Source organism: Nostoc linckia z4 (assembly GCF_002608075.1).
In the GTDB taxonomy this organism is placed as follows: Bacteria; Cyanobacteriota; Cyanobacteriia; order Cyanobacteriales; family Nostocaceae; genus Nostoc; species Nostoc linckia.
Window position 1 is genome coordinate 1 of the sequence record NZ_LAHA01000024.1, and the last position, 57,671, is coordinate 57,671.

Annotated in this window: 43 protein-coding genes (1 of these 43 running past the window's edge); 18 read left to right on the forward strand and 25 right to left on the reverse strand. The window is 40.2% G+C overall.

Features of this window, described 5'->3' with window-relative positions; translation table 11 throughout:
- From VF06_RS19525 to VF06_RS19540, 4 genes are all read right to left on the reverse strand, one after another.
- Nucleotides 1-557: CARDB domain-containing protein (locus VF06_RS19525; protein WP_306610302.1), on the reverse strand; the 557-nt coding region annotated here is incomplete at its 3' end.
- Between the two features lie 560 nt (nt 558-1,117).
- Nucleotides 1,118-3,841, reverse strand: a complete 2,724-nt coding sequence (locus VF06_RS19530) for a peptidase domain-containing ABC transporter (RefSeq protein WP_099072404.1) — start codon at nt 3,839-3,841, stop codon at nt 1,118-1,120.
- Nucleotides 3,790-4,572 (reverse strand): peptidylprolyl isomerase, encoded by a 783-nt coding sequence (locus VF06_RS19535; RefSeq protein WP_099072403.1) that lies wholly within the window; start codon nt 4,570-4,572, stop codon nt 3,790-3,792. Before VF06_RS19535 ends, VF06_RS19530 begins: the two co-directional genes overlap by 52 nt.
- A gap of 600 nt (nt 4,573-5,172) precedes the next feature.
- Complete coding sequence (locus VF06_RS19540) at nt 5,173-5,973, reverse strand: TIGR00297 family protein (RefSeq protein ID WP_099072402.1); 801 nt, start codon at nt 5,971-5,973, stop codon at nt 5,173-5,175.
- Between the two features lie 175 nt (nt 5,974-6,148).
- Between VF06_RS19540 and VF06_RS19545 the strand changes: the two genes are divergently transcribed.
- Nucleotides 6,149-6,580, forward strand: a complete 432-nt coding sequence (locus tag VF06_RS19545) for a VOC family protein (RefSeq protein ID WP_099072401.1) — start codon at nt 6,149-6,151, stop codon at nt 6,578-6,580.
- On the opposite strand, the gene VF06_RS19550 is transcribed toward VF06_RS19545, so the two are convergent.
- Complete coding sequence (locus VF06_RS19550; protein WP_099072400.1) at nt 6,577-7,197, reverse strand: esterase/lipase family protein; 621 nt, start codon at nt 7,195-7,197, stop codon at nt 6,577-6,579. The two genes, VF06_RS19545 and VF06_RS19550, sit on opposite strands and share 4 nt — an antisense overlap.
- A gap of 521 nt (nt 7,198-7,718) precedes the next feature.
- On the opposite strand from VF06_RS19550, the gene VF06_RS19555 reads away from it, so the two are divergent.
- A complete protein-coding gene (locus VF06_RS19555) occupies nt 7,719-8,300 on the forward strand; it encodes a hypothetical protein (protein ID WP_099072399.1) in 582 nt (193 codons plus the stop codon).
- Between the two features lie 31 nt (nt 8,301-8,331).
- Here VF06_RS19555 and VF06_RS19560 read toward each other — a convergent pair whose 3' ends face one another.
- A complete protein-coding gene (locus VF06_RS19560) occupies nt 8,332-10,614 on the reverse strand; it encodes a VIT domain-containing protein (protein WP_099072398.1) in 2,283 nt (760 codons plus the stop codon).
- Nucleotides 10,615-10,709: 95 nt separating this feature from the next.
- On the opposite strand from VF06_RS19560, the gene VF06_RS41020 reads away from it, so the two are divergent.
- On the forward strand, nt 10,710-11,828 hold the full coding sequence (locus VF06_RS41020) for a hypothetical protein (RefSeq protein ID WP_180267582.1): 1,119 nt from the start codon (nt 10,710-10,712) through the stop codon (nt 11,826-11,828).
- A gap of 176 nt (nt 11,829-12,004) precedes the next feature.
- Here the strand turns inward: VF06_RS41020 and VF06_RS19570 are convergent, their stop codons facing one another.
- Nucleotides 12,005-13,603, reverse strand: a complete 1,599-nt coding sequence (locus VF06_RS19570) for a helix-turn-helix domain-containing protein (RefSeq protein ID WP_099072397.1) — start codon at nt 13,601-13,603, stop codon at nt 12,005-12,007.
- Nucleotides 13,604-14,219: 616 nt separating this feature from the next.
- Here VF06_RS19570 and VF06_RS19575 point away from each other — a divergent pair.
- The 3 genes from VF06_RS19575 (at nt 14,220) to VF06_RS19585 (ending at nt 16,833) form a co-directional block, all read left to right on the forward strand.
- Nucleotides 14,220-14,402 carry a CsbD family protein gene (locus tag VF06_RS19575; protein ID WP_099067636.1) on the forward strand — a complete coding sequence of 61 codons (183 nt, stop codon included), beginning with the start codon at nt 14,220-14,222 and terminating at the stop codon, nt 14,400-14,402.
- Nucleotides 14,403-14,742: 340 nt separating this feature from the next.
- Complete coding sequence (locus tag VF06_RS19580) at nt 14,743-14,964, forward strand: hypothetical protein (RefSeq protein ID WP_099067637.1); 222 nt, start codon at nt 14,743-14,745, stop codon at nt 14,962-14,964.
- Nucleotides 14,965-15,027: 63 nt separating this feature from the next.
- Nucleotides 15,028-16,833, forward strand: coding sequence for a PRC-barrel domain-containing protein (locus tag VF06_RS19585; RefSeq protein WP_099067638.1), 1,806 nt, complete (start codon nt 15,028-15,030; stop codon nt 16,831-16,833).
- 186 nt (nt 16,834-17,019) lie between these two features.
- On the opposite strand, the gene VF06_RS19590 is transcribed toward VF06_RS19585, so the two are convergent.
- The 8 genes from VF06_RS19590 to VF06_RS42795 form a co-directional block, all read right to left on the reverse strand.
- Nucleotides 17,020-17,592 (reverse strand): HPP family protein, encoded by a 573-nt coding sequence (locus VF06_RS19590; RefSeq protein WP_099067639.1) that lies wholly within the window; start codon nt 17,590-17,592, stop codon nt 17,020-17,022.
- Between the two features lie 397 nt (nt 17,593-17,989).
- Nucleotides 17,990-19,054, reverse strand: a complete 1,065-nt coding sequence (locus VF06_RS19595) for a tetratricopeptide repeat protein (protein WP_099067640.1) — start codon at nt 19,052-19,054, stop codon at nt 17,990-17,992.
- A 95-nt stretch (nt 19,055-19,149) separates the two neighbouring features.
- Nucleotides 19,150-19,992, reverse strand: a complete 843-nt coding sequence (locus VF06_RS19600) for an RsmE family RNA methyltransferase (RefSeq protein WP_099067641.1) — start codon at nt 19,990-19,992, stop codon at nt 19,150-19,152.
- Nucleotides 19,993-20,340: 348 nt separating this feature from the next.
- Nucleotides 20,341-21,255 (reverse strand): alpha/beta fold hydrolase, encoded by a 915-nt coding sequence (locus VF06_RS19605; RefSeq protein WP_099067642.1) that lies wholly within the window; start codon nt 21,253-21,255, stop codon nt 20,341-20,343.
- Nucleotides 21,256-21,449: 194 nt separating this feature from the next.
- Entirely contained in the window at nt 21,450-22,790 is a 1,341-nt protein-coding gene (clpX, locus tag VF06_RS19610; protein ID WP_099067643.1) for an ATP-dependent protease ATP-binding subunit ClpX, read from the reverse strand.
- Between the two features lie 9 nt (nt 22,791-22,799).
- A complete protein-coding gene (gene clpP / locus VF06_RS19615) occupies nt 22,800-23,498 on the reverse strand; it encodes an ATP-dependent Clp endopeptidase proteolytic subunit ClpP (RefSeq protein ID WP_099067644.1) in 699 nt (232 codons plus the stop codon).
- A 350-nt stretch (nt 23,499-23,848) separates the two neighbouring features.
- Complete coding sequence (gene tig, locus VF06_RS19620) at nt 23,849-25,288, reverse strand: trigger factor (RefSeq protein ID WP_099067645.1); 1,440 nt, start codon at nt 25,286-25,288, stop codon at nt 23,849-23,851.
- A 151-nt stretch (nt 25,289-25,439) separates the two neighbouring features.
- Nucleotides 25,440-25,562, reverse strand: a complete 123-nt coding sequence (locus VF06_RS42795; RefSeq protein ID WP_257207567.1) for a hypothetical protein — start codon at nt 25,560-25,562, stop codon at nt 25,440-25,442.
- A 592-nt stretch (nt 25,563-26,154) separates the two neighbouring features.
- Between VF06_RS42795 and VF06_RS19625 the strand changes: the two genes are divergently transcribed.
- The 3 genes from VF06_RS19625 (at nt 26,155) to VF06_RS19635 (ending at nt 30,349) form a co-directional block, all read left to right on the forward strand.
- Nucleotides 26,155-27,192, forward strand: a complete 1,038-nt coding sequence (locus VF06_RS19625) for an aspartate-semialdehyde dehydrogenase (protein ID WP_099067646.1) — start codon at nt 26,155-26,157, stop codon at nt 27,190-27,192.
- 141 nt (nt 27,193-27,333) lie between these two features.
- Nucleotides 27,334-28,218, forward strand: coding sequence for a 4-hydroxy-tetrahydrodipicolinate synthase (gene dapA, locus VF06_RS19630; protein ID WP_099067647.1), 885 nt, complete (start codon nt 27,334-27,336; stop codon nt 28,216-28,218).
- A 358-nt stretch (nt 28,219-28,576) separates the two neighbouring features.
- Nucleotides 28,577-30,349: a ribonuclease J gene (locus tag VF06_RS19635; protein ID WP_099067648.1), complete on the forward strand. Its 1,773-nt coding sequence runs from the start codon at nt 28,577-28,579 to the stop codon at nt 30,347-30,349.
- Nucleotides 30,350-30,436: 87 nt separating this feature from the next.
- On the opposite strand, the gene VF06_RS19640 is transcribed toward VF06_RS19635, so the two are convergent.
- Both VF06_RS19640 and VF06_RS19645 read right to left on the reverse strand, forming a co-directional pair.
- Nucleotides 30,437-31,348 carry an AAA family ATPase gene (locus VF06_RS19640; RefSeq protein WP_099067649.1) on the reverse strand — a complete coding sequence of 304 codons (912 nt, stop codon included), beginning with the start codon at nt 31,346-31,348 and terminating at the stop codon, nt 30,437-30,439.
- Nucleotides 31,349-31,571: 223 nt separating this feature from the next.
- Nucleotides 31,572-32,768, reverse strand: coding sequence for an anion transporter (locus VF06_RS19645; protein WP_099067650.1), 1,197 nt, complete (start codon nt 32,766-32,768; stop codon nt 31,572-31,574).
- 497 nt (nt 32,769-33,265) lie between these two features.
- Between VF06_RS19645 and VF06_RS19650 the strand changes: the two genes are divergently transcribed.
- Complete coding sequence (locus VF06_RS19650; protein WP_099067651.1) at nt 33,266-33,643, forward strand: Mo-dependent nitrogenase C-terminal domain-containing protein; 378 nt, start codon at nt 33,266-33,268, stop codon at nt 33,641-33,643.
- A 265-nt stretch (nt 33,644-33,908) separates the two neighbouring features.
- On the opposite strand, the gene VF06_RS19655 is transcribed toward VF06_RS19650, so the two are convergent.
- Nucleotides 33,909-35,771, reverse strand: a complete 1,863-nt coding sequence (locus VF06_RS19655) for a caspase family protein (RefSeq protein WP_099067652.1) — start codon at nt 35,769-35,771, stop codon at nt 33,909-33,911.
- 201 nt (nt 35,772-35,972) lie between these two features.
- On the opposite strand from VF06_RS19655, the gene VF06_RS19660 reads away from it, so the two are divergent.
- The 3 genes from VF06_RS19660 to VF06_RS19670 all read left to right on the forward strand — a co-directional run bounded on the left by VF06_RS19660 (nt 35,973) and on the right by VF06_RS19670 (nt 38,031).
- Nucleotides 35,973-36,419, forward strand: a complete 447-nt coding sequence (locus VF06_RS19660; RefSeq protein WP_099067653.1) for a hypothetical protein — start codon at nt 35,973-35,975, stop codon at nt 36,417-36,419.
- Nucleotides 36,420-36,667: 248 nt separating this feature from the next.
- On the forward strand, nt 36,668-36,841 hold the full coding sequence (rpmF, locus tag VF06_RS19665; protein ID WP_099067654.1) for a 50S ribosomal protein L32: 174 nt from the start codon (nt 36,668-36,670) through the stop codon (nt 36,839-36,841).
- Between the two features lie 584 nt (nt 36,842-37,425).
- Nucleotides 37,426-38,031: a sulfite oxidase-like oxidoreductase gene (locus tag VF06_RS19670; protein ID WP_099067655.1), complete on the forward strand. Its 606-nt coding sequence runs from the start codon at nt 37,426-37,428 to the stop codon at nt 38,029-38,031.
- A 393-nt stretch (nt 38,032-38,424) separates the two neighbouring features.
- Here the strand turns inward: VF06_RS19670 and VF06_RS19675 are convergent, their stop codons facing one another.
- The 3 genes from VF06_RS19675 to VF06_RS19690 all read right to left on the reverse strand — a co-directional run bounded on the left by VF06_RS19675 (nt 38,425) and on the right by VF06_RS19690 (nt 43,303).
- A complete protein-coding gene (locus VF06_RS19675) occupies nt 38,425-39,807 on the reverse strand; it encodes an aldehyde dehydrogenase (protein ID WP_099067656.1) in 1,383 nt (460 codons plus the stop codon).
- 133 nt (nt 39,808-39,940) lie between these two features.
- Nucleotides 39,941-41,068, reverse strand: coding sequence for a hybrid sensor histidine kinase/response regulator (locus VF06_RS19680; protein WP_099067657.1), 1,128 nt, complete (start codon nt 41,066-41,068; stop codon nt 39,941-39,943).
- Between the two features lie 741 nt (nt 41,069-41,809).
- Complete coding sequence (locus tag VF06_RS19690; RefSeq protein ID WP_180267364.1) at nt 41,810-43,303, reverse strand: linear amide C-N hydrolase; 1,494 nt, start codon at nt 43,301-43,303, stop codon at nt 41,810-41,812.
- Between the two features lie 1,054 nt (nt 43,304-44,357).
- Between VF06_RS19690 and VF06_RS19695 the strand changes: the two genes are divergently transcribed.
- Nucleotides 44,358-45,749, forward strand: coding sequence for a malic enzyme-like NAD(P)-binding protein (locus VF06_RS19695; RefSeq protein ID WP_099067660.1), 1,392 nt, complete (start codon nt 44,358-44,360; stop codon nt 45,747-45,749).
- A gap of 150 nt (nt 45,750-45,899) precedes the next feature.
- Nucleotides 45,900-48,242: a metallophosphoesterase family protein gene (locus VF06_RS19700; RefSeq protein WP_099067661.1), complete on the forward strand. Its 2,343-nt coding sequence runs from the start codon at nt 45,900-45,902 to the stop codon at nt 48,240-48,242.
- Nucleotides 48,243-48,424: 182 nt separating this feature from the next.
- On the opposite strand, the gene VF06_RS19705 is transcribed toward VF06_RS19700, so the two are convergent.
- Both VF06_RS19705 and VF06_RS19710 read right to left on the reverse strand, forming a co-directional pair.
- Nucleotides 48,425-48,811, reverse strand: a complete 387-nt coding sequence (locus tag VF06_RS19705; RefSeq protein ID WP_099067694.1) for a response regulator — start codon at nt 48,809-48,811, stop codon at nt 48,425-48,427.
- On the reverse strand, nt 48,783-52,100 hold the full coding sequence (locus tag VF06_RS19710; protein WP_099067662.1) for a response regulator: 3,318 nt from the start codon (nt 52,098-52,100) through the stop codon (nt 48,783-48,785). The genes VF06_RS19705 and VF06_RS19710 overlap by 29 nt, the downstream gene beginning before the upstream one ends.
- 662 nt (nt 52,101-52,762) lie before the next feature.
- Here VF06_RS19710 and VF06_RS19715 point away from each other — a divergent pair.
- Nucleotides 52,763-53,167 carry an NIL domain-containing protein gene (locus tag VF06_RS19715; protein ID WP_099067663.1) on the forward strand — a complete coding sequence of 135 codons (405 nt, stop codon included), beginning with the start codon at nt 52,763-52,765 and terminating at the stop codon, nt 53,165-53,167.
- Between the two features lie 158 nt (nt 53,168-53,325).
- On the opposite strand, the gene VF06_RS19720 is transcribed toward VF06_RS19715, so the two are convergent.
- Nucleotides 53,326-54,405 carry a DUF3616 domain-containing protein gene (locus VF06_RS19720; protein ID WP_099067664.1) on the reverse strand — a complete coding sequence of 360 codons (1,080 nt, stop codon included), beginning with the start codon at nt 54,403-54,405 and terminating at the stop codon, nt 53,326-53,328.
- A 553-nt stretch (nt 54,406-54,958) separates the two neighbouring features.
- Here VF06_RS19720 and VF06_RS19725 point away from each other — a divergent pair.
- Nucleotides 54,959-55,939 carry a CHAD domain-containing protein gene (locus VF06_RS19725; protein ID WP_099067665.1) on the forward strand — a complete coding sequence of 327 codons (981 nt, stop codon included), beginning with the start codon at nt 54,959-54,961 and terminating at the stop codon, nt 55,937-55,939.
- A gap of 306 nt (nt 55,940-56,245) precedes the next feature.
- On the opposite strand, the gene VF06_RS19735 is transcribed toward VF06_RS19725, so the two are convergent.
- Nucleotides 56,246-56,890 carry a hypothetical protein gene (locus VF06_RS19735; RefSeq protein ID WP_099067667.1) on the reverse strand — a complete coding sequence of 215 codons (645 nt, stop codon included), beginning with the start codon at nt 56,888-56,890 and terminating at the stop codon, nt 56,246-56,248.
- Between the two features lie 534 nt (nt 56,891-57,424).
- On the opposite strand from VF06_RS19735, the gene VF06_RS19740 reads away from it, so the two are divergent.
- Nucleotides 57,425-57,671 carry the beginning of an alpha/beta hydrolase gene (locus tag VF06_RS19740; RefSeq protein ID WP_099067668.1) on the forward strand. It continues 749 nt past the right edge of the window, so the window shows 247 of its 996 coding nt (coding positions 1-247); the start codon lies at nt 57,425-57,427; its stop codon lies beyond the right edge, outside the window.

The following is a 57,671-nucleotide window of genomic DNA, read 5'->3' on the forward strand; positions in this document are numbered from 1 at the left end:
TTGTTATTACCATCAGCTTGATATAACAGATAATAATTACCTACCGCGATGCTATTATTGATGTTAATTGTAGTTGTTGAACCGCTAGAAGCACCGGCAGCTATTGGACTGAGATAATCAGAACCTAAATATATATCATCGTTGCTTAGGGTTGTATTTGTTGAAAGATAAAACTTTGTTTGTTGATAGCCTGCACTACCCGTGCCTTGATTTTTCACTTGATAGCTGACTTCAATACTTTCRCCCACTGACCCTACRCTRGRATTAACAGCATTTTGAATTATTAGGTCTGGTTGAACAGCAGCGACAACAGCGCTTGATTTTACCAGAGACATCCTCTGTGTAGTATTTTTATTATTTTTACTACTTGTGGCTAAATCTTTATACGTTTGATTTTTGATTCCAGAAGTATTGATTAAAGAAGAAGTGTAACTACTTGCACTGGAGCTAAAGTAATTATTAGAATTATCAAATATATCAGGTACTTTTAAAGATAGATTGCTAGTTTCCAGACCAAGATTTTGATTATTAGAATTACGCTCTTTGGTAAAAAGCATCAGCAATTGCACTCCATATATTCAAGTAAATTCGCATTATGTAACCGCTCAAATCCTTTTTGTTTCAGAACTTGAGCCAGAGAAGTATTTTAGTATAAGACAGGTACTACAAATATATTTGACTAGAAAATAACATAATTAGTTAGTAATATCACATTTTGAGGTATTACAAAATTTATCTTTTCACTTCATATAAATTTGTAATACTACATTTTTTGTAGATATTAAACTCTCCAAGCAAATTTAACCTTAGTCCGGTACTGTTCTAAATTAGAAAATAATCGGGGAGAAGTAGGGGAGAAAATTGAGCGCAAATCATATCATGTCCAGTAAAAGATTTATTATTTAGACCGACGCGGGGACGCAAAGACGCGGGGACGCGGAGAAATTTTAACGACAAGTAATTAGCCGGACATGATATCACATTAAAAAGGCGAATAGAGCATAACTCTATTCGCCAAAAAGTACTCGAAAGCCACTCTGTAGATATTTATTTTTTATCTAGCCACAAGCTTTAAAGCCATTAAATCAGAACTTAGGCAGCGAATCTAGTGAATGTACTATATATTTGCTTGCTGCCGTTGATATAGTGACCAGTACAAACCTTTTTGTTGTAATAACTGTGAGTGAGTACCACGTTCAGCAATCACGCCTTGTTCTAACACCAAAATTAAATCGGCACGTTTGAGAGGAGCAAAGCGGTGAGCGATGAGAAAGACGGTACGGTTGGCAGAAATTTTTTGCAGATTTTGTAGTACTTGTTGTTCAGTTTCACTATCCAAAGCGCTGGTGGCTTCATCCAAAACTAAAATCGGTGCTTGGGAAAGAAATAACCTTGCTAGGGCGATGCGTTGTCTCTGTCCACCGGATAAAGCGGTACCGCGTTCGCCGACATTAGTTTCGTAACCGTAGGGTAATTGGCTGATGAAGTCGTGTGCTACCGCCAGCCTTGCGGCTTCTACCACTTGTTCTGCGGTAATATCAGGATTGCCGAGAGTGATATTTTCCAAAATAGAACCGTTAAATAAAAAGTCTTCTTGGAGAACTACACTAATTTGTTGTCGCAGTGATGCTAAATCGGCACTTTTAATATCAAAACCATCAATCAGAATGCGTCCTGATTCAATTTGATAAAGGCGTTGTAATAGTTTAGAAAGAGTACTTTTACCGGAACCGCTACGTCCGACAATACCAACAAATTGTCCTGGGTCGGCATTGAAAGATATTCCCCGTAAAACTGGTTCAAAGTTCGGTCGGTAGCGGAAAAATACTTGCTCGAAGCTGACTTGACCTTTCAAAGGTGGCAAAACTAAGCCAGTTCCCGGTTCTGCTTCTGGAGAGACATTGAGAATATCACCAATGCGGTCTACGGAAAGTAGAACTTGTTGGAGGTTTTGCCACAATTGCACTAAGCGTAAAAGCGGCCCTGTGACTCTACCAGACAACATTTGAAAGGCGACAAGTTGTCCGACTGTGAGCTTTTGTTCGATGACTAACTTGGCTCCAAACCAGAGAATCAACATTGTGGAAAAATTGGTGAGGAAGTCACCAAGATTGCTGCTGATGTTGGAGGTAGTAGAAGCTTTAAAACCTGTGCGAATGAAGCGAGCAAATAAGCCTTCCCAGCGATCGCGTGCTACTGGTTCGGCTGCATGGGCTTTCACTGAGTGAATGCCGGTGACTGTCTCGACTAAAAACGATTGACTATCGGCAGAACGGTTAAAAGTTTCGTTGAGCCAGTTACGCAGAATTGGTGTTGCAACTATTGTCAAGGTAGCAAATAGTGGCAATACTGCTAAGGCGACAAAGGTGAGGGGAATATTATAGTAAAACATCAATGCTAGGTACACCACAGCAAAGATGCTATCCAAAATTACAGTTAATGCTGTACCTGTGAGGAATTGCCGAATTTGTTCGAGTTCTTGGACTCGTGCTACTGTGTCTCCCACGCGCCGCGACTCAAAATAAGCCAAAGGCAAACGCATCAAATGGCGAAACAGCTGTGCTGATAAACTTAAATCCAGACGGCGGGCTGTGTGGGTAAAGATAAATAAGCGCAGAATGCCGAGTATGGACTCAAATATGGCGACAAACAGCAAAGCGATCGCCATAACATCAAGAGTCGGCAAACTCTCCTGCACCATGACTTTATCAATAACAACTTGGGTAATTAGTGGTGTTGTTAAGCCCAAAAGTTGCAAGGTAAAAGATGCTAGCAATACTTCCCCTAGCAATCCTTTATACTTCCAAACTGCTGGGGTAAACCAACTGAGGTTAAATTTTTCTTGCTGGGATATGAGTTCGACTTGCCAGAGTTGTCCGTCCCAAGATGCTTCAACTACTGACTGGGGCAAACTTTCACAAAGGCGATCGGGATTTAAAGGATTAGCGATAATTAAGCGATCGCCTTTTATTCCGTAGGCTACCACCCAAGATGGACTCTGGGCTAACTCGGTATTCCACAACAACAAAGCTGGAAATGATATTTGTCGCAAGTCACTCCAACTTACTTGTAACCGCCGCAACACTAAGCCCATCTTTTCTGCTGCTTCCACAACATTTTTTGGGCGTTGTCCTCTAAGTTGGCGTTGTACCCATTCCAGTTGCACGGAATTTTCTAGTTGTTGCGCCACCATTGTTAAACACGCAGCAGCAGTATTCCAACTGGCAACAAAAGGATAATTGGGAACAATTAAGTTGGCTGCTGGTAGTCCTTTTTGGGGTTGTAGAGGAACAGTTTCCTCGGAAGCTGGGGGTAGTGGAATTGTGGGAGAGTAGGAAAATGTCTCTTTTTCTGGTTCCCTTTCTACAGGTAAAGCTTGCCAAAATTCCTGAATTTGTGGGTGAGAAAATTCTGCCCACAGTGCTGTCTCCCAACACACTACTATCACTTCTTTACTAGCAGCTACAGCTTTAAAATCCGCAGACAGCTTTTGTAAATCGCCAAACCAATCTCCTGCTTCCAAGGCGGCTATGGATTTGCCAACACGTTCTTGAGATAGCCCGCTAGATGGGTTTCTTCCATCTCGCAAACGTACTTTACCAGCCACAATCAAGAATTGGTAACCGCTGATATCGCTTGACCAGATTTTATCCCCCAAACGATACTGACGAGCTTGAGATTCATCTCGCAATCGGGATTGCTGTTCGGGAGTCAACCAACACAGTGGTGGTTGATGCCAAGGTAAAGAAGCCAGCACTTCTAATCGTAGAGATTCATTATCCAGAATTTTTAACTCACTTGTAATTTGACTGTCAGTTTTTGAATTTTCTCTGCTAGCCATTTCTCAAACAATTCATTTTGTAGTGCTTGGTTTAGTTGAGTATCTTCTAAAGAGGCTGGCAGAAATTGTTCTACTCGAAACAAACCAAAAGGCCCTTCTCCTTGCAAAGAGGTTCCACCAACCAATTTTATTGGGCCTACCACTTGCCCAGGACTTGCGACATCAATAGCTGCCCGTAGTGTGTCCGGTAGACTTCCTCGGCTAATGAGTCCCATCATGCCATTCACAATTCGGTCATCTGCAAGTGAATATTCTCTAGCTAATTGCTCAAAGCTACCTCCTTCTTCTATTTGGATTTGTAATTCATCTGCCAATTCGCGATTATCAACAACAATCCGAGAAAGTACCACCCGATCTAAAAAAATTTTGCGTTCAATAAAATATTCTGGAAGTTTTGCTTCGGTAACTACAGCTTTCAGTTTTTCTACCTTGTAGCCAAAAGTCACTGATGTATGAAATGTTGTGTAATCTGTGTTGTTCCTCTTTAACCATTCTTGAAAACTTTGGGGGTCAGTCAACTGATTGTTGAGTCGAAAATCAATAATTGCTTGCTCAGTTACCGCTGTGCCAATCTCGATATCATCTCGCGTCCGGATTTCTTGCTCAATTACGTACTGGCGGAGAATATCCCCAATGTACTGTCCCAATTTTCCAGAGACTTGCAGGTATTTTACTGCTTCTTCAATAGAAATAGCTTGGTCATCGACTATCAAAAATGGTAAAGATTCCATGAACTAATTATGTAAAAATGGTTAAACACTCATAGGACTTTTAAATTAAATCATATAGAAATCATGTTGTCACAGATGGATTATTATGATAAAGATTTCATAAACTAAACAAAATATATTGCTAATGGAACAAGAGACGCTCTCAAGCTCTTTACGTCACCGTGCTTTCATGATTAGTAATACGCCCTTGGGAAGACACAACAGGATTGAAAATATTAGCTATGCCCTAAAAGCAAGCCAAGGGGAATTTTCTGAAAAACACTGTATCAATTTCAGCAACTAATCAGATAAGTAAGTGAAATCAACTAAAACAGGTGAAAAAATATATTGATTATTTAAGCTAATGTGCGCTGAAAAAGCATAAGTATACTAGTAGTCTGGCAACCCAAAAATGCGCTTCTTTCGGGCTGGGGAAATGGGAAGGGATTTAAAACCTTTCCCCTTTCCCGCGCCAAGTGAACTTGGCCAACCACTAGTTAACTGTTGACTGTTAACCGTTAACTGTCAACGGTCAACAGTTAACTATTTAATCAAGTCAATGTGCAACGCCAAATGCAGAACAGCTTATTTTGTGGGCTAATTGTTACAAGTGCCAATGTTTTATAACCCATGACCAATGCCCCACAACCAAGCAAATATTACGGCTGCCATCGCACCGATTAATGTATTCAAAATATTTACAACTTCGTTTGTCAGCCAGTTATATTTTGATTGCAGTGTTGCTCCAATCACGCTTTCCAAATTAGTGGCGATAAATGCTGCTAACACACACCAAGCTACACCTAATATATCAATTAAACCAACTCCCCAACCAACCAAGGCGATCGCCACAGAACCCACAACACCAGCTAAAGTTCCCTCTAAGCTTACCGCTCCTTCTGTACCGCGAGGCACTGGTTGAAGGGTGGTAATCAAAAAGGTGCTTTTACCATAAGCTTTACCAACTTCGCTGGCAGTGGTGTCAGCAAGTTTGGTACTGAAACTCGCCACATAGCCTAATAATAATAGAGATTGGAAATTAGGGATTAGGGATTGGGGACTGGGTACCAAAATTCCCCAATTGAGTAACCCTACTCCCAAGGCACACAAAGCCCCAGTTAAAGCCGAACCCCAGACGTTTTCTGGGCCTCTTGCACCAGAACGCTTTTCGGCAATTCCTTCGGCCTCTTTTTGTGCCATCCCTATGCGGGTAACGCCAGAACCAACTAAAAAATAGAACATTACCACTGCATAACCTTGCCAGCCTAAAGTTCCCCAAATTAGTATGGCCAATAACCAAGCGTGGAATAATCCAGCTGGAGTTAGCAGTTTTTTAGGAGCGATCGCAGCTAAACACAATAAAATTGTGTTTAATCCTACTCCCACCAGCCACGGATTGAGAGAATTAATTGAGGGTAACATCAGTAATTAGTCAACAGTAAGTTTATATTATTACATGTATTGCAAGTTGCTTTTTAACTTAGTTCATTGCTGACCGTTAACTGTCAACAGTCAACAGTTAACAACCAATAAAAAAGATGTACAACACCAAATGATTTTGGCAAGCGATTAATTATTAGTTTTTCCCATATAAAGTATGAACCAAACTATATTCCATCTTGCTTTTCCTGTGACTGATATTACCAAGACCAAAAAATATTATGTAGATGGCTTGGGCTGTATTCCCGGCCGGGAAAATCGCCACGCATTAATTCTCAATCTCTACGGTCATCAATTAGTAGCTCATGTTACCAAAGATATTTTGACACCCCAACAAACCATTTATCCAAGACACTTTGGACTAATTTTTACCCAAGAAGGTGATTGGCAGGATTTATTAGCAAGGGCACAACAACAGCAATTAATTTTTCGCGAAGAAAGTAAAAATCGCTTTGTTGGTTCTCCTCTTGAGCATCGTACTTTCTTTTTAGAAGACCCCTTTTATAACCTCATGGAATTTAAGTATTATCGCTACCCAGAAGCAATTTTTGAAAGTTCAGAACACACACAAATTGGCGATAGAACTTAAGAATTTAGAATTGAGCTAATAGGCTGTGCCAATATCTCTGATATGACTGCTAAAGTCTTGGAATTAGTGAGCATCCAAGAGTGTAAACCAACTCGCATAACCATTTCTTTTCCCACCAGCATTTGTGAACTTTTCGCTGGTACGATCATCAAATCGTAGGGTGTCCAGATAGATGTAAAATTTAGCTGTTTTAATATATCAACATCAGAATTCAAATCTTGGAGAAAAAGGCTGTTGGGACGCATTTGTATGCAACCAGGACGCTGGGATGCATAAGCAAGCACAGTTCCGTTATGGGGTGAAGAAATGGTAATAAACCGCTGTACCTGCTTAATTCCTCCCAAGCGTTGCACATAGTAACGGCTGACAATTCCTCCCATACTGAAGCCTACTAAATCAATTGGTTGTTCTGGTGGAAAGTTATCTTTAACATAATCGGCTATTTGGTGTGCCAATTTATCAAGACCTAAATCACCATTATTGGGTACTAAATTCAGGGCATATACAAGCCAACCTTGTTGTATTAGGTATGCCCTCATTTTCCGAAAAACTATTTCTGTGTCGCCAATTCCGTGTACTAACACAACTGGATTGCGCTGCTGATTTATAATACTCATCGATAAAATTTAGCTGAATTATCGGGTTAAGTTTTACTCAATTTTAGATTTTAAATTTTGAATTTGGGATTGCAAAGGTAAATCCATACTGTTCTACAAGCTGAAGTTACTGGTTTTCGGATGCTCGCACAGATATTTAGCAAAGGTTAAGGTTTAAAGCGTTGACTGTTGACTGTTAACTGTGAACCGTCAACAGTCTTCAAATGTAAAAAATTTAACTCAGTCCATAGATAGAGCAGCTGGCTGATTATTAGACAAAGAAATGTTAATTTTTGTGAAGCTAGCTTTCAGAATCTTGCTCTTAGTTACAGTAAAATTTAATAATTAGTTCTCAGTGTATTAGCTCGTAAGTGCTTGCAACAAAGCATTTATAGTGTAGTTTTACTACAATGTTCATTAAACACAAACCTATAGAGGTTGTCACCAGGATAGGGTGACGCAAAGCAGAAAAATGTAACATTTTGTCGTGATTGTTAACAATTACGGTCAAATTTCAAATATAAAAGGCAGGAGTAATTGTAATGGGTTTTATCAAAAATTTGATCTCAGGAATTCTTGGTTTATTAAGCGGTATTCTGGGTTTCGTTACTGGCTTATTACCGGGAAAGAAAAAAAGCAACGGCTACTTCTTAGAATTGGACGAGGCCAAGGATACTGCTAAAGAAGCAGCTAAAGAGGTAGCATCAACAGCGAAGAAAGCAGTGGAGACAGTTGCTTCAACTGCCAAAAAAGTAACGGAAACAATTACATCAGATGCACCAGCCGCATCCGAACCAGTTTCATTGAATGGAGCTAAAGCGGACACAACTAAAGCTAAGGCAAAATCGACTAAATCAACTAAAGAAGCAAAATCAACTCAAAATCCAAAACCAGCTGATGTTCAGCTAGTCCAGACTGCTCAAGGTCTACAAGTTCAACCCGGCAACAATGAAAAAGCTGCGGCGGCCAAAGTCGTTAAACAGCAGCCAACTGAAACCACCTTTGCGCCTAAATATCTAGCTCCTTCGGCTAATGGCTCTAACGGTCGTCGCCGTCCAGGGGCTAACATGAATTCTTACCTAGAACTAGCACGTCAGGTTAAAACCCCTGCTAATAATAAGTAGAGACGTTGAATTTTACGTCTCTACAAATTTGTTAAACGTGAATACGCAAGGTTAAGACGACTTTAGCAGTTGTAAGTGTAGGAACTATCCAAAGTAGGAGCGATCGCTTAATTTTCTCCACTACAGCTGCATCTTTTTGGGTTGAAGCTTGTTCATCCAACATTATCCCTGTTACCCGACCTTTTTTGATGGCGAACTCAAAGACGATTTCACCACCAAAACCTGGGGGTAAATTTATTATTTCTAGGTGTTGGGTTAAGTCAGCTATTGCCGTTTCATCCAAGCCAGTGGCGCTAAGGACTTCTAACTGGTGAGGGATGGGTGCTGCTAATTTTGGCGATGGCGGGGTTGATTCTTCTCGCTTTGTCCATCGCCTTCGTTTGAGAAAATCTGGAACCTCGTCTGCTGAAACTGGGGCTACTGCCATTGGAAATGTTATTTGACGCGCCACAGCACCAGCCGGAGGACTTGCAAATACTCCTTCGTAACTAACTGCTTCTGGCATTTCCACGGGAACTTGCATAGACACATATTGGCCTCCTGGTTCAACCCGCACGTCATCGCTAACAGCAACAAAAGCAGTGTATTGAGAAAGCAGTTGATAAGTTAAAGCTGTTTGTGTAACTGCTTCTACACCAGCTTTGGTTTCATAACTTACCATTTGATTCATCAAGTCTTTAATACAAGCACGTCCCCATAACTGAGCTACAGCCAGATTTTCCGTTTCTTCAAATGTGAGGTGAAACGTTTTTTCATAGCGTTTACCGCCCGCAGCAATGCCGGAAATTTGCAGATTACCACTGGCTTTATCTTGTTTGCGGCCAAACAAAACTAATGGTTGTTCGCAAAATAAATCAGGTGCTATTTTTGGGTAAATTACAGGCGATTCTGTATCACCTTGCCAAGAAATTTCAATATTCGTTAGTACAGGATTGTTGATTTGTTTGTAGAACTTTTCAGCAACTTCTTCTGTAGGTTCATCATGACGAATAATTCTAGATATTCCCCGGCCGATTTCGGCAATGCGATTTAATAAAAAACGATTAACTGAACTACCAGCACCGAAACTATAAAGGCGATTTGCTGGTTGGAGATGCTGTTGTACCTCTGCCAAAATTTCATTTTCGTTGCCGATGTAGCCATCGGTAAGAAGCACAACAGAACGTAATCTTCCGGTTGGTGTGGGGAATTTAATGGCTGTACGAATACCACTGAGCATTTCTGTGCCGCCAGCAGCTTGTAAATTATTAATATAAGCGATCGCTTTAGCACGATTTTCTGCTGTATTCGGTAGAGGTTTCTTTGATAACTCCCTGACTTTATCTGAAAAATCGAGAATTGTAAAAGTATCGTGGGGATTCAACCCATTAATAAATCGCCGCATTAATTCTTGGCATTTTTTTAACGGATCGCCTGATTGCGAACCAGAAGTATCTACCAAAAACACGACATCTTTGGGGACAATTTCATCAGTGGAATACTCCAAAGCTGGAATTAAATATATGGCAAAATGTCCGCCGCGATGGTCGGCTTGGGTTAATACTGTAGATTGAGTTTCTTGTCCCGAAACTTGATAGCGGAGAATTAAATCTTTGTTGGGAATTGTATCTTCTCCAGCTAATTGAATCCGCACAATTTGACTTGCATGTTCAATTTTTAATTGATGGGAAGGAGAACGCACTTGAGAAATTGGTAAACCCGCGTCAATTTCCACTATGACATTAATATCATGACGAGAACGCATTCCTTCTGGAACTACAGGCGGTGTAATCCGCGAAGCATCAGGAACTCTATCTGTGTCGCCGCTATTATCTATGCTTGTTCCCGGAATATATCTCGGCCCTACCACCATCGGGAAGACAAATTCGTAGTTTCCCGCCTCAAATTTTAAACTTTCAGTGTAACGAATTGTGACATCAATTTGTTCGCCAGGTTTGATGTTAGCCAGAGATTGCGTAAAGATGTTGTCTCGTTCTTGTTCTAAAAGTCCTGCGGTGCGTCCTTCTTGTTTTGCCTTCTCATAGATTTGTTGCGCTTCTTCACGTTTTTTAATATTACCTTTGATGGTGCGATCGCCTATTTTGATTTCCATATCATCCACCGCCGCTTCATCGGGTAACGGAAAGATATACACGGCTTCTAAAGGCTGTGTGAAGGGATTTTCAAAGCTTTGAATCACCTCAACTCGTGACAAATTACCTGCAACTTTGGCTAATACTTCTGTATGCTTGAGGGGAAAAACTAGCTTTTCTCCTTGAGGGGATTGGACATACAAACCCCCTAGCTGTTCGTTTTTAGCAGTTACTTTATTCATAAGTTTGATAACTTCTGTTGTATTGAACGTAAATCTAGACTAACCAAAGCAACAAGCAACTGTAACCTAACCACTCTTAGGAGTTTTGTTAGGATATGGGGGAGAAGTTGATAAATCCAACAATGACACCAATTCCCCAACTGTTTGCACAAGCTGAAAATGACTGGAATTTAGCAAGGTTGTGTCAAGATCTCACCTCTGCCAAACAGCAAATTTCTGGGAAAGCCAAACAACTTACACCATTGGAAATAAATTGCTTGAGGGGATTGCTTTGCGGTTATAGTCCTACTGAAATAGCTGCTGCAATGAATCGGGAAGTTAGGGGTTTACGAGTTGATTTATCTAGAGGATTGTATCGCTATATCGAAGTACTAACTAATCGACCGTCTAATACTTTAAAAGACTGGAGAGAAGTTGCTGACTGGTTAGCGAAAGCTAACTATAAAATCCGTTTTTTCGATCGTAATTCCCAAAATAATGATTCGTCACTTAAAATTGTTGATATTTCTCTTGAAGGATCTGTTAATTCCTGTGTAATTGATTTGAAAGTTCGTAATATTGGCAACCAGGTTGCGTTTTTGAAAAATGCTCAGTTTTTATTTCATCATGTTTGGGTACTAAAAAGTTGGGTTTTACCTGAAGTACAAAAATATGAACTAGCTTATCCAGCTGCACCAGCTATGTCAGTCCAGCGCAGCAGACCTGTTTTACCTAGTTTTGATTACCCAGTTACTTTACCAGCAAATTTCAATTTTGATATTCCTCTACCATTGAATTTTGTTAAAAATAACTATTTAAATACAGAAACAGAAATTATTCATCTGGAAAATATTAAAATTTCGCAATGTGTCAGTTGTAACGATGTAGATAGATTTACGTTTACTTTATTTTTGCCCAACAGCGAACAACAATTATCTAGCCAAGAACATTCACCGTATTTGATACGTACATCATATATTTATCACTTTAAAGTAGAACTTATTTATGATGAAGATAATAAATATATTCAATCTTCTGACTTAATTATTCTTTTAGAACCAAAATATCCTGAGAATATAGAAACACGAGAATTTTTGATAGAATCTGATTCTCAACTTTCCACAGAAATGAAAAAATGGAGTCAGCATAATCTAGAGTTTCTAACGGAAATCGCCAAAATAAAAAGTGTTATGAGTTCATCATTAAATTCTTTAATCAAAATAGCGGTGCGTTAGCCTACTAGCGTGTCAAAGCTAAAATGTTGCAATAAAATTTCTTGTGGGATGGGTGTCCTCACCCGTCCGGGCAGGCAGGATGCCCACCCCACAAGAGTTTACTAATGCACTATTTTAAGCTTGCCACACTAGTACTTACCTTTCACCTTACCCTTTTCCCGACTTCTCTTAGAAGTTTAATCTTTAGAGTTAAGACCGAGACGTTCTATTAGCATGGGTAAATCTTTAGCAGAGACTTGGCGGTGATTGGTTTCTACAGCGTCAACCCAAGAGATACTTTTTCCCATCGTTGAGGCAAAAAACGCCCTCGACCAGCCTTTAGCTTTTCTGGCTTTGCGAATCATCTCACCTGATGGCGATCGCAGTTGACACTGATTTTTGGTTTGGCGGTTAATTCTGTTTTGGCTTTGCGGGTTGTTTAACCGTTGTTGTGCTTCTAACGGCAAATTGAACCGCCACCGTGACATTAAAAGTTCTTGCCAAAATCCAGCCGGACGTTTGCCTTGCTTGTTCTCCAACCAATCTGGCCCAATTTCAAGTTCTATTTGCCATCCAGCTTTTTTAACAACATTCATATCAGTTTCAAAATCATCAGCTAAACAGCGACGCAGTTGGCGATCGCTTGCTGCTGCTGTAACTCGTTTTTCTCCATAGGCAATTTCTAACAGCGTTTTGCCAATCAAGCGGTTTTGTAATCCGGGTACAATTTGAAAAGTTAGCCAAATCAGGATTCTGGCAGCACCGACGTTATGCTTGCCAATACTAAAAAGCGTTTGTACGGTTTTCTTGGTAATGATGCCTGTATGGTAATAATATTCTGATTTGTTCAAAAAGTATTTTGCCCACTCGCCGGGTTTGACGGTAACAGTTAAACCAATCAATTTGCAATGGCTATCCTCTGCTTCAGCAAATTTGTGTTCCACAGAAACATTCCAAATTTGCCAATCTGTTGTTGTAAACGCCGGAATTTTATCTGTATTTAACCAAGTAATTTCTGCCAACACTTGAGCAGGTTGTCTTACCAAACTATCTAGAATCTCTAATTTTTGTGATTTGCTCAAATCACGGCGCTTTGATAAACCTGTATATTCAACCAACTGTTTATCATCAATCTCAAAAGCTTGATTCCAAGGTTGGTGAAGCTCCAGTGCTTTAGCACAGTAAATTAGATGAATAGCACCTGCTCTGGGGTCAAATTCCTCAATGGTGGTAAGAGCAGCATCTATTGTTAATGGTTGCTTTTGTGGAGAAAATCTTTCATCGCTGATATAATACTCGATTTTGCCACTACGCCCTTTATTAACAGGTTTTTCGTAACTCAAAATCGAATCAGACTTAATTTTCCAGGATAAATCTGACTTTTGTGACAAAACTTCTGCTACACCTCGCAGTACCAACGTCAATGCTGCTAATGTTGTGGAGCCATCAGGAAATAAAGAACCTGCTTTAAACCTTGGTTTTTCGGTTGTAGATTTCTGCTCTTTAAGTAGTAGTTTCAGCAGGAAAATCGCAAAGCGATCGGACTGGATACTTTCAATCTGACGAAAATTATTCCAAGTGACGAGATGTGTTTCAACCTGCTGTTGAACTTCAAAAATTTGAGTTTTAACTTGATTTTTTGTTTCAAAAAGCTGTGTTTTAACCTGCTTTTTTACGTCAACTAAACTGACTTTACTTTTTTGTTCTAAGTCAACTAAGGAATCTGCGATCGCTTCTCTTGTTTGTTTTATTGTAACCTTTATCCGATTTCGTAATGCGTCAGATAAGCGTTCCATATTGATTGTTATTGTTATCTATTGAAAGTAATTTCTGATATTTGCTATGTGCAGATTTTTGACACGCAACTTTTATTCTAAATAATTTTTGTATAAAGCACAGAAGAGAATTTCTAATTTTAACATAAAATATGATTATTTAATAAATTAATTATTAATTATCAAATCTATAAATATAATTAATCAATACTATTTACAACCAGCAAGATGTAAGGTCTAAAAATTAGTAAAACTATGATGCCAAACCTTCTATATATAAGCTTTTCAGGATTTTACATTTGCTGCTAAAAACAGGTCACAAAATTGCTAGAAACAGGTCACAGATGCATATTAAAAAGTTAAATCTTTAAAAGTTTTTGCGAAGTCTTTGCAATCTGGATAAACTAATAGACTTGTGAATTTTTAATAGTCATATGTATTTTTTTAAACTTTTATGTATACTAAAAATGAAAGCTACAAGCTTTCTAAAAAAGCACAATTAAGCTCTAACATTGATATGTTTACATGTCAATTATTCTTACGAATCATACTTATCTCTATCGTAAGAAAGAGTAGTAAGAATCCAAAGTCTTGATTGTTTACAAACTTTTGAACCTAATTATCGAAGGAGAATTTTATGAGCTTAGAAGATAAAATCAAAGCAACTGCCAAAAACATTGAAGGTAAAGCTAAAGAAATTGCAGGTCAAGTAACTGACAATCCAGAGTTAGAAGCCGAAGGCAAGCTAAAACAAGCTGAGGCTAATGTTAGCCAGTCTGTTGAAAACGCCAAAGATGAAGTGAAAAAACTGATTGACTAATCAACTTTGCTGTTTCAAGAATCCCAAATTCAGAGTTTAGAATTAGTAATAAATTCAGACTTGTCATCATTCTCAAATCTGTACCTTAGAATCGATCGTTAACTTGTAGAGTGTTAGTGTAATCGCAAGCACGCTGATTTTTTTACTAATTTTGAGGATGAATTTGATTGCAAAACAGCAATCCTCATAAATAAATATAATGTTTAGAGGATTGCTTTTTTCTTCTGTAGTCTTAATTAATTCAAATTTAATTTTGAAAAAGATTTTCTAGCTCGATAGAGCTATGAATTAGCAATATTACTCTGTTTTTGTTCGATAAGATAGTTAAGGGAAAAAAACAATGCCAAGATTGATAGGACAGCGACGATCGCCTGCTGGTTTGTATGTGCTTTCTGCGATGGTTGTCGCGATCGCCGCAGCTGGAGTACTTGAATATAAAGGTGTTTTCGATCTAGAGGATCTGGTTCAAAAAGTAAAAATTAACCTGCAAACAACTAGTTTATCTTCTAATTCTTCAACAACTCGCTTATCTAAAATAGTGCTGAGTAATAAGTATTCATAATTAATTTGTGATTTACCTGCAAACAAACTTTAGGAACTCAGCACTACCAAAGGAATCAAAGATATGCGTCGAGGAACTGATTTAATAGGAAAAATTGTTGTTGCTTACAATACCGGAGAGCGAATTGAGCGGATTCAAGACTTGATTTTTGACCAACAGAGCGATCGACTTCTCGGACTGCTTGTGGATGATGGCAGCTTGTTTCGTAGTGCCCGTGTGATTCCATTTGCTCAAGTACAAGCCATCGGTTTAAATGCTGTAATCGTACCTACCAAAGCAGCAGTTGTCAAAATTAAGAAAGTGCCAGAAATTAGAGCTATTGTCAAACGCAACAATGTGCTCAAAGGAACCCGAATCTTGACTGTAAATGGACGCGATTTGGGAACAATGATTGACCTTTATTTTGACGAACAGACAGGAGTTGTTGAAGGATACGAAGTATCCGGCGGTTTGTTTGCTGATGCTTATTCTGGACGATGCTTTGTTCCCGCTACCAACACGCTCAAAATCGGAGAGAATTTTGCATTTGTACCCGTTGAAACTGCTGAACTCATGCAAGAACAAGTGGGTGGTTTTAAAGGAGCCATTCAAACAGCTAGCAATACAATACAAGACACCACAGCGGCAGCTAATAAAAAACTTCAAGAAGTAGGTGAAATTGCGACAGAGAAGTTGCAAGAAACAACAGAGGTTGTGAGCAGACAATTGCAAGAAGCCAATCAAGCAGCAACAACATCGCTGACAAACGCAATTATCGATTCAACAGCGCAAAAAGCTTTTGTAGTTGGTCAAATTGCAGATAGAGATGTATTTGCCCCAGATGGCAGCGTGTTAGCGATGCGGGGACAAACAGTTACCAGATCGATTGCCGATGAGGCCGAACGTCTAGGCGTACTCCATCAACTTTATCGAGCCACTGGAGGAGATGTTGTAGCCGAGTTAAATCGCAAAATTCAGGAAACTGTAGACACAACTAGCAATCAATTCCAGGAAACTGTAAAACAAACAAGTGCGATCGCCGATCAAAAATTGCGACTGACAGCACGCAACACTGCCACCAACTTAATGAATGCAATTATCAATCCAGAAGAACAAAAGGCTTTGGTAATTGATAGGGTGGTTGATTACGACGTAATTTCCCCGAATGGAACATTGCTAATTGCTCAAGGACAGCCAATTACATTGGAGATTGCCGAACGAGCCGAGCATCAGGGAATACTTAACCAACTGTTCCAAGCAACAAAAGGCAGCTTAACAGCCGAGTTGAGTAACTCAACCAGCAATATTGTTGCTAGTTATTTAGTAGAACAAGCTTTGGGACGACGAGTGCATCAGTTAGTTCGGACTAATGATGGATTAGTCGTAGCTGCGCCAGGACAAATTGTTACCCAACAAGTAATTGAGCGCAGCCGCAGTTACAAGCAAGAACGGGCGCTACTCAATGCCGTTGGCTTAACCTTCATTGACGCAGTTGGTTCTAGTGCCAATCGCACACTTGCGGATACAAGCGAATTGGTGGTTGATAGTGTTGCTCGCGTACAAGAAAATGTAACTAGCTTCGTGGCAATCCTCCAAAAAAGGTTTGAACAGGTACGCCAACAGGCAATTCAAACATTAGAAGAACACCGCATCAAAGATGCTTTAGGACGTACCGTGAATCGAATCATTTTAAACAAGGATGATAGCGTGATTTTAATTCCGGGGGATATCATTACCCATCGTGCCATCGAACTTGCCCGGAAAGCTGATGTGCTAGATATCCTATTAAGCTCGGTGTACAAAAAAGAAGAACAACCTGCGATCGCTTTATTAAATCCATCACCAAAAACTAAAGTCAAAGAGCGAGAACTTACAGTGTCATCGAGTTAATTATAGTTTCAGCTACGACTCTGCCAACCCAAAAATGCGCTTCTTTCGGGCTGGGGAAAGGTAAAGGGGAAAAGGGTAAGGGATTTAAAACCTTTACCCTTTCACCTTTCCCCTTTTCCCGACTTCTGCAAGAAGTCTATTAAAAGGATGGTTTTTAGCAACTGTCGTTGGGACATTGCCACGAATTTAGAACCAATATTTGGGATATGTTCTTTCGTGCGCCAAATTATTAAATACCACAGCACAGAGTACCAAAATTATCGAACCTTCTAAGGCAGGAGTTAAAAGAAATTGCCAGGACGGTTTCGTCATCATCACAACTAATGCAACTGCTCCCGAAGGAGGGTGTAAAGTTGCAGTCAGCTGCATCATACCAATGGCTGTAGCTACCGCCATTCCCATTGCCCAAGGTTCTGAACCGAAAAGATGCAGAATAGTCAGACTAACTAATGCCGCCACAAGATTACCACCAATTACATTCCGGGGTTGAGCTAAAGGACTGTCAGGAACACCAAAGATTAATACGCTAGTAGCACCAAAGGGAGCCATCAACAAAGGAGAATTAGTTTTTACAGAAAGGTAAGCCGTTAGGGCTATGCCAATAAAACTACCGCACCAACTCCAAAATATGTGTGTGTGGTGGGGTCTATCTAAACAAAATGAACGCTTAGTTCCACGTATTTTAAAGCAGTAGTTTCTCCATTTCTCCTGAAAATTTTGATAATTGAATTTAGCTTGTTTGGGTAAATAACCTTTCATAATTTTCCAGAGCAACTACAACTAACAGTCCTCAACACAAAAAGATTCCTTGTATTTACTGCTTTAGCTCATCTTGGTCAGCAATTTAGCTATAAAATACGTAAATTCTGTTTCTTGAGAGAGTTTAAAATTAGACTCATCAGCTAAGGTTTTCGTCTGATGAAGGCCATGTTTGAGCCATAAATTAGCGTTTTATCACTCAGAAATTCAAATTCATTGATTTAAAAAATTTGGTAGCTGTAAAATGTCATGATTTTATGACATATAATTTCCAAAATATCCTTTGAAGCCGACCAAGGAAATACGAAATCTATACAAATAAGTTATTTTATTTATAAGATTTATTTATATTATTACCTGGCTTGACTTTCTGAGAAATCAGCTGTAGCTAATCTATTTATTTCACAAACGCTAATCCACTATATAAATGAAAAGCAGAGTCCCAATTAGTCTCCTCTCTACGAAATAGGTGAATGTGAGATTCAAGTTGACCCAGTATTTCTTTATGGTCTAATGCTGTATCTGCAAAGAGCGTGAAATCTGACCAAGTTTTGACCTGGGGTAGTTGCTGACCGATCCAATTTGATAAACTATTCCAATTAATTCTGATTGTATTTTGGCTAGCTTGAGGAATAATTTCTAAACCTTGCTGAAATTCATAGCTACCATCGCAAAGCCGCAGAATACAACGTCTACCGGGTAGGTGTAAATCACAAAACTGAGCATAGTCTTGTGTTTGAGTTTTTCTTTCTAGCTGACCACGAGCATCAATATCTACAACTTGTTCAAAAATAGGCAAAAGTCCTACTACTCGTGCTGTGACTTCTGACCAATCAAAGGTTAAAGAACCGAGTTGATTTGCTTGATTACGGCAAACAACAGTAGCTTTTAATTGAGATTGTGAAAAATATTTAATTTGAAATACTTGAATTTGTTGAATTGCGGTTATTGTTGTCCAAAAACAGGGAATACCAGCTTGTTGCAGCTGTTCGCCGTAAAATTTTAGTTCTCCTACTTGTCCAGTGCGGTATAATCTCCAGCCACGACTTGGTAGCGTTAACCTTGCACTGTAAGGATCTATTTGCATTATTTGAGCAAATTTTCGAGATGCTTCTGGCTTCAGTTCGTTATTAACAGGTTCTAAGATTAGTACGCCAAGTTCGGTGTTATTGGGTTCGGATTTGGCTTGAGCAATAGCACGTTGTCTTTCTTCTTGCTCAATTTCTTGCAGCCGCCGCAAACCTTGACGCGCTAGCGTCACTATTCTAGTATTTCTTGTATCTCGTAGTAGTTGTCGAAAAATTTTTTCTGCATCTTGGTAGTTTCCAGATACTTCATGCAGCCTACCGAGGTAAAATTGTACCCAAGGATGTTCTGGTGATTCTTGTTGCAGCTGTTTGAGTAATGTAGCAGCTGTTTCATAGTCTTTATTGTCAAAGGCGATCGCAACTTGCTCAATCATGTTTCAATCCACGCGAGAGAAATATCTCACGCAAAGGCGCAAAGGCGCAAAAATTTTCTGTGAGCCTGGGTGTCTCTGCGCGATCTATAACTCATTTATACTTCACAAGCTGCGGTAATCAAGGATAATGCCACTACTGGCGCTGTCACTGCTCTGAGGATACGACGACCAAGGGAAACAGGTTGAAATCCCACTGCGATGGCATTTTCAACTTCTTGTTTTGTCCATCCGCCTTCTGGCCCGGTAGCAATCACAATTGTCTGTTGTTCTGTCTTACCAAGCTCCGATCCAAGGAACCCTTGGCTCAACGCCACTTGCTTTCCGACGCAAGGCGACAGGAACGCAGTGGCTCGACTTTGCGCTTTGTCATTTGTCACTTGTTCTTTGTGTTGTAAGCAATCTTTTAAGTGCGGAAAATCACCACGAGCCACACAGATATATTGCTGAGTGTTGACTATTGATTGTTGAGTGTTGACTGATGACAAACCCGTGTTAAAAGTAACAGGTTCTAAAATAGTTGGCACGAATGAACGTTCTGATTGTTCGGCGGCTTCCCCTGCGATACGCCGCCAGCGTTCGAGTTTTTGCGGGCTGGGATGAAGCAAAGTGCGATCGCTCAACACTGGTGCAATACAAGTTACCCCTAATTCCGTACAGCAGCGCACTACTTCATCGAATCCATTACCTTTGGGTAAAGCAATTAATAGTGTAATTAATACAGGTAATTCAGTTTCTACTGTCAGTATTTCTAAAACTTGTGCTTGTTCTGCTGCTAATTGCGCCAACCACCATTTTCCTTTACCGTCCATTGCAATAAAGCGATCGCCCTCACGCAAACGCAACACCCGCCCCAGATAATGTTGCTGTTCTTTGGTAAGCAAAATTTGCTGTTGTTGGAGTTGGGAAGGTGCGATGGCAATTCTTTGCAGCTGAGACATCGGATTGAGGATTTTAGTTAAAAAACACCAATTTTTGCTACTTTAGTTTTGGCTACTGGTAAATTAAATTACTTTAAATATGTTTTAATTTTTAATTATTTTCTGGTCAAATGACTGTGTTATTAATTGTCAACAATTAATTTCTCAGCATTGAGTTATACTGCGAAGAAATTTCCTACTGCGATCGCTGTTGATTAAACTTGCTCTTTTACTCGGTAAAACAATTTAAAAGTCTTGGCTAAAACCCAATACGCTAAGTTAAGCGTTTGCTCTTTTCTTTGCAATAGCCTCTATCTTACCACTGCGCGCCTACACTAAAAAAAACTGTTAACTGTCAACAGTCAACAGTCAACAATCAACTGGTATCTTAATTTGTAAAAATTCCTGGACTCGCTGCAAATAAGTTGATGCATCTTCTAACATCGGAAAATGGGCTGTATTCGGAATCACTACAAACTCCACTTTGTCACTCAATGCTGCTGCTTGACGCCCCATCTGGGCTGGAATGATCTTGTCATACTCACCCGATATCATTAGAGTTGGCACTGTCAACTTAGCAAATTCCTGTGGCATCAACTCAGCTTGTGCCTTAGAAACTGAAGTAAAAATTGTACCTAATGCTGCATCATAATCTGCTTGGAGAAAATCTTCTAAAAAAGCCTGCCGTTCAGCATTTGGTATGGGACTATGCAGAAATCTAGCCATAAAGAATCGGTCAACAAATGGTATTTTAGCTAACCATTTGGGGCGGAATTTAACTACATAACCACCAAATTTATGAAAGGCTGTAAATGCTTTTTCGTCGTATTCAAAAACACCACTACAAGTTAAAATTCCCCGTTCTACTCGTTGAGGATAACGGTTAAAAAATAAAGTAGCAACAGAAGCACCCATTGAATGGGCATGGATATAAACACGCTGGATATGCAACGCATCTAACAAAGCTGCCAAATCATCAGCGTATTCTTCTAATTCATACGTTAACTGTTTGATTGCCTCTGATTGTTCCTGGGGTGACTCAGACTCAGCAACAGATTCGCTTGCTTGGACTATGGTTGGCTGACCGCGAGAACGTCCAAATCCTCGTAAATCGTAGAGTAAACAATCAAATTGCTCAGATAAAGCATTAGCAATACTTTGCCAATATCTAGCCGAACCAGCCCAACCGTGGATAAAAACCATCACTGGTTTAACTAAAGAATTAGATGGTTTTTTTACCCACTCATAATAATGCTCAACGCCACGAACATTAATGTAAGGCATTTGTGCTTTGTCCTCTGTCTAATGTCATTCGTCTTTTCTTACAAATTCCCCTTCACCGTCGCAAGTACGGCTAAATCGGATTTTGCACTTCATCATTAGTCACTATATCCTGGCTACATTGTTATTACTCTTTAGTTTTTGACTAATAACTAATGACTAATGACTAATGACTAATGACTAATGACCAATGACTCTTAGGCTGATTCTGGCTTTGGTAGTGAAGAAGGATGTACGATCAGTTCGGCGGTCGATCGCTTCTCTACCATCTCCCGTGTTACTGTACAACGTGTCACGTCTTTGCGAGATGGTAATTCATACATCACATCCAGCATCAATTCTTCTACAATCCCCCGCAACGCTCTAGCACCAGTTTTCCGACGGTAGGCTTCTTGAGCAATGGCTCTTAAAGCATCTGGTTTAAAGTCTAACTGGACATTATCCATCTTCAGCAGTTTTTGGTACTGCTTCACTAAGGCGCTGCGTGGTTGGGTAAGAATCGCCATTAGCGCTTCTTCATCTAGGGGATCTACCACTGCTACCATTGGCACGCGTCCGATAAATTCTGGAATCATGCCAAATTTCACTAGATCGTCCGGTTCTAGATGGCGGAGAGTGTCTGCTGCCCGTTTTTCCTTGGATTGACCTTCTCCCGGCTGCACAAAACCGATTGACTTTTTGCCGACTCTCTGGTCTACAACTTTTTCTAAACCTACGAAAGCCCCGCCACAGACAAATAAAATATTGCTGGTATCAATTTGAATGCAGTCTTGGTAAGGGTGCTTGCGTCCTCCTTGGGGTGGGACGTTGGCGATGGTTCCCTCTAACATTTTCAGCAAGGCTTGTTGCACGCCTTCGCCGGAAACATCGCGAGTAATTGAGGGATTTTCGCTCTTGCGGGCAATTTTGTCAATTTCGTCGATGTAGATGATTCCCCGTTGGGCTTCCTCCACGTCTAAATCTGCCACCTGCAACAGTCGCAACAAGATATTTTCTACATCTTCTCCCACATACCCTGCTTCCGTCAGCGTCGTGGCATCAGCGACGGCAAAGGGAACATCAAGGATTTTCGCTAGGGTTTGGGCTAAGAGAGTTTTACCGCAACCAGTAGGGCCAATTAACAAAATATTAGACTTTTGTAACTCCACTACATCATCAGTAGCAGCTTTGCCATTGGCTTTAGACTGAACGATGGCCAGCCGCTTGTAATGATTGTAAACGGCTACAGATAAGACTTTCTTGGCTTCATCTTGACCAATAACGTGTTCGTCTAGATACTTTTTAATCTCTCTTGGCTTGGGTATTTGATTAAACGAAATACTCGAAGAGCGGGTACGACGTTTTTGAGGTGGTTCCGATTTTGGTGCGGGTTGGGCTGCTGCACCATTTGTATCGAGTAACTCTTCGTCTAGTATTTCGTTACACAAGTCAACGCATTCATCGCAGATGTAGACTCCCGGCCCCGCGATTAATTTACGCACCTGCTCTTGAGACTTGCCACAAAATGAACATTTTAAATGGGAGTCGTACTTAGACATACCAGCCTCTTATTTCAGAATGGTGACGTTTTCCCCTGCTGTGGGAAGATTTTGCCTGGAAATGACCTGATCGATCAAACCGTAGTTTTTCGCCTCTTCTGCCGACATGAAAAAGTCGCGCTCGGTATCTGCTTCGATTCTTTCTAAAGGTTGACCAGTATGCTGAGATAGTAACTGATTTAGCTTCGCCTTAACGTAAAGAATTTCTCTAGCTTGAATTTCAATGTCAATGGCTTGCCCTTGAGCGCCACCAAGTGGTTGGTGAATCATTATCCGAGAATCGGGAAGAGACATACGCTTACCCGCAGTTCCCGCTGTTAACAAAAACGCTCCCATGCTCGCAGCTAATCCAAAACAAATGGTAACAACATCGGGGCGTATTTGTTGTATTGTATCATAGATAGCCATCCCTGCGTAGACAGAGCCGCCAGGGGAATTAATGTATAATTGGATGTCTTTTTCTGAGTCTTCAGCGTCTAGGAATAACAACTGAGCGACAATTGAGTTTGCAACAGCATCGTCTATTGGCGTTCCCAAAAAGATAATCCGCTCTCGCAGCAGGCGGGAGTAGATGTCGAAAGCCCTTTCTCCCATACCGGATTGTTCTACCACCATCGGCACGATGTTGTTAGGGCTGCTCAACTGGGAGTTAATGTTTATTCGACTTAAGTTGCTGATGGGATAATTTCCCGACTGCGATACAAGCATAGAAGATTTAACGATAGTTGGGACAGAGGTCTCGGCAGCTCAGGCTGCCTTGTTGACGAGTTGGGATTTTTATTTAAGCTACGTGTTAACCATTATGCCTCATATAAATTCCTCTCGTGTAACACAGTATCAAGCCCAGACCCAAATAGTGTCACTATTTCCTCAGAATTCTTTAATTTTTCTTTTGATTGTGGGGATTGGGGAGATGAGGTAGACAAGGGAGCAGGGGAGAATAATAACTCCCCAGTCAACAGTCAACACTCACCAATGCCCCATACCCTTGATATCCTTTAGCTTACCCATTCACCAGCACTTTAACTCAGAACTGATGAATTATCGATGTGAAATTTTCAGGACTCTGGTGCGGTTTCTGTGGAAGGTTCGCTGCTTTCTTCTGTTTCAGGTGCGTTGGTGTCTGCATCTGATTGTGTTGCTTCCGTTTCCTCTGCTGACGCTAAGGAACCTTCGGGTACAAGTTCAACTGAGGAGTGTTCTAAGAGCCAGTCAATGATTTTTTCGGTTAGCAGTTCATTTTCCACCATTGACCGTAGTCTTTCTTCATCAATATCTTTCTCATCTGGATACTGTTGTAAAAGTTCTGTGACTCTGGCTGTGATTTCCTCTGGTGTCAGCTCTATAGATTCGCGTTTACCCACTTCTCGTAAGGATAAAGAGCGCTTGAGGCGGTCAATTGCTTCCTGGCGCGATCGCTCCCGCAATTGAGGAATAATATCTTGAGTAAATAACTTCCTCACATCTAGTCCTTGCTGAGACAAGCGAATTGCTGTTTGAGTCAGCATTGCATCCACTTCTTTCTCTATTAACGTTGCTGGTAACTCAATTTCTACGTGCTTGAGCAGTTCCGTTAACAAAGCTTCTTGCTTATTGCTCTTGGTTTTTTCGTCGGCTTCTTTTTGGTATCGCTCTACTAGAGAGGTGCGTAATTCCTCCAAAGTTTCAAAATCACTGACTTCTTGGGCAAAGTCGTCATTTAATTCTGGTAGTTCTTTTTCTTTGAGTTCTTTAACCGTTACTGTAAAGGTTGCTGCTTTTCCTGCCAAATCTTCATTAGCATAAGGATCTGGGAACTGCGCTGAAATTTCCTTGGTTTCACCTGGATTCATGCCTACGATACCAGAGACAAAACCTGGAATAAATTTATCTTCTTGCAACTCTAGTTGAAAATCAGTTGCTTCGGCTCCGGGAATAGCTTCTGGTTCGCCTGTTTCCTCTTCACCCTCAGCTTTGGCGAACACGCCTTTAAAATCCACTACAGCAACATCACCGATTTGGGCTGCACGTCCTTCTACAGGAATCAATGTTGCCAATTCTTGACGTTGCTTGTCCAGAGTGTTGTCTACTTGCTCTGGATCGTACTTGATTTCCTCAGCTTTAGCTTGCAAATCAGTGTACTGCACCAAATTTACTTCTGGCTCAACATCAACAGCCGCTGAAAACGTCAAGGGTTTTCCAGGTTCATAATTATTAATCAAATCCTCAAAAGAGGAACGCAGTTGCGGCTGACCTATGGCTTGAATGGATTCTTGTTTAACTGCTTGCTCAATACCATCTTGAATTAGTTCTTCCAGGGCTGCTGCCTTAATTCGAGTCGTACCCAGCCTTTGTAGTAATATTGGCCGAGGCACCTTGCCTTTACGAAACCCAGGAATATTGGCAGTACTCGCTAAGTTTTTAATGACTTGTTCGTAAGTTTGCTTGGTAATTTCCGGCGTAATTTCTATTTCCAAGCCAATTTGGCTGGCGGGAAGTTTTTCCTGGGTGACTTTCATGCTTCGTCTCTAGTTTTCTGGTATTTTAAACTCCGAGTACACACAAGACGCAAGTAATCGCGTTTATGGCTTGATGTCTCTTAGGGGCAATGAGAGGATGCCACAAGGCTTCATGATATCCAAAAATGGATGGTTGTCCTGGGGCAAAGATCTAGTGTACTGCCAATGTCCAAAGACTTGATACTTTAACTTCATAACAATTAGTCATTGGGCATTGGTGACTGTTGACTGGTGACTGGGGAATAATATTCTCCCCATCTCCCCATCTCCCCATCTCCCCCACCTCCCCCACCTCCCCATTCCCACAAATCAATTGAGAACTCACGAATTAATCATCCACTGGGCTGACACCGTGATATCCTTGTTCTCAATGAGTGGTTAGTACTCTAAAGTTATAGTTGTGGTAGTTAGTCTAGCTATTGGCTTGTAATCTCGCTCAATAGCTGAATCTAGTGTTGTCCTACCTTGTCCCTTTGGGAATCTACGGTGTATTTTTAATTTTGATAATGCATTTTGCAACTAAGACCTTGAATCAATTTATAGGTACAAGACCTTTCAAAAGCTAAAGTGCAGATATACCAATATAATTACGTTAAATGCCAGTTTGTTGTATATTATGTATAGTTTAAAATAATGTAAAAATCCATCAAAAATGCTTGTAAGGTACAACAAACTTAAATGAATTGACAAAATATCTAAAAAAATAAATGTATTGGATTGATAAAGATAGATTAAATTAGAAAAAAATAGAAAAAATCTAAATTTATTCAAAATGTATTTTTAGAGTACGAATTCCATTTAAATATAAGTAAATCGACAATTGTTATCAAAAATTACACACAAACCTCTTAAAGGAGGAAGCGAGTTTGTCTAAATCTTATCGTATAGCTATTTTGGGTGCCACTGGTGCCGTGGGTACAGAGTTACTGGAATTATTAGAAAGTCGTGCTTTTCCCATTGCTGAGTTAAAGTTATTGGCATCAGAGCGGAGTGCAGGGCGATCGCTCTCGTTTAATGGTGAAAATATACCAGTAGAACCAGTGAGTGATGATGCTTTTGAAAACGTTGATATAGTACTGGCTAGTGCTGGCGGTTCCACATCTAAAGCTTGGGCACCCATCGCTGTGGAAAAGGGCGCAGTGGTAATTGATAATTCCAGTGCCTTTCGGATGAATCCAGAAGTTCCCCTAGTAGTACCAGAAGTCAATCCCCAAGCCGCAGCTAATCACCAAGGCATTATTGCTAACCCCAACTGCACAACAATTTTGATGACGGTGGCAGTATGGCCATTGCATCAAATTAAACCAGTCCAACGAATTGTAGCCTCAACTTACCAATCTGCTAGCGGTGCTGGGGCAAGAGCAATGGCAGAAGTAAAAACCCAAACCAGCGCTATACTACAAGGACAGTCGCCAGTTGCTGAAGTATTGCCCTACCCATTGGCATTTAATTTATTCCCACATAACTCGCCATTAAACGATTTGGGTTATTGTGAGGAAGAAATGAAAATGGTCAACGAAACCCGAAAGATTTTTGGCAACCAGCAAATCAGAATTACTGCTACTTGTGTACGGGTTCCCGTACTCCGGGCACACTCGGAAGCAATTAATTTAGAATTTGCAACTCCCTTTAGTGTAGAGGCAGCTAAAGAAATTCTCAATTCTGCTCCTGGAGTAAAATTGGTAGAAGATTGGGAAAATAATTATTTCCCGATGCCAATTGAAGCTACAGGTAAGGACGAAGTACTGGTGGGAAGAATTCGTCAAGATATTTCTCATCCTTGTGGCTTGGAATTATGGTTATGTGGCGACCAAATTCGCAAAGGAGCAGCCTTAAATGCAATACAAATCGCCGAATTATTAGTAGAGAAAAATCTACTCAAACCATTAGTTAGTAGTCATTAGTCATTGGTCATTGGTCATCAGTAAAGGACAAATAACAAATGACAAATAAAAAATGACATTTTAAATCAATTTGCTAATAGATTATTACAATAGAAAACCACCAAGATATAAAAATATGGGTAATTAGGAGTGATAAACAGGGTGGGAGATTTTGGCAATGTTTTAACCGCTATGATTACGCCGTTTAAGGCAGATGGTAGTGTGAACTACGATCTAGCCGCAGAACTAGCAGCGCATCTCGCCAACAATGGTACAGATACATTGGTGGTATGTGGCACAACAGGGGAATCCCCTACCCTGACTTGGGACGAGGAATACCAGTTGTTTGTGGAAGTGTTACAGGCTGTGGCAGGAAAAGCCAAGGTAATAGCAGGTTGTGGGTCAAATTCCACCAAAGAAGCGATCGCTGCTACTCAAAAAGCCGCTAAAATAGGAGTACACGGTTCCTTACAGGTTGTTCCTTATTACAACAAACCACCGCAAGCGGGATTAAAAGCACACTTTCAGGCCATAGCACAAGCCTGTCCCGACTTACCACTGTTGTTGTATAACGTCCCCGGTCGTACCGGGCAAAACCTTGAGCCAGAAACAGTTGCCCAGTTAGCTAAGGTGAGCAACATTATCGGGATAAAGGAATCTACAGGTAGCATAGATCGAGCAAGTGAAATTCGTCGCTTGACACCAAAAGAATTCCAGATCTACTCTGGTGATGATTACATGACTTTGCCGATGTTAGCGATCGGGGCAAAGGGTGTAGTAAGTGTGGCTTCTCATCTGGTAGGTAACCAACTACAGCAGATGATTCAAGCTTTTAGTGCGGGTAAAATTGAGGTAGCCAGCGAGATTCATCTCCGACTCTTCCCGTTGTTTAAAGCTTTATTTCTGACTTCAAATCCCATTCCAATTAAAAAGGCATTAAAACTTCAAGGTTGGGAGGTTGGTTCAACTCGTCCGCCGCTATGCGAAGCTGACTTGGAAGTGACTCAAAAATTAGAAATAGTTCTCAAAGAACTTAGTTTAATTTAGTCCTAATAGGCTTACTTACTAAACTATAGATACAAACTAATGACTGTAATTGTTAACAAGTTATACCATTGTGAATTTTAAATTGAGAGTTTCTTGCTTTTAAAGAGTTATGTGCATCCATTCATACCACTAAGTTTTCAAATTTAAAATTGGTATTACTATTTAAAAACTTGTGTTAGGACTAATAGATATACTATGAATCCTTTGGTGTATTGTCATTTTTATTGAATAAACAATAAAAAATCTCAATTAAAACAAGATTGCTTTGGGACTGAACTAAAAGACAACTGGGGTTGTTTGAAATACAAGATCGTTAACTATCAACTTAATTAACAAAACGTAACAAACTAAGGAGAAAATGGCTAAAAACGAAGCTAATAATTCCGCCTTGAAAATTATTCCTTTAGGCGGTTTGCATGAAATTGGAAAAAATACTTGTGTTTTCGAGTACGAAGATGAAATTGTTCTCTTGGATGCAGGATTAGCTTTTCCCACAGAGGCGATGCATGGAGTGAATATTGTTCTTCCAGATACGACCTATTTGCGGGAAAATCGCCACAAAATTAAAGGGATGATCGTTACCCACGGTCATGAAGATCATATTGGTGGGATTGCTTTTCATCTCAAGCAATTTGACATACCTGTGATCTATGGCCCAAGACTAGCAATGGCAATGCTAGAGGGTAAATTAGAAGAAGCTGGAGTACGCGATCGCACAGAATTAAAAAAAGTTTTACCCCGCGATGTCGTGCGGATTGGTAAAAACTTTTTAGTGGAATATATCCGCAATACTCACTCAATAGCTGATAGTTTCACTGTTGCCATTCATACGCCACTTGGGGTAATTATTCACACTGGTGATTTTAAAATTGACCATACGCCAGTGGATGGAGAAAAGTTTGACCTCCAACGACTAGCAGAACATGGTGAAAAAGGCGTTCTTTGTCTGCTAAGTGATTCTACTAATTCTGAAGTGCCAGGATTTACACCTTCAGAACGCTCTGTTTATCCAAATCTGGATAGAGTATTTAGTCAGGCCACTGGGCGATTGTTCGTCACTACCTTTGCTTCTAGCGTCCATCGCATCAATATGATTTTGGATTTAGCGAAGAAGCATAACCGTGTAGTGACCGTGGTCGGGCGTTCCATGCTGAACTTGATTGCTCATGCCCGTAATTTAGGTTACATCAAGTGTGAAGATAATCTGCTGCAACCGTTAAACGCAGTCCGCAACCTGCCAGATGAAAGTGTGTTGATTTTAACTACAGGTTCCCAAGGCGAACCAATGTCAGCAATGACCCGCATTGCCAATAAAGAACACCCCCACATCAAAATTCGTCAAGGCGATACAGTGGTATTCTCCGCTAACCCGATTCCCGGAAATACCATCGCCGTGGTCAACACCATAGATAAATTGATGATTCAAGGGGCAAATGTGGTTTATGGTCGGGATAAAGGAATTCACGTCTCCGGTCACGGCTGTCAGGAAGACCAAAAGTTAATGATTGCCTTAACTCAACCGAAGTTCTTTGTCCCATTCCACGGCGAACATCGAATGCTGGTGAAGCACGCCCAAACGGCTCAGAGTATGGGCATACCAGCAGAGAACATGATAGTTATTCAAAATGGTGATGTCATAGAACTGACTGAAAATTCCATTCGGGTTGCCGGTAAGGTGCCATCTGGTATTGAACTGGTAGATACCACAAGTTCTGGTATGGTAAGTGCCACAGTGCTGCAAGAACGGCAACGTATGGCAGAAGAAGGTATTGTTACCATTGCCGCCGCCATTGATTGGAATGGTAAACTTTTGGCAAAACCGGAAATTCACCTCCGGGGTGTAGTTACAAGTTTAGAGCGATCGCTCCTACAAAAATGGGTACAACAGCGCATTGAAGAAATTCTCAGTGTCCGCTGGTCAGAATTTGCAGCTACAGAAGCCGAACCAGCCGATATAGATTGGGGTGGGTTGCAAGGAACTTTAGAGCGAGAATTGCAACGTTCTATTCGCAGAGAATTGCAATGTCAACCATCTGTGACTTTGTTGATGCAAATTCCAGAGGAGCCACCTGTAAAAGTTGCCGATGGGAGAAGACGGCGGACTCGGACAGCTGCTCAGGTGGCATCTTAATAAGAATCTCACGCAAAGGCGCAAAGACGCAAAATTTTTTGGAGGGTCTTTGCGCTTTAGGCTGAGATGCAGTTTTTTATCATTGGGTTAGGGAATATCTTCAGGCATAATTTTTATCATCATTTCTTTGGTAACATTTGGAAGTTTGACAAGTCTGTTTGCTTGCTTCTCGATTGTTTTATCAAAAATATTTCTCACTAGTCTTCCATTGCCAAATTTCTTATCTCGACTTGTATGTAAATTAGTTAACTTATAAAGTAATGCCTGCTTTGATTTATCAGTGAGCTTGAAATGGTTTTGCTCACAAGTTTTTTCAAACATATTGAGTAACTCATTAGGCTTATAGTCTTCAAAGTAGAAATATTTATTAAATCTTGACTGTAATCCCGGATTAGCATCAATGAATCTAGACATTTCTTCACTGTAGCCAGCAACTATTACTACTAGCCTGTCTCTGTAGTCCTCCATTCTTTTTAGGAGAGTATCAATAGCTTCTTGTCCAAAATCATTACGCGAATTTTCTGGTTTTAGTGCGTAGGCTTCATCAATAAACAGCACACCATCTAATGCTGATTCAATAAGTTCATCTACTTTAATAGCGGTTTGCCCAACATAACCTGCTACTAGTCCCGATCTATCAGTTTCAACAAGATGGCCTTTGGAAAGTATTCCTAGCTCTTTATATATTTTACCCATTAGACGAGCGACAGTAGTTTTTCCAGTTCCAGGAGGCCCACAAAATACAGAATGTAGTGTGACAGAAATAGTAGCAAGTTTTTTTTCTTGCCGAAGTTTCTGGATTTTAAGAAAGTTGATCTGAGTGTTAATCTCATCTTTCACATTCTGCATTCCCACCAGATTATTTAGTTGTTCAAGAACGCTATCTAATCCTTGAGAACTGCAATCATTATTAATAGGACGCTTTTTTAGGTCTTTTTTTAACTGTTCTAGTTCCGCGTCAATTTCCTCATCCCACAAACTCTTATTCCAAATATTCATACTCTATAGCCTCTACAGTTAAGTAATAAGCGTCTCTATTATGCTTAAGTACAAACCAAAGAAGATTTATTTAACTTCGGCTAGACTTAGTATAAAAAAGTAAAAAATGCTAAACAAAAGTTAATAGTATAGAATATGACAATTATATTACCGTAACTCAGTTTATACAAAGTTATCTCAGATATTTAACAGACGCAAACAATAGCAACCAAAGCGATCGCGGTCAATGAACCCAGAGGTACGTTAAAAGTAAAGTAGAGAGTGTGACTGGTACTCCAAATCTGAGGTGTTCCCAGAAGGTTAATTTGTAACCTAAATCAGCAGCAGCTTCTACAACTATCAAATTGGCTACCGAACCAAATAAAGTCAAATTACCTGCCAAGGTCGAACCGGCTGCCAGTAATAGCCAATACTTGGTATCGCCTTGAGGAATCAGGGGATGGAGTAGGAGTACGGCAGGTACATTAGAAATTAAGTTAGATAAAACCACAGTTATACCTAAAAAACTCGCAGCAGAGTTAACAGCGTGGGTAAATGGTTGGAGTAAATTCAATTTCTGGGTGACTCGCGTCAAGATAAATAATCCAGAAAACATTACCAGCAGATTCCAATCCACTTTTTGTAAAATCCGCTGGGGTTTAACCCGGCGAGTAATTAGCAACAAGCTAGCAGCAACTAAAGCAGACTCAGCTAGGGGTAAGCCGATAGTAAATGCAATCAGCAACCCAGCTGTAATGACTAATGTTTTATTAAATAAAGGTTTAAAAATACGTTGGTTGGTGGTGGGTAATACTTGGCAAGCTTTGATTGAGCGTACATCTGGGTAAAGTAGCCACAGTAATCCTAGTTGAACTACCAAGCCTAAAAGGGCAACTGGAGCTAATACACGCAGAAAATCTAGGTAGGGAATGCCTGAAAAGGAGCCTATGAGGATGTTTTGCGGATTACCGCTCAGGGTAGCTACTGAGCCTATGTTAGTTGCACCAGCGATCGCTAGTAAATAAGGTATCGGATTTAAACCCAAGGTTTGAGTCAAGCTCAAAGTTAAGGGTGTAAAAATCAGCGCTAGAGTGTCATTGAGAAAAAACGCCGAAAGGATACCACTACCAAAAGTTAAGGCAATCAACAAACCTAAAGGACTGCGAGTCACACTCAGTATTACAGATAGCGATCGCCGAAAAAACCCCGCATAGGATAAGTTGGCGTTTACTACCATCATGCTCAACAGAAACACGATGGTATTAGCATCAATAGCCTGCCACGCTTGTTGTAAATTTAGAACACCTAAAGCAATTAAAAAAGCAGAACCGACTAAGGCAATGGTGGCACGGTTCATGCGTAAGCCTGGAATGTAGCCCAATGCTAACCCCAGGTAAGTTAACCCTAAGACGCCATAAGTAGCAAATTGCAGAAAAATCACTAAATATTAGCCTGATTATTCTAGTTGGGCAGACTTTGTGCGAATTAGCCTCCTACTGAAGCCTGAGCTAAATTTTTTTCTCTAGTTCTACTGTATTTAGCTAGTTATTAACACGACACAAATATCAAACAACGGGAAAATACACAGTTCAAAGCCCGCCTACCAGAATATTACTGTTATTTACACTTACAAAAAATAGTTTCAAAAACATTTCATTTTAAGTTTTGTAAATGTTAAACTAAAACCTACCCAATGAAGGATGTCTTCATTAAAATTTAAACTGTGTCAAGGTACGAACAAGATTACATTACTACACTACCGATCCCGCGAAAATTGCGGTTAACTTGACGTAGTAATAAATTAGATTCTGACTTAAGTGGCTAATTTGGGTATTACATTATATCGCAGTCAGGACACGAATATTCCGGAAATTTCGTTGCCACGTTGTATACATTCACCAGAAAGGTGAACAGCCTCAATAACATAGAGGATTAACCATGAAGGTATTTGATAATACCACAAAAAATATTTTTCTGGCAAGCTGGGTCTCAATCAATCAATCAGAGACTAGTGAAGATCGAGGAACCCAGCTAGGCCGTACTGTTTCCAAGCCCCACTGGAACATTCTTCAACCCTTAAAGCGGCTATTAGACAGCATTCAAATCCGCGATCGCCAATTAGCTCACCGATTGTGTAAACTGATTCCATCTCAGTGTCCCTTTGAGCGAGATGTCAAATTATTCGGCAAAACCCTATTTCACATTCCGCCTATGTGTAAGCTCAACCCCTTATATGAAGAAGTGGTTAGTTTACGTTTCCGAGCGTTGTGTTATCTAGCCGACGAATGTGGCGAAGATGTATCGCAGTACTGTTAATTAAGTTAGGAATTAGTTAGGAATTAGTTAGGAGTTAGGAGTTAGGAATTAGTTAGGAGTTAGGAATTAGTTAGGAGTTAGGAATTCGTTAGGAGGGAAGAGTTCAAAATAAAACTCAAAACTCTTAATTCTTAACTCCTAACTCCCAACTCCTAACTCCTAACTCCTAACTCCTAACTCCTAACTCCTAACTCCTAACTCCTAACTCCTAACTCCTAACTCCTAACTCCTCACTCCTCACTCCTCACTCTTAATTGTTTTTTGACTATTTTTTTCGCCATTTTTGAATGGCATCCTGAGCATCTTCGTAAGAAGCTGTTTCCTCTGGCACTAAAGTAGCAGTTTCAATTGCAGCATTGAGTTCTCCTTGAGCAGCGCGACGCTTGGCGAGATCTAAAATTTTCTCACTCCAATTATCGATTGATTTTTGGGCGGTATCGAAGCCTGGTTGACCTGATGGTACTTTTTTAGCAACTTCGATGGCTCGATTATAGGTAGAGGCTTGTCCCGGCTGAATTAAGGCGTTAGCTGCATCTAAAAGAGTTGTATTACTGACATACTGCTTACCTTCTAGCCGCCATAGATTAATTGCCGCTTGTGCTTTAGCATAAAGCGGTTCGTTTTTGGTGATTAATCGAGCTGCGGCAATGGCACTAGCATACTGTCTTTGCTTGGCACGACCCTCTGCTAAATCTAAAATCATCCGGCTCCAAATCTTAATATTTTCCTGAGCCTGTTCGTATAATGGCTCACCGGGTTTGATTCTCCTAGCTGTGGCGATGGCTAAGCTCAAATCACTAGCCTGAGTTTCTTGGAGCGACATTTTTGCCAAGTCTAATACTGCTTGATTGCGCTTTTGCGATTCAGAACTCAAGGATGTTTGGACGCTAGATTGATTTTTAGGTCTAACTGGTGGGGTAGTTCCAATTGTCGAGGGGCCATTTGGGAAATTCTGGAACGCCTGAGGACTATTAGCAGTAGCATTGGGCGATGTACTTGATATCTGCTTAATCCTAAAAGTTTCTTGATTACGCAGAAAAACCACTGCGATTAAGCCTGTTACTAGCAAACTGCCTCCACCCCAGAAAATAACTTGCTTCCACAAAGGGGTGTTTGAATGATTTCGTGGCAATTGGGAGACGTTAACTTGGGAGGAGTTAGGGATAAATCTTCCCTTGGTATTCATTCCTATGGAAGTTTCTGCTGGCTGGGAAGCTAAGCTGGTAGCTGACTGCTGGATTTGTTTGCCATTAGACTTTTGCACTTTAGAATTAATAGTTGTTTCTCCCCATTTACCTTGATTTTGAGGCGGGTCACCCAGGGGGGGAGCTGCAAGGGCAATGGCAAAGGATTCTTCGGGATAAATCACCGCTTCTGATTGGAAATCGCTTCCTATTGCCAATTTTGGTAAGATGACTTGGGGTTTGGATGGAATGATAATGGCAGGGTTTTGGATGGGACGCCAGTGATGCTGGCATAATTTGGGCACCACAAGGCTGAGGTAACTTTCTAAATCTGCTAAGTTGTTACCATTACCAGAACGCAAAGCTTCTAACAACGCTGCTGTAAAAAATCCGTGGCCTAGTTCGCTACTTTCGTGGGAAAACTGCTCTGGTTGACAAGAAAAAATTGTTGCAAGTTCTAATTCTTGAGCTAGTTCTATGGTTTCTTCCCCCACGGGAGCATCTGCTTGTGTACCAAAAGCGCGGTTAATATCAAGCAGTAACAATACATTTAACTGGGCCATTTGGAGACTTTGCATTAGCGATCGCAATTCTATCCCTGTCTCTGGCACGAGTTCGGGGTTACCCTCCGCCGGCATTAAGTAATCTTTGCCTTTGTAGTTGACTCCATAACCGCTAAAAAATAGCCACAGATAGTCTTGTGGTTGCCAACATGTCGCGGCCAAATCCTCAAGCAACAGCAAAATATTTTCTTTAGTGGGATAGGTGGATCTATCTCCCATTGGTGGTGAGGTATCCGTCATTAGCAGGCAATGTCCGGGGAGAAAACCTGCCTCTGCCACCAAAATATCCTTTAGTGCCTCAGCATCTGCTTGGGCACAGCTTAAAGGTTGAAATAACTGATATTGATTGATGCCAATAGCGATCGCCCAGTAATTTGCCATCGCGCTCTTTGTCGGTTATTGTTTGCTCGTCTGAAAATTGTGGTTGGCTTTATCCAAAAAACAAAGCTAACCTGATGTTTTCTAGTCTAGGTGATTCTCATCGAATCTTAAGATAAAATGTAATTTTTATTACGTTAGTTGACCGGAAAATACTTTCACCTAATTTCAATTGACAGATCGTTATTCAGGAGCTATAAGGTCATGAGCCAAATTTTTGCTCAGATACCATCATCGATCGCTTCCTTTTCATTTATTAGCCAAATTGCCAAAAAAATCCGGATAGTTCCTTTAGCATTTTTGCTCATATCTACTGTTCCTGCGTGGTTTTTCACCGAAGCGATCGCCCCTCAAGTTGTGCGAGCTTACACCGCCAGAGTTGACCTAGCCATCGATCGCCTGCCAGAAGAAAACTACGAAACCATTCTGCGACGAGCAGAAGCGGCCGCTAGAGCAGCTGCTCAGAGGAGCTTCGACCAAGATATTTTAGTAACAGATGTTTCAATCATTATCTCCGTACAAAGTTATGGAGCGATCGCACCAGTTCTAACATTAGAAGTCAGTCGCCCAGAATGGCGCAGCCGTCCGGACGCTCAAAATTGGGCAACTTACTATAAAACTGCGCGATCGCTACTGTTCTTTGAAAAATGATCGAGGGGATGAAAGAGGCAGGGGGCACAGAGATAGGGGAAAAGGTTAAAGGTTAAAGGGAAAAGGAATAAATTTAATCTTTACCCTTTTCCCCAGTTGGTGAGCTTGTCGAACCATACCCCTTTCCCCATACCCTGTTTACCCTGTTTGGCCAATGCCTTTACTTAATTCTTGGCTAAATTGGCGTCCTTGGTGTCAGTGAATGGCCTAAAATAAAAAGGTTGTCAAAAATCACTATATCTGCTGACATGGCTGTTCCTAAGAAGAAAACTTCCAAATCAAAACGAGATAAACGTCGGGCTACTTGGAGGCACAAAGCTGCTATTGAAGCTCAGAAAGCTCTATCTCTGGGCAAGTCTATTTTGACTGGACGTTCTACATTTGTTTATCCATCTGCTGAAGACGAGGAAGAAGAATCATAATTTTCCAATCAGGAAAAGCATGAACGGCATCGATAGGTTTAATGGGCAGAGTCATGGCTCAAATTTATCGCTCATGGATAAATGCTTTTTCTTGGCTTTCCTGATTGGATAATCAATTATTGATGGTCTACACAAGCTTATTAAATTGCAAAAAATTGGTAGTGAGTAATTGGGAACATCCATTACCCATTACCTATCAATTATCAGTAATGATTGGTAAGCTTATGTGGTTCCAGGTTATAGATTTTCTGGTTAAGACCGTTCATAGCTATTAGTCATTTACAAATAACCAACGACAAAGCACAAAGTCTCTAGCAATATTTTGCAGGGTGTGTCTGGTTACGTCGATAGAGAAGTGATTCGCCGTTTTCCCTAGCCTTTGGTTCTCTCATTCCCCAGGTACAGAACTCAATTAAGAGAGGACAACTGGCAAATGACAAATGATAAAAGATGACCAGATAAAGTAACTACGGAATTTCAATGTTTTTTATCCTAATCATATTCAAGGGTAAATTATCTGGCGCTGTTGACAACTCAGCACAAAATTCTGCAAATATTTTGAGAAAACTTACTTTTCTCCCATTATGTTAGGAAAATTCTTTGAGAAGCCAGGAAAAGAAAATAACGAACGCGTTCCTCCAGGTCAACATTTAGCCAAGGGTTTCCCTGTATTAACTTACGGCGCAACTCCGCAAGTTGGTATTGAAGAATGGGAATTTCGGGTTTGGGGTTTAGCAAAGCCAGCTACTTTTAATTGGTCAGACTTTATGGCGCTACCTCAACATGAGTTCACAGCGGATTTTCACTGCGTAACCCGTTGGTCTAAACTCGATGTCAAATGGACTGGGATTAAAGTAACAGATTTTATGGCTCTCATTGAGCTAGACCCAAAAGTAGCCTACATTATGGAACACTGCTATGGTGGCTACACTACAAATATTTCTATCGAAGACTTTATGCGGGAAGAAAATTTCTTTGCCTTTAAAGTTTTTGGTGAAGATCTTCCAGTTGAACATGGTGGGCCGATGCGGCTAGTCGTTCCTCATCTCTACGCCTGGAAAAGTGCTAAGTGGATTAATGGTTTAGAGTTTTTAGCCAGTGAAGAACTAGGTTTTTGGGAACGCAATGGCTACCACCACCGTGGCGAACCTTGGAAAGAGGAGCGTTATAGCAATGTATTTGGATTTTAAGAATTAGGAATTAGGAGTTAGGAGTTATGAGTGAGGAGTGAAGAATTATAAGTTTTGAGTTATGAGTGAGGAGTGAGGAATTAAGAGTTATGAGTGAGGAGTGAAGGATTATAAGTTTTGAGTGAGGAGTGAGAAGTGAGGAATTATGAGTTATGAGTCATAAGTTATGAATAATAAAGTTGTTAATTAAAAATTTCTGACTGCAAACTCCTAACTCCTAGCTAACTCCTAACTCCTAACTCATAACTCCTAACTCCTAGCTAACTCCTAACTCCTAACTCATAACTCCTCACTCATAATTCATAACTCCTCACTCATAACTCATAACTCCTAACTCCTCACTCATAACTCCTCACTCATAACCCCTCACTCCCAACTCTTTACTCATAACTTTTAACCCAAAAGTTTTTTGATGAGAGGCAATTTGTTTTTATATGGAGCATAGCGCCATTTTAAATCTAGCCAAAAGGAGTTTTGCAATACGCTTTTTTCATGAGAAAAGGTGTCAAAACTAGCTTTGCCATGATAGTTACCAATACCACTATCTCCTACTCCTCCGAAGGGTAAAGATGGGACTCCAACATGCATGATTGTATCGTTGATACAAACTCCACCTGATGAAGTTTCCTGCAAAACTCGCTTTTGGAGGTTTTTATTTTGAGAAAATAAATATAATGCTAGGGGTTTTGGTCTAGAGTTAATCAAGGCGATAACTTCTGCAATATCACTGTATTCAATTACTGGCAAAATAGGGCCAAAAATTTCTTCCTGCATTACAGAAGCTTCTAAGGAAATATTATCAATTATTGTAGGGGCGATATAACGCTCTGAAGATTTAGTTTCTCCACCGAGAATAACTTCGCCATCTTTCAGAAATTTAACCAACCTATCAAAGTGTTTTTGGCTAATAATCCTGGCATAATCAGAACTATTTGCCGGATTTTCTCCATAAAATTCTTTGAGGCATTTTTCGATACCATTGATTAAATCTTTTTTGATTTTTTTATCTACTAATAGATAGTCAGGGGCGATACATGTTTGCCCAGCATTAATAAATTTGCCCCAAGTAATTCGTCTGACAGTGTGTTCGAGATTAATGTCTGTATCGACAATACAAGGACTTTTACCACCCAATTCTAAAGTAACTGGTGTGAGATGTTTTGCCGCTGCTGTCATGACAATTTTGCCCACGGCTGTGCCACCAGTAAAAAATATATGGTCAAATTTTTCTGCTAGTAGTTTTTCACTGACTTCTATACCTCCTTCCACTGCTGTAATATAAGGTTGCGGGAAATATTTACTAATAATTTTATTAACAATACTAGAAGTGTAGGAAGCAATTTCTGAAGGTTTAATAATTGCACAATTTCCAGCGGCGATCGCACCTACTAGAGGTGAAATAGCTAACTGAAATGGATAGTTCCAAGGGGTGATAATTAAGATAACTCCCAGTGGTTCTGGATAAATGCGGGCTGAATATGAAAAAAAATCTAAGGAAACTGGTGCTTTTTTCGGTTTTGCCCAAGTTTTGATATGTTTGATGGCATAATCAATTTCTTTAACGACGGCAATTTCTGTTAGATAAGTCTCTACTACTGGTTTATGTAAATCTGCTTCTAATGCCTCGATTATTTCTTGTGTGTGTTCAATGATTCCTTGCTTAAGTTTTTGCAGTTGTTCAATGCGAAAATTTATATCTTTAGTTTTGCCTGTTTGAAAAAACTCTCGCTGATTTTGGATAATTTTGCCAATGTTGGATAATTCAGTGGTCATCATTTTTTATGCTATGAAAAACGATTTATTTCGGTCTATTGCTTGCTGTCTTTGTATATTTATGGTTCCACGGCACAGCTATGTTATCTGACACAAAACTTGTATGAGAAACAATTTCAAACAATTACCAAATTGATTATGTTTTTTGCGGTAGAAGTACCACAAATTTACTACCTTTACCCAACTCAGAATTCAGCAAAATAATACCTTGATGTGCCTCAACAATTCGTCGGGAAAGATACAATCCTAAGCCACTACCAGAACTTTTGTGAGTGCCTTGGCGAAATCTTTCAAAAATGGTAGTTTGTTCTTCCGGAGGAATGCCAGGGCCAGTATCGGCTATTTCAATCCTAATGTAGTCAGAAAATATAGATTGGCTATTTTTACCAAATTGGTTTTCACAAGTCAAACGAATACTTACTGAACCTGAGTCAGTAAATTTGATTGCATTGCCGATAAGATTAGTAAATAAACGATGTAATTCTAAGCGATCGCCTATTATTGTATTTGCCTTTAACTCCTCAGCCAATTCCAAATTGAGCGACAGTTTTTTATCTTGAATTAAGGGGGTCAATTCTCCAGCTACTTCCTCTAGTAACTGTGCTAAATTCACAGGCTGCAATGTCAAAGTTTTCCGACCGGCTTCAAAGCGATAAACTTCCAATAAGGTATTGACCATAGAAAGCAAGTTAATATTGCTTCGAGCCATGATAGCAATTACTTCCTGCATTTGCGGCGATAATGCTCCTAAAGCACCTTGTTGAAATAGCATTAACATGCGATCGGCTGCTACTAAAGGAGTGCGTAAGTCGTGGGCGAGACGGGAGACAAAATCCTCTCGCTGGCGCGCAATTTCATCGCGTTCATCCATACTGTGCTTCAAACGCAAAAGCGATCGCACTCTTGCTAATAATTCATCCACTGTCACTGGTTTACGGATAAAATCATCAGCACCCAAGTCTAATCCGTGGGCAACATTGGGCGCATCGTGGGCAGTGATTAGCAGTATGGGAATATATTGCGATAACTTAATATCTCCCCGAATATGCTTAGTAACTTCGTATCCATCCATACCTGGCATCATCAAATCTAGAAGCACTAAGTCACAAGGAGATGCTTGTAATTGTGCCAACGCCGAAATACCATTTTCTGCGGTGCTAATGGTGTAACCTTCTTCCTCCAAAATAGTTTTGATTAGAAATACATTATCAGGAGAGTCATCAACAACCAGAATTTTATCAGAGCGAGAAGATTGTAAAGTCATGTCAAAGCTAGGTATGAGGTGCAAATTTTTGTTAATTTGACTGTACTTGTAACAATTTGTCTGGCAATTCCTTTAATTAACCTCCCGCTTAAGAGATATTATTTACTCACGGCTTGGTATTTACGGAGTTTATAATTTGCTGTTAAGTTAAACTGGGCTGGATTTTTGGCAAAAAAAATAATTCACTAATAAAATTATGGCTGGTAAAATTTGAAATTTGAATACGGTAGATGCTATAAATCGATAGGTAATATTTGATATAGTAACTAGCACCGGAAACTAAAAACGAAATTGTGTAGTCAAGCAATCGCTCGACTACGTAATTTGTATTGATTGAGTATTAATTTATGTTAACGGATTTTTAATATTTAAGTTCGTTAGTTGAGATTTTTCTTTCATTACTTTGGTGAAAGAGTGCTAAATCTTGTAGTTGTTGATGATGACGAAATTTTTGTCCGGGTCTGTAATAGACTTCTAAGAGAAGTGGGGAAAAGGGTAAGGGGTAAAGGGGAAAGGGCAAATAAAAACCCTTTTCCCTTTCCCCCTCTTGCAAAAGTTACTTTTACCAGAGGTCTAATGAAAATATTACCCAACAGGGACAATAGTTAACATTACCTTAAATATAAACGTCGTCCAAGGGTGTTTATCACCAGTCTGAAACATCCTTGGACGCGCTTATGTGACTTTTATAGATGCTTTGCAGCCACGCTGTCTAATAATTTACTGAATTCAATTACTAGTTTATTTGTCAGGCTTCTGGTAGTCAAAATAAAACCATTGACCACCTTCCACATCTTGAAACAGATCGTTCACCTTGCCTATCTTTTTTTCATCCTTTAGTTGATCCTCTAGTAGATCAATCCCTTTATCACCCTCTTTTGCTGGCGGGACATACAGATCTAATTTTTTCACTGTCTTTAAGTCAGCAAATAATTCTTTCAAATCAACATATAGTGGATATAAAGCCCTACTTGATTCAAAGAAATAGCGCTTGTTTCCATGATCTGCAACAGTGCGCCAGAGTGTAGAGGAAAGGAATGGGTTATCATCTATTGCCTTAACACTTAAAGGCGTTGACATATTACGAATCAACGAAAAAGCTCTAGCAAGACCTTCGTGTTTTGACCACTCTTCTAACCATATTTTGTAAGACTTTTCGTCACCTGAAATTCTTTGAGTCTCATCAATAAATGGTCTCGAATTTTCTTTAAACTTAGGATCTTGCTTGTCATAGACTTTTTCGATTCTATCGCTGTAGAATGAGGCGCGGAGAAATCGAATATCAGAGCCATTCATTGGCGGATTCATCTCTTTTTTTGAATTATCTTTTTTCAGTCCATCCCAACTAAATACTTCATTTTTAATTCCCCAATCAAAGTCTCCATTTTCTGTTTGAAAACTCTTTAAAAGTTCTAATTGCTTGTCATATAGGTTGTTAGTCAACACACTAATCGTTTGTTTGTCTTCAGTTTCATTCTTCTTTGGAACGTAGTAAACTACTAATTTATAATTTGGAGATAGATCGTCATTTTCGCCCTCCACATATTGTAAGACTGCCGACTCTCCCTTAGCATCTGAAAGGGACAAATGTATGACTATAGGTTTGAGATATACATTAAACTCCTTGGAGCCTGTGTCTAATTTTGCGACAGCTAGCTCAGACGTGACAATAAAAAATGGCTCCTGCTTTAATCCCTCTACAGCATCTTTGACAGTTGCGTATCTGTCTAGTACATACTGTGCCAAGCCACTAATCGGTAAACGTGGTTTATTCTCATAGTCATTATGCTTGTAGCAAGCTTGTGGTAGAAAAAGGAGATTGGCAACTAAGCCCTCCTCGTTTATGCCATCAGTTGTAGCCTTTCCGTAGTTACATACAACCAGGCTCTTATACTTAGATGTCCATGTAAACGGTTTACCCTCATCATTTTCACCAGCACCTGTGCGATCGCTACCTTCAGGTGATGCCCATAAGCTTGTAGCCATATTTGCATCAGACCAATCCATAGAACGCACGGTAAAGATTGATTTTGTTTCTTGGTTAGCAACATAGATTGCACGGGTACAACCGAGTAATACCAGTGGTATTAATCCCAAGTGCAAATCATCGATCGAATTGCTCAATGCTTGATGAATGTTAAAAGATTCCTGTGTGAAATTGCAGCCTACTAGTGCGGCGATTCCAACAAATAGAAACGGTATAGTTAATGAAAAACTTTTGAGGTAACGTTTCATTGGTTTATTTGTGTGTGTGTAAATTAATTGCAGAACTTTACAAGTTATAATGCTTTTTGCATTTCTCAAAACCTGATAAAACCTAGATTCAAAAGTTTCACACCTTATGAAAATTTTAACTATCATAAATGTGCGAATGATAGTCTAGGTATAAGTTTATGAAAAATGCTAAAAGCACGAATTGTGAGAAATGCTAGCTAAGTTTTCGTGTTTTCTTAGTACTATTCGGATATATCCGAATGGTAGATATGAAAGCTGTTTTATATTTGATTTACATAGTCAATAAAACGTACTGAAAATTTGACTACGCAAATTAAATAAGTTTTAGCTTTGGATTGAGGTGTTGTTGGATTTTGTACAGACTAACTTTGACAGATTACAAATATTCTGGATATTTGTCAAGTTAAAAGCCATGCTTTAGCTGTATTTCTGCACAAAAAAATAGTATGCTTGTAGCGATTACAAAATATGTGTCCTCGATCGCACAAATTATATGTTGATAAACACTTGCAAATTAAACAACTTCATGTATAGATTCTGAGGAGAGCTTGCGGTGTTACCAAAAGGCAATAGGCAACAGGCAATAGGCAACAGGCAACAGGGAAAGTAAAAAGGCAACAGGCAATAGGCAATAGGCAACAGGGAAAGTAAAAAGGCAATAGGCAATAGGAAAGAAAGTCTGCTGGTGTCTGGATTTTACTGTCAATTTATGTTCTAAACTATGCTTCGACTGCTATAAAACCCAATTTTCAAAAAACGAAGGGTTTCAAAGTAGACGCGGTTTAAATATAATCAGCTAGATGCCTAGCTAGCAGACTCAAATGCTTAGTTCAAGCTTGTTAAAATCTGCTATCAAAGGAGAAACTCCAGTTATTTTAGGAGTGCTGTTTGGCAAAAGAGAGATGCTGGTATCATAAATATCTTGCCTTGAATTTATAAATACAGTTATAAATTGTTACTAGTTCATATTCAGTAAAATATAGATTTTAGCTTTCGTCTAGATTATTACTAAGCAATTCAATATAAGATCTAAAACTTAAAATCCCAAATCAACATGCCAGACCTAACTCCTAATTCTAGTTTTAGTTTGACACTACGCTTGCAGATTCCCAATCGCGTGGGAATGTTGGCGTCGGTAACCCAAGCGATCGCCACCACTGGCGGTAATCTCGGTCAAATTGATTTAATCGAGCAAACCCGCAAAGAGTCTACCCGCGATATTACCGTTGATGCAGCTAGTACCGAACACGCTGAAACAATTGTGCAAGCAGTTAAAGCACTGCCTGATATTAAGTTATTGAGCGTCTACGATCGCACCTTTAATTTGCATCGTGGTGGCAAAATCAGCATTGCTAGCCGAATTCCCTTAAAAAGTGTGTCAGATTTAGCAATGGCTTACACCCCAGGAGTCGGTAGAATTTGTACAGCGATCGCTCAAGATCCAGAAGAAGTTTACAAGTTAACCATAAAACAAAATACTGTTGCCATTGTTACAGATGGTAGTGCAGTTTTAGGTCTGGGAAATCTCGGCCCGGCGGCGGCTTTGCCCGTCATGGAAGGCAAAGCCATGCTATTCAAAGAATTCGCCGGACTGGATGCTTTTCCCATCTGCCTTGCCACCCAAAATACAGACGAGATTATCCAGGCAGTGAAAAATATTGCTCCGGTATTTGGCGGCGTGAATTTAGAAGATATTGCTGCGCCACGTTGTTTTGAAATTGAGGCGAGATTGCGACAAGAATTAGATATTCCGGTTTTTCATGACGACCAACACGGTACCGCAATTGTCACCTTAGCAGCCTTGTTTAATGCCTTGAAGTTAGTACACAAAACAATCGGAGAAATCCGCATTGTGATTAACGGTGCAGGAGCAGCCGGAGTTGCCATTGCCCGCTTACTCAAGAAAGCCGGAGCAGATAAAATCTGGATGTGCGACTCCAAAGGAATTATCTCCACCAGTCGTACAGACCTCACAGAAGAAAAACTCGAATTTGCCGTCAAAGCTCAAGGTACTTTAGCAGGTGCAATGCAAGGAGCAGACGTATTTATTGGAGTCAGCGTACCGGGAGTTTTGACACCGGAAATGGTGCAATCGATGGCAAAAGACCCAATTGTGTTTGCAATGGCCAATCCCATTCCCGAAATTCAGCCAGAATTAATTCACAAACATGTCGCTGTCATCGCCACTGGTCGCAGTGATTACCCGAATCAAATTAATAACGTTTTAGCCTTTCCGGGAGTATTCCGTGGTGCTTTAGATTGTCGGGCACAGGCAATTACCACCACAATGTACCTAGAAGCCGCAACTGCCATCGCTTCTTTGGTAAATCCTTCAGACTTGAATCGGGAACACATTATTCCTTCAGTGTTCGATCCACGTGTTGTGACTGCGGTTGCTGGTGCTGTGCAAAGCGCCGCGCGTCAAGAAGGTATTGCTCGGAATTAGAGGGAGTGGGGAGTGAGGAGTGGGGGAGATGGGGAGATGGGGAGGTAGGGGGCAGGGGAGAATGATAACTCGCCAGTCAACAGTCAACAGTCATCAGTCCCCAGTCCCCATACCCAATGCCCAATAGCGAAGATTATTTATCTGTTTCTAATGAAGTACCAAGTTGGAGATGAGTTTTTCCAAAGACTACCACTGATTTTGGCAGGGCCAATTCTCAAACATACTGAACCGCAATCAGTAACAGTATGGGTGGCGCTCAAACAGGCTTGTGAGGTAGAACTCAAAGTTTATGGCACAACAAATGATGGTGAAATGCTGGGAGAATGCTTATTCCAGGGCGATCGCTCTACTGTTGCTTTGGGTAAGTATCTTCATGTAGTTGCTGTCACGGCTCGGTCTACAGTTGGACATCGTCTAACTAGCGATCGCATTTATGCCTATGATTTGCAGTTCACCACCGCTAACCAGACTCGGCAAACGCTACAACAAGCATTATGCTCAAGCTCATATCCTACGGCTAGTATCAGCTACTTTGAGCATCAAAAACCAACTTTTACTTTACCATCCTGCCGCCTCCAAGATTTGCAAATTGTCCATGCTTCCTGTCGTAAACCTCATGGTTCTGGGTTTGATGCCCTACCAATTCTTGATAGTCTTATAGAGGCATCTGCAAATCAAGTCCAGCTGCGTCCTCAACAGCTATTCCTGACTGGAGATCAAATTTATGGTGACGATGTAGCAGATCCATCGCTGTGGGTTGCTACTACTCTTGGGGATGCTCTGCTGGGTTGGGAGGAACAATTACCTGTAGCTGGGGTTTACTGTACCCCCAAAGAATTGCCCCCCGGAGAAAGAGCTAAAGTTGCTACCAATGAAGCCGGCTTGACCGCAGGATTACATAATAAATCCGGAAAAGTTGCCAGTCATCTGCTGAGTTTGGGTGAATATTACGCTACTTACTTGTTAACATGGTCACCAGTGTGCTGGCCAGTTGTATTTCCTAAAGGACGCCAAGTAACAAGCGATCGCCGAGCAATCAAAAATTGGAATCAGGCTGTCAAAGATTTACGACAATTCATTTATACCCTGGGGAAAGTGCGCCGCGCCCTTGCGAATATTCCCACGTACACTATCTTTGATGACCATGATGTTAGTGATGACTGGAATTTGAACCAAGCTTGGTGTTTGCGAGTCTTGGGGCGTCCCTTAGGACGGCGAGTGGTGCAAAATGCGCTGTTAGCTTATAGCATCTTTCAAGCATGGGGCAATACACCAGAACAATTTGCACAAGGTCAACCAGGAGAAAAACTACTGGCTGCGGCACAAGCTTTGTCAGCTAATGCAGGAAAAGATACACAGGCTGATGAAGCGATCGCTCGTTATGTTGGTATGCCTGCCATCGATACCCACACGGATTTACCTGTTTTAGTCCGAGACAATTCAGTGTTTATTTTATCGCGGCATTCTGAAACACTTACTTGGAATTACATAGTTAAGAGCGATTGTCATGAAGTGATTGTTTTGGATACGCGCACTTGGCGGGGTTACCCAGCCGATCAAAAAGCCATCGCCCCACCGATGCTGCTATGTCCAAAAGCTTTTGAGCAACAACTAGTTTTACCTTTACGAAAAATCGCTGAAGATACTCACAATCAAACCACATTTGTAATTGCACCCACTAATGTATTTGGTTCGCAAGTGATTGATTGGATTCATCATTGGAATTTACAACAAGAGAAAGTTTTTTCCACCGATGTTGGTGATGCTTGGAACATCAATGTTGAAGCATTGGGTAAATTTCTCAATACTTTATTTGAGCAACGTCAACAAGTGATTATTTTATCTGGAGATATTCATTATAGTTTTGCGGCTCGCTTGTCTTATGCACGTATTCATGGTGATTCTTCATCGGTTTTAGTACAGTTAACTTCTAGTGCTCTAAAGAATGAAGAAGCACTAACAAAGCTCATTCATACACGAATGAAACATTGGTTATTACCAGAAAAACTACGATATTGGATTGGATGGATGAATCCAGCCAACATGGTAGAAATTGCTGGAAAAAAATTACACAGCGATACCTTCACTGCCAAACGCTACCACAAAAATCGGCTGCACCAACAACAGCAATTAACTGGCCCTGACTGGTATTGTGTCCTGGAATGGATGATTCGCCAAAGCGCTCAAACTTCTGAATGTACAGCAGATTTATCATCATTCATCGCTCCTTGGAAACGAGCGAAAAATTCCCAAATCCGATATTTACAACCTCTAATGTTTTGGAAATCTCGCTGGTTCCAAGAAGGGCAAGAAGTAGTTGGATTAAATAACTTAAGTTTGGTGAAGTTTGAGTTACCAAATGCTAGTAGTGATTACCAAATTATTCAAGATTCCTACTGGTTTTGTTCTTGGTATCCAACCAAAATTGTTTACAGCCGTTTTCAAACTCAGTTAACGCCTAATCAAGAATTATTGGGGGATTTTAAATTTTAGATTTTAGATTTTGGATTTTGGATTGACTAACGCCAGATCGATCCAAAATTGGACTTAGATAAGCTAATCATCATTCAAATTGCATCTTTGTGTCCCCGCGTCCCCGTGTCCCCGTGTCCCCGCGTCCCCGCATCCCCGCATCTTTACTAATGAGTTATGCAATTTAAAAGCGCATCAGCTGATTAATTCTCTAAATTCCATCCCACAGCTGCTGCTACTTGTTGAGCTAATTCTAAGGGATTGAAGGGTTTAGCGATCGCACCATTCATTCCTATTTGAGCATAGCGACGGCGATCGGAAGCCTGGATTTTAGCAGTTAATAAAATTACCGGAATTGCCTTGGTTAGGGGATTTGCTTGTAATTTTTCAAAGGTGGCAATACCATCCATATCTGGCATCATTACATCCAATAAAATCGCATCTGGCTGGTAAGTTTCGGCTTTAATTATACCCTCCTTACCAGAACCAGCTGTCTCCACTTTCCAACCTGCCACTGTTTCTAAGCAAATCTTGGCAACTTCTTGAATATACTGTTCGTTATCAACCACTAGAATTCGCTTCATTGGTATCATCGCTATCCTCTTTTCGGTTGTGAGTAACTCGTTGAAGCAACTCCATCACCCGTTGTTCAAATCCCTCAGTAGTCACACGCCCCTTGGTCAAAAATTCTGTATGCCCTAACTTCAGTCGATTGTGTTCGGATTCATCCAAATCCTTAGCTGAGTATACTAGCACAGGAGTATTACACAGATGATTATGCTGTTGTAGCCAATCCACCACTGCAAAACCATCACTCTCTGGCAAGATTAAATCAAGAATCATTAAGTCAGGATTCACTTCTTGACTCAGTCGGATGGCTTCCCGTCCAGTTTTGGCTAAAAAGGTTTCAATTTTGTGCTTTTCAAATAAAGTGATCAGCAGTTGAGCTAAATCGGTATCGTCTTCAACAATCAAAACACGGATTCCCTGGGGAGATTCTGCTAACACTTGTCTGACTGACTCTAATAGATGGTTGTCTGCAAATGTTTTATTTACTGAATGTAATTGGTTGCTTTTATCTCTTTTTGCAGAAGTCCTAATTAACGGCAGAGTAATGTAAAAAGTGCTACCTTGTCCTAATACACTTTCAGCCCAAATACGTCCACCATGCTGTTGCATAATGCTTTTACAAATTGCTAAGCCCAAACCAGTACCGTCATGATTGCGGGAATCAGAAGAGTCAACTTGTTGAAACCGCTCAAAGATACTCTCAAGTTTGTCAGCTGGAATACCGCGTCCAGCGTCTTTGACTTTTAACAAAACTTCGTCACCTTGTTGTTGGACTTGTAAGCAAACTGTAGACCCAGGAGAGGAAAATTTAATGGCATTACTTAATAAGTTGGTTAAAGTTTGAACAATGCGATCGCAATCTGCCCATACTTGACCAGAGACATCGGAAATCACTAGCTTTACTCCTGCTTTATCAGCTAAAGGCTGCATGACATTTACTGCTTCAGTGATGATGTCAACGATATTGCAGATTGCTCGTTCCATTTTCGTCTTACCCGACTCAATGCGTTCAATATCGAGGATGTCATTGATTAAGCGTACTAAACGTTCAGTGCTATCAGTAGCAATTTGCAACAAGCGTTTTCCCTGTTCTGAGTCCGTTGGTAACAAACCACTAGCTAGCATTCCCAGAGAACCATGAATTGAAGTTAAAGGGGTGCGTAGTTCATGGCTGACAACAGAGATAAACTCATCTTTCATCCGTTCGATTTGCTTGCGCTCAGTTACATCACGTAATATAACTGTGTAAAATATTTCTTCATTCATATCGATTTTGGAGATGGAAGCCTCAGCTGGAAATTCAGTGCCATCCTTGCGGCGACCATATATTTCCCGGCGTTCTCCCATACGGCGGGCAAGATTAGGAGATTTCCCAAAGTCCATCACATGCTGATGATGTACGTCGTAAAAGCGCGATGGCAACAGTAAGTCAAGCTTTTGTCCAATTACTTCCTGGGCAGAGTAGCCAAAAATTTTCTCTGCTCCTTGATTAAACAATGTGATGCATTGAAAACCATTGATAGAAATAATTGCATCATCCGCGATGTCTAAAATTCGGGCAAATCGAGCTTGAGAAAAACGTAATTCTTCCTGTGTCCGCTGAAGTTCATCCAGTTGTGACTGCAACTGTTGATTCAGGGTAATTAACTCAGCAGTGCGTTCTGCTACTCTCAATTCCAGTTCGTTGATGGCTTGGAGATTGGGGACTGTTGACAGATACTGGGGAAGTTGTAGTAATTCTTTTCCCTCTGCTCGCCATCTTTGTTTTTTCCCTGCTTCATTGCTTTGGGCTACGCGTTGCAGCAATTTTACCCGTTCTAAACGATTAACAATTCTGGTTACTAATTCTGGCCCGATAATGGGCTTGCTCACAAAGTCATCAGCACCAATGCTAAATACTTCATTGACTATTTCGGCATCGTTATGCACTGTGAGAAAGAGGATTGGTAACTCACTCCAGCGTGAATCGTTGCGTACTATCTGACAAAGTTCAATACCATTAATGAATGGTAGTTCCACATCTAAAACCAGTAAATCTGGTGCAACTGCTTCCAAGGTTTGCCAAAACTGACGCGGATCTTCAAGAGCAATGGCTTTGAGTCCCCAAGGAGTAAGTAAGCTTTGCAAAAATGCTTGAATTTGGGGATCGTCGTCCACAATCAATACTTTGGTTTCTGTGTTGGAGGGATTTAGTGCCGTCTGGGTTGCGGTGTCTAATAGCTGTGTAGTTGTTGGTGCAGATTTGAGCGCTGCATTTTTTTCTTGAATTTCCCGACGCAAAAATTTTACCCAAGTTTGGAGGTTGTTGATTTGAGACGTACTCAAAGTTTGACCACAACTGAGTAACAACTCGATATTCCGCGCCCATTTTGAGCTAAGAGTCAAGCCAAAAGTACCCAACGAACCTGCCAAGGTATGCGCTTCTTTAGCTGCAAGGCTTTGAAGTTCAGGTTTGAGATTATTTTGGCATAAAGCAGCGATCGCTTGCTCCAACACCTTTACCTGCTCCTCCACCCGTCCTTGATAACGTTGCCAAATTTCGGCAACTTGCATTAGTGTTTGCTGTTGTGGTTGGGCATTGGGCATTGGGCATTGGGCATTGGCTCCAGCTTTCTCCCTTGTCTCCCCTACCTCTTCCAGTGGTTTCAAACGATAACCGATACCATAAACTGTTTCAATGAAGTCGCTGGGCGCTCCTACGGCTTTGAGTTTGTGTCGTAATCCTTTGATATGGGTGCGAACAGCTTCTTCTTGTGGAGTATCTTCATAAGACCAAAGATGTTCTAATATCATGCCGCAGCTAAACACTCGCTGAGTATTTCGCAAGAATAGTTCTAAGAGAGAATACTCTTTTGGGGTGAGTGGCAACAGATTTCCTGCATAATTAACTTCACAGCTGCTAGGGTCTAAGCGCAAATTACCACGCTCTAGAATGGGTTGCAAGGTTATGCTTCCACGACGCAATAACGCCCTGACGCGAGCAACTAATTCTTCTTGGTCAAAGGGTTTAACTACATAATCATCTGCCCCTGCATCTAATCCGATGGCTTTTTCATGACCGCTATCACACCCTGTCAATAATAATATTGGCACTTGCAGACCATGAGACCGAATCTGTCGGCAAAGGCTAATGCCATCCAACTTGGGCAACATGACATCTAAGAGGATTAAATCAAAATCACAAGTTTGAATGAAATCCCAAGCAATGTCACCATCAGCTGCAACTTCAACAGCATAGTTTTGGTTAGTCAAAACTGAGGTGAGTAAATAGGCATTTAATTCATCATCTTCTACAATTAAAATTTTCATTTTAAATGCTTTTCAAATAGAACAAGTAACCAGCAAAATTTAAATCACGACTTGCAAGTAAAAAAATATTCCATAGTATACTGTTGACTGTTGACTGTTAACAGTCAACGCTGTAAGTTTCCATAGCAAAATAATTAATATCAACGTTGAATTTTAAAGCATTTTCTAGAAATTTGCTCTTTTAGGTCAATACTCATTCATAAATATCAATATTGATTGATTTTTACTTGAATCTTTTCCACTTGCTTGGCAAGCTGCAAATACAATACCTACAATGAATGTTTCCTTAAGGTTAACTTCATCATCACCTCTGGATTCTTCTACTGTAATTCTATTTTAAAAAATACCTGATTAAGCAGGGGCATACCCTACAGTGTATTTCTCTAGTGCCAAAATTTTGAGGTTTGGTGATTGTCTATGGTGAAAATAAATTGGTGAAAGAGCGAAATTCAACACCAAAATCATCTTTAATCTACAGTTTGAAGTCGTTCAACCCCAGGTAGGAATTATTGATTAAGTATTCATCTTAATTGCATACAAGTATATATCTTATGGTAGATGACAGACGAAAAAAAATAAATTTCATCTTCAAATTACTTAACCAGCTTTGAAGTCATAAAACTCTGAATACGCTACAACAGAAAAAAGCCTCTGCTAAACCTGTGAAAAAAAGAGTAACCCTCACCTTCCCTAAACGTGCCGTACAAATGCCAGTAACCTACGTACTGGCTAAAGAGTTTAATGTCGCTGCCAATATTATCCGCGCCCAAGTTGCCCCCAATCAAATTGGCAAATTGGTATTAGAACTATCGGGAGACATCGATCAATTAGATGCGGCCATCGAATGGATGCGATCGCGCCATGTTAATGTTTCTCATTCCTTAGGGGAAATTGCCATCGATCCAGATGTGTGTGTCCACTGTGGCTTATGTACTGGGGTTTGTCCTACAGAAGCCCTCAGTCTCAGCCCAGAGACATATAAGTTAACCTTCACGCGATCGCGTTGTATTGTTTGCGAACAATGTATTCCCACCTGTCCCGTACAAGCAATTTCTACCAACCTTTAACAATCTGACATCAGCGATCGTATATTTTTTTGTGTTGGCTGTTGACAGTTGACGGTTGACAGTTAACAGTCAATAATACCCGACTGATTTATTCTGACTCCTAAATTCTGATTTCTGAATTCTTCTTCAATCCCTTCCTCCACAACTAAGTTCACAAATCAAATAAGATCGCTACTCAAACCAAACACATCTCCTATGACACCGCCATCACCAACCAATCTAGTTTTTGCCGGCGAGTCATAAACCACTAGTAGCGAAGGTATGCCGATGACATCCTGAAAAAGTGTAATTCCTTCAGCACGATCTTCTCGATTTCCATAGGGAATATCTCTGACAAAATCTGGATTAATGAAGGCATTTTGTTGCAGATTTACAGCATTTTTCCAGCGATAAACTTGTATGGCCCCATCTAAATCCATTGTTGGGCCGGCTAAAATTAACAAGTCTTGTCCATCTAGGCACAAATCCCGAATTCCCAAACCGTTTAACCAAATGAAATACTTTTTATATAGTTCCTGGGTTTCTCCAATTTGCTTTAATTTCATCAGTCCAGGACTAGAATCTTCTAATTCGATTTCCACTACCATAGCCCAACCCCGCAATACAGGGCCGCGCAAACCAAGAAAAATACGGTTTTGATAAGCGACAATGCCTTCAATATCAAAGCCATTATCTTTCCCTGGAATTGCTGCTTTGATAAATGACCCTAAATGAGAGTCTTCTAGCAAAGCTGCCATCAGTAAGTTACCTTGACTAGTAACCTCTAACTTAGCAGCATTTAACTGCACATCTGGCTTTTGGGGGTGTGGGCAAGATGAGAATAACTTGCCGTCTATTAAAGGAATCCGTCCTAAGAGGTAACGGTTGGGTTCTGATTCAATTTTTGCTAATCTTTTAAGGTTTTTTGTATCAATTTTGTCAGGTTTTGGTTTTTTGCGTTTGTAGCTGTGAGAACCAACAAACCATAAGTAATAATCGCTGTAAGCGAGTCCTTCTATATCAATTTCTTGGTCTTCTGGTGCAGGCAAACTGATAAATTCTGCTACTCTAAATTGTTGATGGTCTGTAAATTTATCAGCATCAACTAAAGATAAACGTTCAATTGTTGAACTTTCATCTGACCCCAACCATAAATACCTCTGATGTGTTAATACCACCGCCGACAACTCTTGTCTGTGTTCTTGAAAATTATCTACAAAAGTCAATAAAACTTGATTAAGCAGTTGTGAGTTTGACATTTTCAACCATCTACAGAGTTGCAACAATATCCATTTTGTTACTATAATATAAGACTTAACATCAAATAAATAATCTCAAAATGTTTATTAATATCAAATCATATATAGGAATCCGCTTTGATTTCTGAAATTATTTGTGTGGTGCGCGTTCGCGCAGCGCAAGCGCGATAGGGAGGGAACAGGGAATAGGCAAGAAAGAATCAAAGTGTACTGAGTTTTTTCAAAAATCAAGGACGAATCCCATAGCACTCAATCCTATTTCAGTTGTGAAAAATATTGGTGTTAATTATTGACTGTTGACTGTTAACTGTCAAAGGTTAACAATCAACAACCCTAACACATAATATTTCACAAATTATTTGGCATTGCTATAGGAAACTTGGCTATTTATACTTATGATAGATATTTTTATAGACGATAAAACGACTTATATCTATCGAAAGTATAATAACAATCTCCTAGCATTTTTTAATAAAAATATTAAAAGCAGGTACAAGTTTTTAACTAATGTTATTATGCAATAACCTGATTAGGTATCTCATTAAGATTAATTATGAAATTAGCCACACAACCCACAATAAAAACTCTAGGAGACTACGCCTACCAAGCGATTCAAAAACACTTTAAGAAAACCTTGAAGTGGGAAAAATCAGTAAAGAAAGATGAAGATCCAGAAGCACTCCATCAAATGCGAGTGGGAATGCGTCGTCTACGCACAGCTGTAACGAGGTTTGGGATAGCCATAGATTTGCCCAAACCAGTAAGCGATAAAAATATTGGAAAAATAGCTCGTCGTCTTGGTAGTCTCAGAGATTTAGACGTACTCAAAGAAAGTTTGGAAAATAATTACAAACCAAATTTACCTCGTAAAGAACAAGGCTCATTGCAAACAGCTTTTGAAGCCTTGGCCAAACAACGGGAAGACGTACTTTCAAACGTGCAAAAAACTTTAAAGGATGAGCCTTATAAGTCTTTGAAAGAAGGATTAGAAAAGTGGTTAGATAAACCCAATTATCACCCTTTAGCATCAGTTACCATTCAGCAAGTACTACCAGATTTACTTTTACCTGAAGTGAGTAATTTTTTACTGCATCCGGGTTGGTTAATTGGCACTGAATTTGTGGAATCAGAGGTAAGAATCAAGAAAAATTGGGAACGGGAAAAAATAGAACAACAATTGACAACCGAAGGTGAAGTTCTACATAGTTTGCGAAAAGAAGCTAAACGTATACGCTACCAAATGGAATTATTTACTGAACTATATGGCGAGTCTTACGCCGCTTACATTACAGAAGTCAAAAATATGCAAGAAATTTTGGGTACGATGCAAGATAGCGTCGTTTTAGGTGAGTGGCTTGGAGATATCTTCAAGTCAGAAATTCAAACTCAGCTACCTACCCTTGTTAATTTATTAACTGAAAATCGTTACCAGTCTTGGCAGCAGTGGCAACCCTTACAAGAAAGATATCTCAAAACTGAAACTAGGCATAGCTTTCATTTAACAATACTGCACCCACTTTCGGGAGTAATATAGCAGGGAATAGGGAATAGGCAATAGGCAATAGGCAATAGGCAAAAAAAGTCTATTAGTGTTGGGGTTTTAGATCGGGTTATGTCCTAAACTGGGCTTCAACTGCGATACAGCGGATTTCAAGTTAGTGAAAGGCACAAATTATGTCTAGTAGTCAGGTATAATTTTTGACTTCTGAATTCTGAATTCTGAATTCTGACTTCTGAATTCTGACTTCTGACTTCTGAATTCTGACTTCTGACTTCTGAATTCTGACTTCTGACTTCTGACTTCTGACTTCTACTGTAGTTTTTGTTAACCAAAATTGGACTAACGAGTAGACAATTGAATAGGAGCCTCTAGGGATAAAACATAAACACTGCTTTGGGGAATCTGGACAATGCGGGTATTTTCAGCAGAACGTAAGCCAGAAATTAATCCAACGGCGCTTCCTAACATTGCTCCCCGGTCAAACTGGTCGGGATCGCCTTGGCTGATAAAGCCTAAGGTGCTTCCACCAATCCTACCCCAAACAGAGCCATTTTCAACAGCTTTGTCATTAGCTCGCATGTGGGTAATGGTAGTACCGGGAATCATTTGACTTGATGCTTTGATTGAAACAATTCGACCTTTGACAACTAATGATTGGGCAATAATTTTTGCGCCGCCATCAGTGGGTTTGAGAATAATAGTTACAGGAGTATTTTCTGGGGCTACAACATTACCTAAACTATCTTGAATGGGGCTAGCTAAAGGAACAGTAAGGGGATAATCCTTTTTTTGTCCCACATCTACGGTGACAGAGGCTGGAAATGAAACAATAATTGCTGTGTCTTGAGGAATGTTAATTTCTTGAGACACTGCTTGGGTTGTTTGTAGCGGCTGAATGGTTACTGGTTGGGCGGTAGCTGGGAGAAGGATAGAACCGAACACAGACATAGAACAAGCGAGACTCAAGAATATTTGTGTTTTCATAACAGTTTTCCTTTAATGTGAGCGTGGTTTTGAGGATTGAATTCCTTCACTCAATCAATAGGTTTGGGGTTATGGATTTATGCAGTAGTCTGTCAACCCAAAAATGTTAGGTGGAGGTTGGGTAAAGGTTAAAGGGTAAAGGGTAAAGGGGAAAGGGTAAAGGGGAAAGGTTTTAAATCCCTTACCCTTTTCCCCTTTCCCTTTCCCCAGCCCTCACTCAGCAAAGTTAACTTGTCAGACTACTAGTAGTTTTATGGAGAGATGGAAAATAAACAGAACTAATGAAAATTAGTACATATAAACTATTGAATAACTATTAAATAAATAAGTAGGTTTTTATAGAAATTATTGAGAATTAATAGTATTAGTTAAAAGTGGTGGCAGAAACATATCTCATACTAAGTAGCAGTCCAAGATAGTAATTGGAGTAGGGAGTGGGGAGTGAGAATATTCTGTTTGAATGCAACTGCGTATCAATTCAATAAATAGATTTGTTCAAAGATTGTTTACCATCCATCGATACAAGGAGAATGTATGATTTCTCAAGTCAACTCCCAAGCGGTGAAAATATTGGAAGTCGCAGACGATCCGCGCCTTTCTAGGGAAACGAAGGCATTTTTGGAAGTGTTGAATTCAGGTGGTGTACCTTTAGAGACATTACCTCCCCTGGAAGCGCGTCAAGTACTGGTGGATGCACAGGTTTCTGTTCAAGTAGACCTTTCAGGCATTGAAGAGTCTGAAAAAACCATTGCTGCTGAGGGTTATTCCATTACGCTCAATA

Bases quoted from the DNA above. Each gene is read 5' to 3' on its own strand.
- VF06_RS19720 (WP_099067664.1), bottom strand. From the start codon at position 54,405: ATGTCAAACTCACAACTGCTTAATCAAGTTTTATTGACTTTTGTAGAT.
- VF06_RS19585 (WP_099067638.1), top strand. From the start codon at position 15,028: ATGCGTCGAGGAACTGATTTAATAGGAAAAATTGTTGTTGCTTACAAT.
- VF06_RS19660 (WP_099067653.1), top strand. From the start codon at position 35,973: ATGAGCCAAATTTTTGCTCAGATACCATCATCGATCGCTTCCTTTTCA.
- VF06_RS19550 (WP_099072400.1), bottom strand. From the start codon at position 7,197: ATGAGTATTATAAATCAGCAGCGCAATCCAGTTGTGTTAGTACACGGA.
- VF06_RS19570 (WP_099072397.1), bottom strand. From the start codon at position 13,603: ATGGAACGCTTATCTGACGCATTACGAAATCGGATAAAGGTTACAATA.
- VF06_RS19535 (WP_099072403.1), bottom strand. From the start codon at position 4,572: ATGGAATCTTTACCATTTTTGATAGTCGATGACCAAGCTATTTCTATT.
- VF06_RS19580 (WP_099067637.1), top strand. From the start codon at position 14,743: ATGCCAAGATTGATAGGACAGCGACGATCGCCTGCTGGTTTGTATGTG.
- VF06_RS19725 (WP_099067665.1), top strand. From the start codon at position 54,959: ATGAAATTAGCCACACAACCCACAATAAAAACTCTAGGAGACTACGCC.
- VF06_RS19595 (WP_099067640.1), bottom strand. From the start codon at position 19,054: ATGATTGAGCAAGTTGCGATCGCCTTTGACAATAAAGACTATGAAACA.
- VF06_RS41020 (WP_180267582.1), top strand. From the start codon at position 10,710: ATGGGGGAGAAGTTGATAAATCCAACAATGACACCAATTCCCCAACTG.
- tig (WP_099067645.1), bottom strand. From the start codon at position 25,288: ATGAAAGTCACCCAGGAAAAACTTCCCGCCAGCCAAATTGGCTTGGAA.
- VF06_RS19700 (WP_099067661.1), top strand. From the start codon at position 45,900: ATGAAGTACCAAGTTGGAGATGAGTTTTTCCAAAGACTACCACTGATT.
- clpX (WP_099067643.1), bottom strand. From the start codon at position 22,790: ATGTCTAAGTACGACTCCCATTTAAAATGTTCATTTTGTGGCAAGTCT.
- VF06_RS19635 (WP_099067648.1), top strand. From the start codon at position 28,577: ATGGCTAAAAACGAAGCTAATAATTCCGCCTTGAAAATTATTCCTTTA.
- rpmF (WP_099067654.1), top strand. From the start codon at position 36,668: ATGGCTGTTCCTAAGAAGAAAACTTCCAAATCAAAACGAGATAAACGT.
- VF06_RS19675 (WP_099067656.1), bottom strand. From the start codon at position 39,807: ATGATGACCACTGAATTATCCAACATTGGCAAAATTATCCAAAATCAG.
- VF06_RS19640 (WP_099067649.1), bottom strand. From the start codon at position 31,348: ATGAATATTTGGAATAAGAGTTTGTGGGATGAGGAAATTGACGCGGAA.
- VF06_RS19655 (WP_099067652.1), bottom strand. From the start codon at position 35,771: ATGGCAAATTACTGGGCGATCGCTATTGGCATCAATCAATATCAGTTA.
- VF06_RS19575 (WP_099067636.1), top strand. From the start codon at position 14,220: ATGAGCTTAGAAGATAAAATCAAAGCAACTGCCAAAAACATTGAAGGT.
- VF06_RS19600 (WP_099067641.1), bottom strand. From the start codon at position 19,992: ATGTCTCAGCTGCAAAGAATTGCCATCGCACCTTCCCAACTCCAACAA.
- VF06_RS19560 (WP_099072398.1), bottom strand. From the start codon at position 10,614: ATGAATAAAGTAACTGCTAAAAACGAACAGCTAGGGGGTTTGTATGTC.
- clpP (WP_099067644.1), bottom strand. From the start codon at position 23,498: ATGCTTGTATCGCAGTCGGGAAATTATCCCATCAGCAACTTAAGTCGA.
- VF06_RS42795 (WP_257207567.1), bottom strand. From the start codon at position 25,562: ATGGGGAGATGGGGAGATGGGGAGAATATTATTCCCCAGTCACCAGTC.
- VF06_RS19540 (WP_099072402.1), bottom strand. From the start codon at position 5,973: ATGTTACCCTCAATTAATTCTCTCAATCCGTGGCTGGTGGGAGTAGGA.
- VF06_RS19605 (WP_099067642.1), bottom strand. From the start codon at position 21,255: ATGCCTTACATTAATGTTCGTGGCGTTGAGCATTATTATGAGTGGGTA.
- VF06_RS19650 (WP_099067651.1), top strand. From the start codon at position 33,266: ATGAAGGTATTTGATAATACCACAAAAAATATTTTTCTGGCAAGCTGG.
- VF06_RS19735 (WP_099067667.1), bottom strand. From the start codon at position 56,890: ATGAAAACACAAATATTCTTGAGTCTCGCTTGTTCTATGTCTGTGTTC.
- VF06_RS19670 (WP_099067655.1), top strand. From the start codon at position 37,426: ATGTTAGGAAAATTCTTTGAGAAGCCAGGAAAAGAAAATAACGAACGC.
- VF06_RS19590 (WP_099067639.1), bottom strand. From the start codon at position 17,592: ATGAAAGGTTATTTACCCAAACAAGCTAAATTCAATTATCAAAATTTT.
- VF06_RS19710 (WP_099067662.1), bottom strand. From the start codon at position 52,100: ATGAAAATTTTAATTGTAGAAGATGATGAATTAAATGCCTATTTACTC.
- VF06_RS19695 (WP_099067660.1), top strand. From the start codon at position 44,358: ATGCCAGACCTAACTCCTAATTCTAGTTTTAGTTTGACACTACGCTTG.
- VF06_RS19690 (WP_180267364.1), bottom strand. From the start codon at position 43,303: ATGAAACGTTACCTCAAAAGTTTTTCATTAACTATACCGTTTCTATTT.
- VF06_RS19555 (WP_099072399.1), top strand. From the start codon at position 7,719: ATGGGTTTTATCAAAAATTTGATCTCAGGAATTCTTGGTTTATTAAGC.
- VF06_RS19545 (WP_099072401.1), top strand. From the start codon at position 6,149: ATGAACCAAACTATATTCCATCTTGCTTTTCCTGTGACTGATATTACC.
- VF06_RS19680 (WP_099067657.1), bottom strand. From the start codon at position 41,068: ATGACTTTACAATCTTCTCGCTCTGATAAAATTCTGGTTGTTGATGAC.
- VF06_RS19530 (WP_099072404.1), bottom strand. From the start codon at position 3,841: ATGGCTAGCAGAGAAAATTCAAAAACTGACAGTCAAATTACAAGTGAG.